This window comes from Brevundimonas sp. (assembly GCF_046293315.1).
GTDB lineage: Bacteria > Pseudomonadota > Alphaproteobacteria > Caulobacterales > Caulobacteraceae > Brevundimonas.
The window spans coordinates 1-54,406 of record NZ_JBKBPF010000014.1 but is presented as its reverse complement, the minus strand read 5'-3'; the positions used below and the strand labels follow the sequence as shown (position 1 = coordinate 54,406).

The window sequence follows — 54,406 nt, the reverse complement described above, 5'->3', positions numbered from 1 at the left end:
GCTGAACGCCAGACTGCCCAGACCCACCACGAAGATGGCGAAGATCTTCAGGGCGATGTGACCGCCCAGCATGATGCCGAACAGACGCAGCGACAGGGTGATCGGACGCAGCAGGAAGGAGATGAACTCGATCAGCCCCACCGCCGGGCGAATCGCCACCGGCGCGCTCATGGGCCAGAACAGTTTGAAGAAGCCCAGGCCGTGCTTGGCGAAGCCGATGCCGATGACCAGCAGGATGGTGATCGCCGCCAGCGTTCCGGTCACGGCCAGCTGCGAGGTGGCGGTGAAGGTCAGGAACATGCCCAGCAGGTTCATGGCCAGGATGAACATGAACAGGGTGAAGACGAAGGGGAAATACTTGCGGCCTTCGTGGCCGATCATGGAGTCGGTGACGCCGTTGATCAGGCCGAACAGCTGCTCGACCGCGCCCTGCAGACGACCCGGCACCACCTTGGCGTTGGAGGTCGCCAGGGCCAGCAGCCCCACCACCAGAAGGAAGGACACCGTCATGGCCAGGTGCGAATTGGTGAACGCCAGACGGCTTTCACCGATCAGCGGCAGAACCACCGTGCCGAAGTCCAGTCCCTCGATGGGCTTGACCTGAAACTGTTCGATCGGATCGGCCAAGGCCTATCGCTCCTCGTCTTCGTCATCGTCGAAGGGAATCGACTGTGGTTCGATCCCGCTCGCCTTCGCCTGCGCCATAAGCCGATTGGCCGTACGGCGCGCCATGTATATCGACAGACCGAACCCCAGGAAGGTCCCGCTGATCAGTCCCCAGGGCGTGGTGCCGGCGAACCGGTCGACCACGAACCCGATCGCAACGCCCAACAGGACCCCGCCGATCAGCTCGGCGACGATCTTGTACGCCTGGCTCGTGACCGCCGTGGCCGAGATGGCTTCAGCGGTCTTTTGCGCCGTGGCGGCCTCGAGGTCCGAGGCGCGGGCGTTGAGGCGTTTGATCGCCTCTTCACGCGATTTCGGATCAGGAGACATGGCTTTGCTCAGCGGCTCGGCAAAGATGCCGATGCGGGTCTGAATTCGGCGCGGAACCTATAGGGGGGGCGGCGTTCGGTCAAGGCGGCGCGACAGAATGTCAAGTCAATGATTTTATTGGTATTTTATATCGGCCAGACTCACCGGCTGGGCGCGGGCTCGGCTGCGGGCCTCGCGCGGCCCTGACGGGGGCGCAACAGCGGCGGAATCGTCCAGTAGGCCACGGCGCGGAACATCCACTCGGCCGGACCCATGCGGAAGATGCTGAGCCAGGCGGCGCTGAACAGGCCCTGACAGATCCAGATGGCCGCCGTCAGGCCCCACAGGGGCCACCAGCCCAGCCGGTCATACAGGCCGAATCCGTAGAAAAGCACGGCGCAGATGAGGGACTGGGCCAGATAATTGGTCATGGCCATGCGGCCCATGCGCTCCAGCCCCGCACCGATCAGGCCCAGGACGTTCGCCTTCCACGCCGCGATGACGGCCCCGAGATAGCCCAGCGCCAGCATCAACCGCCCGATTTCTCCGGTCAGGGCGGGGGTCCAGACGGCCGGATCGAATCCGGACCGCCACAGGCTCGCGGTCTCCCAGAGATTGATGGCCAGCCCCCCCGCGATGCCCAGCACCGACAATCGCAGATAGAACCCCATGGACCGCGCCCCGGTCATGACGCCCAGCTTGAACAGCCCCATGCCCAGCATCATGAAGGCCACGGTGCGGCCCACCGACAGCACCGCACCCTTGGCCAGGGCCCAGTCGGTGAAGGCCCCGGCGCTCCACAGGGCGATGGCCGGATAGGAGCCGGAGGCCCGCACCGCCGCCTCGGCGCTCAGGGCCTCGGCGGACGGCGTCAGGGCGGCCATGGCGGCGGCGTGGGCGGCGGGGTCGCCCGTCAGGGCCACGGCGGCGCGCCAGCTGGTGAAAGCGTCGGCCAGCGAGAACAGGGCGATCAGCATGGCGGACAGGGCGATCAGCGCCCGGCCGTCCAGCTTCCGGAACACGAACAGGAACACCGCCGCCACACCGTAGATGTAGAGAATGTCGCCTGGCCACAGCAGCACCACGGCATTGCCGATCCCCAGCGCCATCAGCAGCATGGCCCTGCGGAAGTGGACGTCTGCGGTCCCAGGCCGGTCCGCCCGGGCGCCCCAGGCGGTCAGCAGCACCACCCCTGCCCCGAACAGAAGCGTGAACAGGGCGCGCATGGAGCCTTCCACGAACAGGGCCTGCAACGTCCAGGCGGCCCAGTCGGGATTGGTCAACTGGGCGGGAAAGGCGGGATAGGCCCGCGACCACGGCTGGCCCATGGCCACGATGTTGGCCAGCAGAATGCCGCACAGGGCGAAGCCCCGCAGCAGGTCCAGCACCTGGAACCGCTCGGTCTCGGCGGTGGGCGTGATCGTTCGTCCGTTCATCCGGCAGGGCCGGACAACCGGCCGCTCCTACAGGGGCGTGACGCTCACGCCCGCTTCAATCAGGGACCGCTGCAAGTCCTGAACCGCTGCGGCGACGGCCGATTCGTCCTGTCCGCGAACGACCAGATTGGTCCCGATCTCGCCCTGGGCGCCTGCGCCAAAGGGATAGCTGCCAAAGGACAGCGCCCGATTCGCCCGCGCCGCCTCGGCGAGGATCCCGGCCACAGTCCCCTCGCCCACCCCGGTAACCTTCAGCGTCCCGGAATGAACCACCGCGCCGGTCTTCAGGCGCGGCGCCACGTCCTGCAGCATGCCCTGCATGATCGCCGGCACCCCGGCCATGACGAAGACATTGTCCAGCTGGAAGCCCGGGGCGTCGGTGACGGGGTTGGCGATCAGGCTGGCCCCTTCCGGGATACGCGCCATGCGCCGGCGGGCGGCGTTGAAGTCGTCGCCGTAGCGGCGCTCCAGAATCGCCACGGCCTCGGGATGCTCGGGCAGGTCCACGCCGAACGCCTCAGCCACGCAGTCGGCGGTGATGTCATCGTGGGTCGGGCCGATGCCGCCCGTGGTGAATACATAGTCGTGGCCGGCGCGCAGAGCGTTCAGGGCCTCGATGATCTGCTCCGGCCGGTCCCCCACCACCCGCGCCTCCATCAGGTCGATCCCCATGGCGGTCAGGAAACGGGCGATGGTGTTGGTGTTGGTGTCCTTCGTCCGGCCGGACAGGATTTCATCGCCGATGACGAGCACGGCGGCGGTGGGGTTCTGCGTGGTCATGGGAGATAGATACGGCCAAGCCGCAAAGGCTGCTATAGGCCCGCCCCATGACCCTCCCCGCCCCGCTGGAACGCGGCACCCTGATCCGCCGCTACAAGCGGTTTCTGGCCGACGTGACGCTGGCGGACGGGACCGAGACCACCGTCCATGTGCCCAATTCCGGGTCCATGCTGGGCATGAACATGCCCGGCCTCCCGGTATGGCTGTCCCGCTCGGCGGACCCGAAGCGCAAGCTGCCCCTGACGCTGGAGATGGTGCAGCTTCCCACCGGGCTGGTGGGCGTCAACACCATGAGACCGAACCGGCTGGCCGAGGCCGCCATCGGGGACGGGGTGATTCCCGAACTGACCGGTTACGACGTGATCCGGCGCGAGGTCCGCTACGATTCCGACAGCCGCATCGACCTGCTGTTGGAACACCCGGACCGGGCGCCGGCCTATGTGGAGGTCAAGAACGTCACCCTGTCGCGCACACCGGGCCTGGCCGAGTTTCCCGACTGCGTCACCGCGCGCGGCGCCAAGCATCTGGGTGCGCTGGAGCGGGTAGTCGCGGCGGGCGGCCGGGCCGTGATGCTGTTCATCGCCCAGCGCGGCGACTGCGACCGCTTCGTCACCGCCGACGATCTGGACCCCGCCTATGGCGCGGCCCTGCGTCGCGCCGAGGCGAACGGGGTTGAGGTTCTGTGCTATGATTGCCATCTGACACCCGAATTGATCCGCCTGAACCGTCCGCTGGGCCGGCCGGGCGCAACAGGTTGAACCGATTGATGTACGAGACCCAGGACGCCGAGCTGTACACCCGCTCGCACACCATCCGCCTCTATCAGCCCGAGGATTTCGAGGGCATGCGCAAGGCCGGCCGCCTTGTGGCCGAGGCGCTGGACATGATCGGCGAACATGTGAAGCCGGGCGTCACCACCGGCGAGCTGGACGACCTGGTCCGCCAGTTCACCCTGGACAACGGCGGCCTGCCCGCGTGCCTGGGCTACAAGGGCTACACCAAGACCACCTGCATCTCGATCAATCACGTGGTCTGCCACGGCATCCCGGGCGACAAGGCGCTGAAGGACGGCGACATCGTCAACATCGACCACACGGTTATCGTCGACGGCTGGCACGGCGATTCCAGCCGCATGTACGCCGTGGGCGAGATCAACACCCGGGCCAAGAAGCTGATCGACGTGACCTATGAGGCGCTGGAGATCGGCCTGAAGCAGGTGAAGCCGGGCAACACCTTCGGCGACATCGGCTTCGCCATCCAGAAATACGTCGAGGCCCAGCGCATGTCGGTGGTGCGCGACTTCTGCGGCCACGGCATCGGGCGGGTGTTCCACGACAACCCCAACGTGCTGCACTTCGGCCGACGGGGCGAAGGCGCGGTGCTGAAGCCGGGCATGTTCTTCACCGTCGAGCCGATGGTGAACCTGGGCAAGCCGGCGGTGAAGGTGCTGTCCGACGGCTGGACCGCCGTGACCCGCGACAAGTCCCTGTCGTCCCAGTGCGAGCACAGCGTGGGCGTGACCGAAGATGGGCTGGAGATCTTCACCGCCAGCCCGAAGGGCCTGTTCCGGCCGGTATTTGAATAGATCCCGGCACTCCGCCAATTTAGGCCAGCGCCATTAGTATGATGCAGATAAACAATATCGCCAAGATCATACTAATAATTTTCTACTTCATGTACGTATCTGCGTGGCTCATTTATTGGCCCCCAGACAGCATAGCAGTGACCATAGCAATAATTGCTTTTCCTGCTGTTGGTCTTTCAGGAATATACTGGTTTCATTTCAAACTTGGTGAAATTCTGCGGGACTGGCTCCGTCGAATACAGGGTCGAGTGGACTAGTATGTTAGACTGAGACGCCAGCCCCCCCCCCTCTAGGCAAAACGGAAGCCGCGTTTCTGTCGGCTATTCAGCAGGCTCCAGCACGAAATCCCCGGCACGCGCGCCCGGCGCGATGCGCCAGCCGTCGGCCAGGTCCAGCGACCAGCCGTCGCCGGTCAGGGTGTCGCCGTCCGCGGGCGCCGTCACCGTCACCGCGCTCCAGTCGCCGGCGATCAGGGCGCCTTCAGTGACGGTCAGGACGCCCCAGACGTCAGTGATGGTGGCGGTCGGATAGACCACGCCATGCGGCGGCAGAGGCTGCAGGGTGTTGGGATCGAAGCTGACGCGGATATTCTCCAGCGGCAGGCGCAGCACCGGCCCGGCGACCAGCCGGTCGCTCCAGCGCGTGGTCAGGCCCGCCCGCGCCTCCTGCGCCGCCAGTTCATCGTTCGCAACGGCCTGACCGTCATAGGTCGCCGCGGTGCGGGCGAAGACCGCCACCGGGTCCTCCGGCGCCGTGAAGCCCACGGCCGCGCCCAGCAGGGCGCCCAGATCGGACTCCGCCGTCAGTCCCGCGCGCCACCCCGGCGCCGCGTCGTCCAGCAGCAGGCCGTAGGCCGGCCCCGAGGCGTAGGCGAACATGCGCGAGAAGGCGTCGGCTTGCTCGGCCGCGCGCAGGGTGGCGGCCACGTCCCGGTGCGGATCGAGCGCGCCGGACAGCTTTACGCCGGTGTACTCCGCCAGTCCCTCGTTCAGCTCCAGCGCCCGCTCCTGTGCGGCCCCCGCCTGCCCGGCCTGGGCGTGGCGGGCGGCGCGGAAGATCAGGGCGTCGTGCGTGGCCGTGCGCAGACCCTGCGCATCCGGCGCCGACAGGGCAGCGGCCAGGGCGCGCCATTCCAGCCGCATGGCGATGCGGCCCTCGGCTGTGGCCAGATGGTCCGGTGTGGGCGAAGCCATGGGCAGGCCCAGTTGGTCCTGGATGCGGTGCCAGCTTTCGTGGGCGATCAGCCCTGCCCGGGTTTCGGCCTCGTCAGGCAGGGGCGCCAGCAGCATGGTCCAGCGCACCCCGTCCCAGTCCACCGCCGTATTGGCGACCATGACTGCGTCGGGCAGGACGCCGGTGAAGACGCCGTCAGCCTCGCTCAGGGCAGCACTGTCGCCCGCCTGACTGGCCACGACCTGACGGGTCGCGGGATCGACGATCAGGATCGGCCCGCACAGGCTGACGCCCCACAGGGCGCCGTCGTCGGCCTGACAGATGGCCTCGGCCTGATCGAACACCGCCCGGGCGTCCAGGGCCTCCTGCGCGAAGGCGGGAGACGCCAGACCGATCATCAGGGCGGTGAGTGAGGCGGCGGTGGTCTTCATGCAGATGCTCTTCGCTTGAATCCGGCTCCGGCGGCCTGCGGCCGGCCGAACCGATTTCGGTTGTGGCGCGCATAGGTCCCCGGCACTGTGACGGTCTCAAGGCGGGATCAGGAGGGGCTCTTGACCGACGCGGCGCCCCGGACGGCTGGGAAGGCGGCGAAACCGCACCATGCGGGCCACCGCGAACGCCTGCGTGACCGGGCGCGGAGCGGCGGCCTGACCCACCTGCCCGACTACGAACTGCTGGAACTGTTCCTGTTCCGCAGCCAGCCCCAGGGCGACGTGAAGCCCATCGCCAAGGCCCTGCTGGCTCGCTTCGGCTCGCTGTCGGCCATGCTGGCCGCCTCGGTGGAGGAGCTGATGACCGTCCGCGCCGAAGACTCAAAGGGGCGCATGAAGGGCGTCGGCGCGGAAACGGCCCTCGACCTGACCGCGCTGCACGAGGTCAGCCGCCGGGTGGCCCGCGAACCGGCGGCCAGGCGCACGGTCATCTCGTCCTGGACCGCGCTGGTCTCCTATGTGCGGGTGGCCCTGCAGCACGAACCCCGCGAGCAGTTCCGGGTGCTGTATCTGGACAAGAAGAACCAGCTGATCCTCGACGAAGTGCTCAATCGGGGCACCGTGGATCACGCCCCGGTCTATCCGCGCGAGGTGGTGCGCCGGGCGCTGGAGGTGTCGGCCAGCGCCGTCATTCTCGTCCACAACCATCCCTCCGGCGACCCGACCCCCAGCCGCGCCGACATCCAGATGACCAAACAGATCGTCGAGGCCGCCCGGTCCCTCAACGTCGAGGTCCACGACCACCTGATCGTGGGGCGCGAAGGCGTGTCCAGCTTCCGGCAACTGGGGTTGATGGGATGATCGCGACAATTGAACCGCCGGTGCGCTCGACCACGCTGGAGACCCCACGGCTGGTCATGACGCCCGTCTCGCCGGCCGACCTGCCGGACGTGGCCCAGGTGTGGCGCGAGCCGGACGTCTATCGCCACATCGGCGGCCGGCCGTTCAGCGAGGAGGACTGCTGGAACCGGCTGCTGCGCGACGTCGGCCACTGGGTCACCATGGGCTATGGCCTGTGGACCGTGCGCATGAAGGCCACCGGCACCTATGCGGGCGTGGCGGGGTTCGCCGATTTCCGCCGGGAGATGAGCCCGGCCTTCGGCGACGCGCCCGAGGGCGGCTGGGTCATGGCGCCGTGGACCCAGCGGCAGGGTCTGGCATCCGAGGCCGTCGGCGCGGCGCTGGCGTGGGTCGAGGCGGTGCTGGATCCGCCCCGCACCGTCTGCATGATCGCCCCGGAGAACCAGCCGTCCCTGCGCCTGGCCGACCGCTTCGGCTACGCCCCCTATGCGGCGACCCGGTACAAGGGGGAGGAAGTGATCCTGCTGGAGCGCCTGCGGGGGACGCTGTGAGACGGAGAAATTTGTGCCCCCCGCTGCCCGTCATCACCGGGCTTGTCCCGGTGATCCATACACTCAGGCGTTCAAGGGTGCGTGGCGCACTGTCCGGTCGCTGTGCTTGTGAAAGCGTGCGTATGGATGGCCGGGACAAGCCCGGCCATGACGATGTTCTGGAGGATAACGGCGAAGGCCTGTCCTAGCCGGCCAGTTCCGCCCGGCCCGCTTCTTCCCATTCCAGAAAGTCCGGCTGGCTGAGCAGGGCGTCCATGTAGCTCGCCGCCGTGCCGTCATCGCCGTGGGCGTTGAGGTCGATACGGAAGTGACGGAAACGCGCGGCCACCGGGGTGAAGAAGGCGTCGGCCACGGACCAGTCGCCGAACAGGAATGGCCCGCCCTGACCGAAGCGGCTCTTTGCGTCCTTCCACAGGACGATCATGCGGCGGATGTCGGCGGACAGGGCCTCCGACGGGACGTGCGGCTGATCCTGCACCACGCACATGGGATGGTCCGGCGCCATGCCCAGCTCGCCGCGCAGGGTTCCGAAGGCCGAGTGCATCTCGCACACCGTCGACCGCGCCACCCAGCGGGCGTGCCGGTCTGCGGGCCACAGGGCGACGTCGGGGAACCGCTCCCCGGCCCACAGGGTGATGGCCAGGGAGTCCCAGATGGTGACGCCGTCCACCTGAAGCGTCGGCACCTTGCCTGCCGGGGCGTGCCGGGCGATGGCCTCGGCCGTGTCGGGCCGGTTCAGATGCACCATGACCTCGTCGAAATCGGCCCCGCACCGCTTCAGCACCAGCCACGGCCGCAGCGACCAGGTAGAATAGGCCTTGTCTCCGAGGATCAGCTTCATGACGGGGCTCCCTTGCTGTCCGCCTGAATGGACCCGGCCCGGATTCGCCGCAACCTTGACTCCCCGGCCCCGGCGACCGAAACGGCCCCATGATCACGCGCTATTCCCGCCCCGAAGCCGTCGCCATCTGGTCCCAGGAGACCAAATATTCGATCTGGTTCGAGATCGAGGCCCATGCCGCCACGAAGATGGCCGAGCTGGGCGTCATCCCGAAGGAAGCCGCCGAGGCCCTGTGGACCAGGGGCAAGGACGTGGTCTGGGACGCCGACCGCATCGACGAGATCGAGCGCACCACCAAGCACGACGTCATCGCCTTCCTGACCCATGTGTCGGAGACGGTGGGCGAGGAAGCCCGCTTCCTGCACCAGGGCATGACCTCCTCGGACGTGCTGGACACCTGTTTCGCGGTCCAGCTGGCCCGATCCACCGATCTGCTGCTGGCGGGCGTGGACCGGTTGCTGGCGGCGCTGGAGACCCGGGCCAAGGAGCACAAGTACACCGTCACCGTGGGCCGGTCGCACGGCATCCACGCCGAGCCGGTGACCTTCGGCCTGAAGCTGGCCGGCTACCACGCCGAATTCCAGCGGGCGCGGCGCAGACTGGTCACCGCCCGCGAGGAGATCGCCACCTGCGCCATCTCGGGCGCCGTGGGCACCTTCGCCAATGTGGACCCGGCGGTTGAGGTCTATGTGGCCGAGCAGATGGGTCTCGCGGTCGAGCCGGTCTCGACCCAGGTGATCCCGCGCGACCGCCACGCCGCCTATTTTGCGGCCCTGGGCGTGGTGGCCTCATCCATCGAGCGTCTGGCTACCGAGATCCGTCACCTGCAGCGCACCGAGGTGCTGGAGGCCGAGGAGTTCTTCGACAAGGGCCAGAAGGGCTCGTCGGCCATGCCGCACAAGCGCAACCCGATCCTGACCGAGAACCTGACCGGCCTGGCCCGTCTGGTGCGATCGGCCGTGACCCCCGCAATGGAAAATGTTGCGCTGTGGCACGAGCGGGACATCAGCCACTCCTCGGTCGAGCGGGGCATCGGCCCGGACGCCACCGTGCATCTGGATTTCGCCCTGCACCGCATGGCGGGCGTGATCGAGCGGCTGAACGTCTATCCCGAGAACATGCAGAAGAATCTGGATCGGCTGGGCGGGCTGGTGTTCTCGCAGCGGGTCATGCTGGCCCTGACCCAGGCGGGCATCAGCCGCGAGGACGCCTATGCGGCCGTGCAGGAGAGCGCCATGAAGGTCTGGCGCGGCGAGGGCCGGTTCCTGGAGCTGCTCAAGGCCGACGACCGCGTCACCCTGGCCGACGCCGATCTGGAGGCCCTGTTCGATCTGGGCTATCATACCAAGCATGTGGACACAGTGTTCGAGCGCGTCTTCGGCGCCGGCTGATCACGCGCTGCGCACTTTTATTTGATCGCCGGCGCATCCTTTTGGGGCCCGGATCAGTAACTCCCCCTGAGCCGCCATTTGACGCGGTGATGCTGGGAGAGAAACCTGATGCGTACCTTCATGATCGCCGGCGTGTCCGCCGCCGCCCTGCTGGCCCTGTCCGCGTGCAACAGCGGCGAAGACGCCACCAACACCGCCGTGAACGCCGAAGCCACTACCGCTGACCAGGCCGCCACGCCCGCCGCCGACGGCACCGTGGTCGAGGTCGCCCAGGGCAACCCCGAGTTCAGCACCCTGGTCGAGGCCGTCACTGCCGCCGACCTGGCCGGCACCCTGAACGGCGCCGGGCCCTTCACCGTATTCGCCCCCACCAATGCGGCGTTCGAGAAAATCCCCGCCGCCGACCGCCAGGCCCTTATGCAACCTGCGCAGCGTGAAGCCCTGCAAGGCGTCCTGACCTATCACGTGGTCCCCGGCCGTCTGACCGCCGCCGATATCGCCAGCCAGGCCGCCGCCAACAACGGCTCGGTCGAACTGACCACCGTCGAGGGCGGAATCCTGACCCTGCGCGAAACCAATGGTCAGTGGGTGATCACCGACGAGAACGGTTCCACCTCGACCATCGCCATGGCCGACGTGCCCGCCTCGAACGGCGTGATTCACGCCATCGACACCGTCGTGATGCCGAACTGATTTTCGGCAGAACCAATCTGGCAAAGCCGCGTTACTGACTGAGCGCGGACACTTTGACAGCGCAAGATGATCGAGGCGCCCATTCCCCCCCAGCGCCTCGAACTCTGAGGGCCGCACTTTCCCCCGGGTGCGGCCCTTACTCCGTCTGGCGCTCAGACCTCGGCCGACACGGCGAGGCCGAACAGCTTCCATTCGCCCTCGGCGGGCTCATAGGCGATGTCGAAGGCGAGTTGATAGGCTGGCAGGGGGAAGAATCCGGTCAGGCGAAGCCGTCCCTGCTCATCCAGCAGCGGTCCGCGCGTGATCACCGGCTCGTGCACCAGCACCTGGGCCAGATCCAGAGCGCCGCGCCGCACCGGCTCGAACAGCTCCGCCAGCCCTGCCGACGTGTTCACCCGAAACGACGGCCCGCCCAGGTCCCGCAGAACCCCGTAGTTGCCGGTGACATTGGCCTGATGCAGGGCCGTCAGCGGACCGCGGATCAGGATCACCTGAGACGCCCGGTCCAGCGGCACGCGCGTGACGTGAGGCTGAGCCTGCGCCACGGCCGTTCCGGCCGCGATCAGGACCGGGCCCGCTGTCCAGAAATCGCGGCGGCGGATCAGAATTCCATCCCGACGCCGGCGTTGAAGCCGGAACCGCCCTGGCTGTAGGTGCCGCCGGCCCGAACCGACCAGCGCTGGTCGAAGCGGTGGGACAGGCCGAAGGCCAGCGCCGCCTCATCCCGCCAGACGCCGACCGCGCCCGACACCATGCTGGCGCCCGGGCTGACGGCCATGGGCAGACCCGCAAGGGCCGCGGCCGACGCCGCACCCGCATCCGCCCGCTCACGCACCCGGTCCAGCCCGACAGCCATGTCCTCGAAGCGGTCGTCCGTATAGGCCATGAGCGTCAGGATGCGGTCGTCGGTGTAGGCCATGACCTCACTGCGGACGCCGGCCAGCTGGCTGACATTGACGGCGTCGGTGGCCGCGCTGCCGGCGGCGACATTGGTGATCTGTCGCGCCCCGCCGGCCACGCCGACCGACACCTCGCCCGCCGAGGTCTGCGGACCCGACAGGCCCAGCGCCGTATAGCCGGACTGGGCGCCCCGGCCGGTTTCCGCGCCCGCGCCCAGAGCGACGCTGTTGGCATGGGAGGCCACGGCCCCCCGCCCGACCGCCGTCGCGCCGATCGCGTCGGCCACGGCGCTCTCGCCCAGCGCGGTGGCGTTTTCAGCGGACGCAACCGCGAAGCCGCCGAAGGCCGAGGCGTTGTCTCCCGTGGCCTGGGCCGAGAAGCCGACCGCCGTGGTCGGGTCCGCAGACGCCAGGGCGTTGGCGCCGATGGCCACAGCGCCTTCGAAAGTGGCGCGCGCGTTGGTGCCGTAGGCCGTGGTGTTGCCCCCGTGGGCCTGCGCGCCGTGACCGGAGGCGTGGGACCCCTGCCCGGTGGCGGTGGGGGCCGGCCCTGTGCCGCCGCTGGCGAAACCGCCGCCGGCGCTCGTGATGTCCTGGATCTGCTGCTGGAGGTCGGCGAGCCGATTGCTGACGTCGGCGCTGAGCGCGGTCAGGTCTATGTCGAAGTCGTCTCCCAGACCGGCGATGGACTGGTTGAAGTCCAGCCGGGCGGCGGCGATGGCGTCATTGAGGGCGCTTTGGGCCGCGGCGAGAGCGCCGGTCAGGTCCGCCTCCACCGTGCCGATGGAGCTGTTCAGGGCGGCCTCGGCGCTGGTGATGGAATTGTTCAACACGGTCTCGGCGGCGGTGATGGCGGCCGTCATCTGGGCCAGATTGACCGCATCCGTGCCCATCACCCCGGCGGAGACGTTCATCAGCCGTCGCTCCGCGCCCGCCGTCCCGAACGAGACGGTATTGGCGATGGCGGCGATGGAGCCCTGACCGATGGCCACGGCTCCCTCGGCGGATGCGGTGGCGCCCTGGCCGAAGGCGGCGGCGTTCAGCGCATTGGCCGACGCCGAATGACCGACGGCCGTGGCGTTGTCCTGCCCGTCCGCCCCGGCCCCTGCCCGGGCCTGGTAGCCTATCGCGGTGGCGCCCACATTGGCGAAGGCGGATCGCGGAAACTGTAGCTGCCATTGCTCCACGGTGGCGCCGCTCGAGGGATCATAGGGCGGGTTGTCGGTGGTCGGATCGCCGCCGCCCCAGGCGCCGGCCCCGATCACCGTGGCGCCGTCTCCCGACGAGAAGGCGGACGTGCCCTGGACCGTCCCGCCGATCCCGCTGACGTTGCGCATGGTGCCGAACGCGGTCTCCCATCGCGTCTCGCCCGTCGCGGCGCGAAGGCAGCGATCCGTGCCGGGGATGTAGTAGTACCCCGACCCGTACACGTCGCAGACCCGCACATATTCGACGGGCTGACTGAGCGCGGCGTCAGGGCTCGCAGCCCACGCGCCGACGCAACCGAGACCCAGCCCCAACAGAACACGCCTTTGCATGATGCCCCCCAATATTCCCCGGGGACATTTCTAACCTAACGCGGTTCTTTCGCCAATACGGGTCAGACGCCCTGGCGGATCTGCTCGCGGGCGTGGGACATCAGCTCGTCCATCTTGGACCGCAGTTCGCCTTCGGAGACCGAGAGGCCCGAGTCCTTGAGGTCGCCGGCGACCTTGCGCACCACATCGTCGTCGCCCGGCTGATCGAAATCGGCGCGCACGACGGCGGCGGCGTAGGTCTCGGCGCTTTCAGCGGTCAGGCCCATCTTCTCGGCGGCCCACAAGCCGAGCAGCTTGTTGCGGCGGGCGACGGCCTTGAATTCCTGCTCCTGGTCGCGGGCGAACTTGCTCTCGAAACCTTTTTCGCGTTCGTCAAAGGTGGTCATACGCAGCATCAACTCCTGACGCGCCCCCCGGCGGGTCGCGGCGCCGTCTATAGCCCGCCCCGGCGCGAACGCAACAGGAACCGGGGACAGGCGGCGCACTTGCGAATCCGACGCAGCCGGGCTGCGGCGTTTGTGCCTTTCACGCCCATGCGATATAGGCGCCGCGCAGTCTACCGCCGAGCGCTATAGTGGCGCCAGCCTGATTCCGCCCGCGCAGCCCTCTGGTCCGTCTCATCGGGTCGTGGCGGCGCGGTTTTCGCTTTTTCGGCCCCGCGCCGCCGCCTCCCCCTACGGGAACCGTGATGAAGAACCGCAAGAAGATTTACGAAGGCAAGGCCAAGATCCTCTACGAAGGACCCGAGCCCGGCACCCTGATCCAGTACTTCAAGGACGACGCCACCGCCTTCAACGCCCAGAAGAGGGCCATCCTCGAAGGCAAGGGCGTGCTGAACAACAAGATCAGCGAGTTCATCATGACCCGCCTCGGCGGCATGGGCATCGCCAACCACTTCATCAAGCGGCTGAACCTGCGCGAGCAGTTGATCCGCGAGGTCGAGATCATCCCCCTGGAAGTCGTGTGCCGCAATGTGGTCGCCGGCTCCCTGGCCCAGCGTCTGGGCCAGGAGGAAGGCACCGCCCTGCCCCGCTCGATCATCGAATTCTATTACAAGAAGGATGAGCTGGGCGATCCGATGGTGACCGAAGAGCACATCACCGCCTTCAACTGGGCCACCACCCAGGAGATCGACGACATCCTGACCATGACCGTGCGCATCAACGACTATCTGTCGGGCATGTTCGCCGCGGTCGGAATCACCCTGGTGGACTTCAAGATCGAGTTCGGCCGGGTGTGGGAGAACGACTTCGCCCGCGTCATCCTGGCCGACGAGATCAGCCCTGACTCCTGCCGCCTGTGGGACACCACCAGCGGCGAGAAGCTGGACAAGGACCGCTTCCGCCGGGATCTGGGCGATGTGATCGAAAGCTACGCCGAGGTCGCCCGCCGGCTCGGCATCATGAAGGACATGCCCACCGTGATTCAGGGAGGCCTGCACTGATGGCCCGCAAGGTTAAGGTTCACGTCTATCTCAAGCCCGGCGTGCTGGACGTCCAGGGCAAGGCCGTCGAGGGCGCCCTGCACAGCCTGGGCTGGCCCGGCGTCACCAACGCCCGCGTCGGCAAGATGATCGAGTTCGATCTGGCCGACGACGTGGCCGAGCCCGAGGCCGAGGTGAAGCGCATGTGCGAGAGCCTGCTGGCCAACACCGTGATCGAGAGCTACCGCGTCGAGGTGGGGTGACCCCACGGGCGCGTGTTCGCGCCCGGCCTCGGCCGTTACCGACCTCATTCCGCTCATCCCGGCGAAGGCCGGGATCCAGATCACATGGCCGGGTCTGGGGTGAGTGGCACGACCACCCTGGTCACTGATCCGTGCGAGACCTCGCATCTGGATCCCGGCCTTCGCCGGGATGAGCGGGGTAAAGCGGCGGCGTACCTTGGCTTATCCTGAGCATGCCCTTCTCCTTCGAGGAGAAGGGCTGCCGGAACTCAGCTGTCCAGGAAGCTCCGCAGCTTGCGCGACCGCGAGGGATGCTTGAGCTTGCGCAGGGCCTTGGCCTCGATCTGACGGATGCGTTCGCGGGTCACGCTGAACTGCTGGCCCACTTCCTCAAGGGTGTGGTCGGTGTTCATGCCGATGCCGAAGCGCATACGCAGCACCCGCTCCTCGCGCGGCGTCAGGGACGCCAGCACGCGGGTGGTGGTTTCGCGAAGGTTCGACTGGATCGCCGCGTCGATGGGCAGGATCGCGTTCTTGTCCTCGATGAAGTCGCCCAGGTGCGAGTCTTCCTCGTCGCCGATGGGCGTTTCGAGGCTGATAGGCTCCTTGGCGATCTTGAGGACCTTGCGGACCTTCTCCAGCGGCATGGCCAGGCGTTCGGCCAGCTCTTCCGGCGTCGCCTCGCGGCCGATCTCGTGCAGCATCTGGCGCTGGGTGCGGACGATCTTGTTGATCGTCTCGATCATGTGCACCGGGATGCGGATGGTGCGGGCCTGGTCGGCGATCGAGCGGGTGATGGCCTGCCGAATCCACCAGGTGGCGTAGGTGGAGAATTTGTAGCCGCGTCGGTACTCGAACTTGTCGACCGCCTTCATCAGACCGATGTTGCCTTCCTGAATGAGATCAAGGAACTGCAGGCCCCGGTTGGTGTATTTCTTGGCGATGGAGATGACCAGGCGCAGGTTGGCCTCGACCATTTCCTTCTTGGCCTGACGGGCCTCGCGCTCGCCCTTCTGGACGGTCTGGACGATGCGGCGATAGTCGTCGATGGGCAGGCCGGCCTCGGTCGCCACGGCGGCGACATCGGTGCGGATCTGGGCGATCTGCTCGGCCTCATTGTCGCTGAACTTGGTCCAGCGCACGCCCATTTCCTTGACCCGCTCGCTCCAGGTCGGGTCCAGCTCGGCGCCGAAATAGGCCTTGAGGAACTCCGGACGCGAGATGCCGTAGCTGTCGGCGAGGCGCAGAAGGCGGCCTTCGAGACCGATCAGGCGCTTGTTGATGGCGTACAGCTGCTCGACCAGCGCCTCGATGCGGTTGTTATTGAGCTTGAGGGTCTTCAGCCGGTCCGAGATGGCGTTGGTCAGGGCCTCGTAGTTCTTCTGGTCCCTGGTCGACAGGGCGTCGCCCTTCAGGCGCGCCTCGACCAGCTTGTCCTGCAGCTTGCGGAAGGCGTCGAAGTCCGACGCCACGGCGTCCAGGATCTCCATGACCCCGTCGCGCAGCTCAGCCTCCATGGCCGAGATGGACAGGCCGCCGCCGTCGTCGAAATCGTCGTCGTCCTCGTCCTCGTCGCCGTCGGGCTTTTCTTCCTTGGCCTCGGGTTCGGCCTTTTCGCCCTCTTCCTCGCTGTCCTCGTCCTCACCCTCAGCCGCGGGCGGATTCTGACCGCCGTAGGTCTGGTCGAGGTCGATGACCTCGCGCAGCAGGATGCGGCCGTTGGCCAGCTCGTCGCGCCACACCATGATGGCTTCAAAGGTCAGGGCGCTCTCGCACAGGCCCGAGATCATGGCGTCGCGGCCGGCCTCGATGCGCTTGGCGATGGCGATCTCGCCCTCGCGGCTCAGCAGCTCGACCGAGCCCATTTCGCGCAGATACATGCGGACGGGGTCGTCGGTGCGGTCATAGGCGGGCTTCGCGCCGGTTTCGGCCACGGCGGTTTCGGCGCGCTCGGCCACCTCGGTGGACTGCCCCTCGCCGTCTTCCTCGGCCTCGACCACATTGACGCCCATCTCGGACAGCATGGCCAGGGTGTCTTCGATCTGGTCGGGGGTGAATTCCTCGGACGGGAGAACCTTGTTCAGTTCCTCCATCGTCACGAAGCCGCGGGCCTTGGCCTGGCGGATGAATTTCTTGACGCCGGCGTCAGTCAGATCGAGCAGCGGCCCGTCATTGGTGGTTTCCGCTTCCTGGGTCTCGGTCTGCGCGCTCATTCAGTCTCTCCAGCCGCGAAATCTCGCTGGCTTTAACAACGTTCGAAGGCGCGGTTTGTTACGAACCCGCCGCCTCATCCCATAAGGTTCCAGTCTTGATGGCTCGTCGCAATGCATCGCGCTCGGCTTTCAGACGACTGAAAGCCGAGGCGTCGAAGCCGCGATGCGCCTCCGACTTCGCTGAGCTAAGCGCTCCCTCCAACGCCGCCATGCGGGTCAGAGCATCGAACGCCTGCGACCATCGGGCCCGCGTTTCGGCGAGGGGCGCATTCGCGGCCAGGAATGGCGCACCGGACTTTGCCGCCGCCTTCTCGACCTCGCGCATTAACGCATCAAGACCCGATTGCGCCAGATGGCGTCGCAGGGCCGCGCTGTCAAGGGCAAGTCCCGACATCCTTAACCTCACGACCTCGTCCGCGAGGGCCGTCAGCGCCGGATCGCCGAAGCCGTGGCGGCCCACGGCCTCCAGATGATCGTCCAGCCGTTCGGGGTCGTCGATGGCCGCATGGGCCAGGGCGGCGGCGATGGGCTCGATGGATCGCGACAGGGCCGTGACCGCGGCCCTGCCCTCGTCGGTGGCGCCGATAATGGCCGGTTTGCCGGGCGTCCAGCGGGCGCCGGGCTGGCGCGGCTGAAAGGCGGGGCGGCGCGGAAACAGGTCGTCGAAGCGTTCGAACAGCTCACGACGGTACTGTTCGGCCAGGTCCGCGTCCTGGATGGCCTGGGCCGCCTGGCGCAGGCGCCCCTTCAGCCCGGCCTTGCGTTCGGGCGTATCCAGCGGCTCGGCGTCCCGTTCCCGCTCGAACAGCATCTCGGCGAAGGGCCGTGTCTCGGACAGGGCGTTCCGCAGCGCCGGGGCGCCCTTGTCGCGCAGAATGTCGTCCGGGTCCTGCCCGCCGGTCAGGAGGGCGAAACGGAAGGACCGGCCGGACTTCAACAGAGGCAACGCCCGCTCCAGGGCCCGGCCCGCCGCGCGCTGGCCCGCCGGGTCGCCGTCGAAGCACAGCACCGGCTCGGCGCTGACGCGCCACAGCAGGGCCATCTGCTCCTCGGTCAGGGCGGTGCCCATGGGGGCCACGGCGGGTATGCCCGCGCGGTGGCAGGCGATGACGTCCATATAGCCCTCGACCACCACGATGCTCGAATTTGGGGCGGCGTCGGACTTCGACCCCGCCCCGAGGATGCGGCGCGCCTCGGGCAGGCCGTAGAGGGTCGCGCCCTTGTGGAAGAGCGTGGTCTCCGGCCCGTTCAGATATTTGGCCCGGTCGTCCGGGTTCATGGCCCGGCCGCCGAAGCTGACAATGCGGCCGCGCGCATCGTGGATCGGGAACATCAGCCGGTCACGGAAGCGGTCATAGGGCGACCCGCCGCCCTCGGGCGCGATCAGCAGCCCGGCGTCCACCAATTCCGACGGCTTCGCCCCGCGCTGGATCAGGGCGTTCTTCAGACCCTCGCGGTCATTGGGCGCATAGCCGAGGCCGAAGCGGTCCCACTGGTCCTCGGGCAGGCCGCGCCGGTCCAGCATCTCACGGGCGGCCTTGCCGGCGGAGCGGCGCAGGTTGGCGGCAAACCATTTCTGGGCCAGATCCATCCAGTCGGCCAGGCCCTGGCGCTTCTGCTCGCGCTCGGCGGCCTGCGGGTCCGGGGCGGGCAAGGCCATGCCGGCTTCCGCCGCCAGACGCTCGACCGCCTCCACGAAGCTGAGGCGCTCGGTCTCCTGCAGGAAGCTGATGATGTCGCCATGCTTGCCGGAGCTGAAGTCGTGGAAGAAGCCCTTCTCGTCGTTGACGAAGAAGGACGGCGACTTCTCCTTGGTGAAGGGCGAAAGACCGGCGAACTCGCGTCCCTGACGCTTGAGCTTCACCGTGCGCCCAATGACGTCCGAGGGACGCAGGCGGCTTTTCAGCTCATCAAGGAAACGGTCGTCGAAGCGCACGGCGTCTTATAGCCGAGTCCGGGCCCGGGCCGTGATTTTAGGGTCTGATTAACCATGATGGCGGAACCGTGACCTAAGCCACTGACTTTCATGTCATTTTTCTACCCGAAGGCGGAACTGTCCACAGGGTCCTGTGGTTAACTCTGCAACCCGTCCCCAGAAAGGGACGACCCGGACCGCCGACGCCAGAAGGTGAAAGGGTTCATCCGGAAGCTGACCATGTTCATCGCCATCGCCCGACCGGCCGTGGAGCCGAAGGGGCCCGACGCCGTCGCGGTTCCCTGCTCTCCCGCCGTCACGAACGATCATCCCCGCGCGCTGCACGCCCGGTTGATGCAGAACGCCGCCCTGCGTCGCCGTCGAGGCCTTGAGCGAAGACACGCCGGCCGCCCCGACGACGCCGCCTACTGGCTCGGCGCGGCGCCGCTGGCCCTTCGCAAGGCCGCAGAGCTGCGACGGGACTGTCAACTGGACGCCCTGCCCTAGCCCGCGCCCTTTTCGCACAGGCGGCTTGTGGAGCCCGGCGCGCCACGGCACCATGGCGCCGGGCAAGGAGAGGGGATCATGGCGCGTCAGGGCCGCATCATCGCAGGCTGCATCCTGCTGATGCTGCTCACCGCCTGCCAGACCTATCCGCGAGTGGAGGTCACGGCGGCCCAGTTGAGCGCGGCCAGCCCCGCCATTCGGTACGACTTCGATGTCGAAGACGCCCAGCTGCGCTTTGTGCGCGAACTGGGCGTCGCGGCCCGTTCCGCCGATGACGGCGCCGTAGACCTGCTGGCCCTGTCCGGCGGGGGGGCCAACGGCGCCTTCGGGGCGGGCGTGCTGAACGGCTGGAGCGAACGGGGAGACCGGCCCCGGTTCGAGATCGTCACCGGCGTCAGCACCGGAGCCCTGATCGCGCCTTTCGCCTTCATCGGCGAAGCGGGAGACGCCGGGCTGGTCCGCGCCTTCACCGACGGCGAATCCGAAGGCTTGCTGCGCTCACGGGGGCTGGGAGTCCTGTTCCGGCCCAGCGTGTTCCGGCCCGAGCCCCTGGCCCAGCTGGTGGTCAACCATGTGGACGAGGCCCTGCTCAGCGCCGTGGCCGAGCAGCATCGGCTCGGCCGGCGGCTGTATGTGGCCACCACCAGCCTGGACACCCAGACCCAGATCGTCTGGGACATGGGCGCTCTCGCCCAGCAGACCGACAAGGCCTCGCGCATCCTGTTCATGGATATCCTGATCGCCTCGGCCAGCATTCCTGTAGCCTTTCCGCCCGTCGCCCTGCCCCTGAGCAACGGCGGCAATCAGGCGGTCGAACTGCACGTCGACGGCGGCACGGTGGCCAATGTGCTGGTGGCGCCGGAACCCTTCCTTCTGCGTCCGCCCGATGCGGCGCAGGACCTGACCGGCGGGCTGCCCGGCCGCATCTGGGTGGTCATCAACGGCCACCCCGAGCCGACCTTCGCCACGGCCCGGCTCAGCGGCGTGTCGGTGGCGGTGCGCAGCTTCGACATCATGCGCAAGGCCATCACCCGCGCCGACGTGGCCCGCACGGCCCAGCTGGCCCGGACGCTGGGAATGGGCCTGCAGGTGGTTTCCATGCCCGATGACGCGCCGGACGCAGCCCTGGACTTCAGCCAGGAGTCGATGCTGCGCAGCTATGAGGCCGGGCGGCGACTGGGTCTGGACGGCTCAGGCTGGGAGGTTCTGGCCGAACCCGTCGCTGACGCGCCTTAACCCCGCGCCGCGTCCATGTGTCCGGCGAAGCGCTCGAACAGATAGAGGCTGTCGGCCGGCCCCGGTGAGGCTTCCGGATGGTGTTGCACGCCGAACACCGGGCGATCCTTCAGGGCGATGCCGCAGTTGGTGCCGTCGAACAGGCTGACGTGGGTTTCGGTGACCGCCTCGGGCAGGCTGTCGCGGTCCACGGTGAAGCCGTGGTTCATTGAGACGATCTCCACCTTGCCGGTGGTGACGTCCTTGACCGGATGGTTGGCGCCGTGGTGGCCCTGATCCATCTTCACCGTCTTCGCGCCGAGCGCCAGGGCCAGCATCTGGTGACCCAGGCAGATGCCCATGACAGGCTTGCCGGACTCCACCAGCTTGCGGATTTCCGGCACCGCATATTCGCCGGTCGCCGCCGGGTCGCCAGGACCGTTGGACAGCATGACGCCGTCGGGATTGCGGGCCAGGATCTCCTCGGCCGTGGTGGTGGCGGGCACCACCGTGATCTTCGCGCCGGTGGCGGCCAGGGCGCGCAGGATGTTGCGCTTCACGCCATAGTCCACGACCACCACCTCGTTGCGGTGACCGTCGCCGGCGACGTAGCCCTCGGGCCACTCCCAGGTTCCTTCGGTCCAATCGAAGGCCTGCAGACAGGACGCATCCCTGGCCAGATCCAGACCCTCAAGCCCCGACCATGCGCGCGCCTGGGCTACGAGCGCGTCCAGATCGAACTTGCCGTCCGGGTCGTGGGCGATGACGCCGTGGGGCGAGCCGTTCTCGCGGATGGCCCTGGTCAGGGCCCGGGTGTCCACGCCTGCCAGCCCCACCACGCCGCGCCGCTTCATCCAGGCGTCGAAGCCGTGGTCGCTACGCCAGTTGGCCGGATCGGTGGGCAGGTCGCGGAACACAGCGCCCACAGCCGCCGTCCCTGCCCCGCCGTCGCCGATCTGCTCCACATCCTCGCCGTTGGTCCCCACATTGCCCACGTGGGGGAAGGTGAAGACCAGCACCTGTTTCATGTAGCTGGGGTCCGTCAGGATCTCCTGATAACCGGTCATGGCGGTGTTGAAGACCACCTCGCCCAGGGCCGACCCGGTTGCGCCCACGCCGATGCCTTGAAGCACGGTTCCGTTGGCCAGGGCGAGCACGCCGGTGGCTCCGGGCAGCAGGGTGGTCATGGCGGGCTCCTGGGGCTTGGGACGCGGCCTTCATGGGCCGAACCGCCCCCGATGGCAAACGGCCGCGTTCCTATGGAGTCACATCCCCCAGGTCAAGCGTTGCGGACGCTTCAAGCGGTCAGACGGCCCATGTCGCAGAACACGGCGTGGGTGGCGCCGGCAGCCGCGGCCGCCTCTCCCCGCGCCGGCGGCAGATTGACCAGCAACACGTCGCGGGCGACCCCCTTCGCCTGGGCGATCAGCTCTGCGGCTACACGCCAGTCGACGGCGCTTTCGGTCGCCACGCCCGCAAAGTCCAGCGAGACGCAGCGAGGGCCCACCGGCCCGAGGCGCGCGATCATGCCGGCTTCGGGCGGGGCGTGCACGATCACCCCGCGCCGCTGGGCCCCCAGATGATCGATGGCGGCGCGCACGTCCTCGGCGGTGGCCTTCATGTCCACCCCCATGATCTCCACCAGCAGAAGGCCCGCGTCCACGTCGGCTTCCAGCCCCGTATAGAGCAGCGAGAACCGCCCCGCCGACGACGCCACCGTGCGCCAGAAGGCCGGGGCCACGCCCGTCGCGCCCCCCGGCAGGTCGAGCAGACCCACCCCATGGCGCAGGGTCTCCACATCGATGCGTTTCAGGTCGGCGACCTCAAGCCGCACCCGGTGCATGCCGGCCAGGGCGCTTTCGCCCCCGGCCCGCCGCACGGTGCGCGCCAGTCGCGCGCCCACGTGACTTCGGCGAGCGAGATCGAACACCGGCCTGGCGGCCAGGGTGACCGTCAGTTCCCTGCGAGCGTCGGTGACCAATGGAAAGGTTAAACTCTTAGCCCCAACGGGACTGAAGCTGCGCGCTTCGACTGGACGGTCCCCACCCGCCCCGGCTGGCGTGTCGCTCAATCCCGCGGGGAGCGAGTGCCCCGTCGGGTAAGCCATCACTGTTCTCTCCCGCACGCCCCAGCTTGATGCAGGGTCGTGAAGCCGGAGAATGTGACATGGAAAAGAGAAATGTAACGCTAAGAAACGCGGTGAAAAAACGCGGTTAGCAAACGCGGTTATTCGGGGATCCACTCACCTCTCCAGTCGAACACGCCGCCCGAATCCGCCGGGATCAGCCCGTCGATCACAGTGAGAAGTCGCATGGCGGACTGCTCCGGCGCGAACAACTTTTCGGCCGCCACGCCCTTCTGGAACGGCTCGCTGAGCGCCGTGTCCACAGTGCCCGGATGGAGCCCGACGCAGATCATGCCCGGATGGGTCCGCGCCAGCTCCACCGACAGGGTTTTCAGGATCATGTTCAGGGCCGCCTTGGATGCCCGGTAACTGTGCCAGCCGCCCAGCCGGTTGTCGCCGATGCTGCCCACCCGCGCCGACAGGGCCGCGAACACCGCCCGCCCCTCGCGCGGCGCCAGCGGCAGGAAGGCTCGCGCCGCCAGGGCCGGCCCCATGGCGTTGACCGCGAAGTCCCGCTGCAGGTGGTCGGCGTCCAGGGCGCGCCAGCTGCGCTCCGGCTGGAAACCGTCATGCAGCACCCCGCTGGCCACGATGCACAGGTCCAGCGGGGCCCCGACCGCCGCCGCTGCGGCTTCGAGGGACGCCAGATCGGTGACGTCGGCCTTCAGGCCGGTGACCCCGTCCGGCGCCCGGCCCGAACGCGACACGCCGAACACCGCCTCGTACCGGTCTTCGGCCGCCAGGCGGGCCGCCAGGGCCGCGCCAATGCCCCCTGACGCCCCGATCACCACAGCCCGCATCACACGCTCTCCCGACAGCTTTCCGCCGCTTCCATCTCCATGATAGGGAGCGATCATGCCCATCACCACCATCGGCCTCGATGCCGACGACACCCTCTGGCACAACGAGACCATCTTCCGGCTGACCCACGACCGGTTCGCCGATCTGTTGTCGGAGCATCACGACCGGGACCAGATCGAAACCCGCCTCGCCGAGACAGAACAGCGCAACCTTCGCCTTTATGGCTACGGCGTGAAGGGCTTCACCCTGTCCATGATCGAGACGGCCATGGAGCTGACCGACGGCGCGCCCCCGCCCCGGGTGATCAGCGAGATCCTCGCCGCCGGGCGCGAGATGCTGTCCCACCCTGTCGAGACCCTGCCCGGCGTGGCCGAGACCCTGAACCGCCTGTCGGAGCAGTACCGCCTGGTGCTGATCACCAAGGGCGATCTGATGGACCAGGAGCGCAAGCTGGCCGCCTCGGGCCTGGGCGACCTGTTCTCTGCGGTGGAAATCGTGTCGGAAAAGACCGCCGAGACCTATGACCGCGCCTTCCGGCGACACGGCACGGGGGCGCAGCAGGCGGCCATGGTTGGCAACTCCATGAAGTCCGACGTGCTGCCCGCCCTCAAGGCCGGCGCCTGGGCCGCCCACATTCCCTACGCCGTCACCTGGGCCCACGAACTGGCCGACGCCCCGGAGAACGAGCCGAGATTCGCCGCGCTGGACGCCATCGCCGAGGTGCCGCCGTGGGTTGTCTCGAGCACCGGGCGATAACGCCCTTGTGGCCGCTGTGAAGGCTCACTAAACGGACCGCGTGATCCCTTCGGCGCCGACCGTCGCGCGCTTGAAACCGGAGCAGAATCCGCCTTGTCCGACGCCCCCAGCCATGAGGAACGCGACGCCATGGTGCGCGCCGCCCTGGCCGAGCACGGCGACAGCGGCCGGACGCCGCGTCACACCCTGTTCTATTTCCATGGGGACGGAGCCCACGACGACTTGAACGAGGTGGCCCGGCGCGCCGGGTTCGTGACGCGCGGTCAGGACGAAACCACCATTCTCGAAACCACGATCCCGGTGGACGAGGCGTCTTTCGCCTCCGTCTCCACCATGATGCAATCCTGGGCCGCCGCCTTCCAGCTGGACTACGACGGCTGGGAGTGTGCGGTCGTGACGAACTGAGCCTCCCAGGCGCCGTCAGACGTAGCCCAGCAGCGCCCGCAGGCCGGGCGCGTGAAATTCGACCAGCTTCTTCTGGATGTCGGAAATTTCGGCGGGCAGTTCCACCGTCGCGGCGAGCTTGAGATTTTCCCGGGCGGTCCGGCTTTGTTTTCGGTCCGAGCCGACGCGGATCCGTTCGCGCCAGTCGTTCGGAATGTTTTCGACGCCACAGTCGGACAACAGCTGGAAGAAGAACGACTGAGCCGCCTTGCTGTCGAGGTCCTCCACGGCGCCAAGAATATCCTCGTAGCGAACGAGCACCGCACTGCCCATCCAGGCGACGACATTGTGCGTGTACATGTCGATAAGCATCGGCGTTTTGTCATGAATGCCGAAAATCATCATGTTCAGAAGTTCATCTGGTCCGACCACCCCCGTTTTGAGGTGCGCGAGATTTGCTTGCTGAAATTCATCGGACAGGAAGAAACGGGCCCTGGCCAGCACCCAGGTGTGGGGATCCCGCGCCAGGACAATATGGCGAACACCCCGAAGAGCGTGAACGGAGGAATCGCTGAACAGCAGATGGCCGCAACTGAGCATCGGCTTTGACACGTCGAAGGCCTGGCGATGGATGGCCAGATTCGGAATCTGCACGAACTCGTGGTGGTAGTGCTGCTCGACCGGCGCGAACATCCTCAGGATGTTGCGGATGAGGTGGGTCCCGCCCTTCGGGATGCTGTTGAGAAACAAGGGCTCCTTCAACGGCTGCTGTTCGAAGCGCGCCACATCCTTGTCCAGGGTGTCCTTCATGCCGAGGATGACAGCCATTCAAAGTCCTTCGTCGTACTCAAGAAAAAGGGGGCGGCGGATCGATGATCCCCCGCCCCCGATTATGCCTGTCAGTCTCTCGACCTAGAAGCGCTTGCTGACGCGGATGAAGCCGCGACGGCCGTAGTAGCCCTCGGTGTACTGCGAGGCCAGCACCGAGGTGCCGACGGTGCTGAACTCACCCAGGTTCAGGGTGGTGACCTGCGGCGGCAACTCGTCGAGCACATTGGCGACGCCGGCGAGGATAGACCAGGTGTCCGCATCATAGCGCAGGGACAGGCTGTGGAATGCGGTGAAGTCCGCATCCAGAACCAGACCATACTCCTGGCCGCTCAGGATGATCGTGTCGGACCCGTAAGACCCGTAGTTGGACTGCGGGCCGACCATCTGAACGCCCCACACGCCGGTCCAGGGACCGCGCTCGTACTGGACGTTCAGGTTGCCGACGAACTGCGGATTGCCGATCTCACCCAGATTATCGACCACATTGTCCGCAAACAGTGCGCGCCGGGCTTCCAGCTGCCAGGTCGCCTGGGCGTCCACGGTGACGCGGTCGCCCCAGGGAAGGCTGTGGCCATATCGAGCCGTGAAGTCGATGCCGCGGTTGGTCTGCTTGGCGATATTGATGAAGCGACCCGAAATCGTATCGATCCGCTTGGTGCCCGCGTTACGAACGAACTGACTACAAACGGGGTCGGTCGGGAACGTATCCGAAAGGTAGCAGGCCGCGACCGTCTGGGTTCCGAGACTGGTGACTTCGTCCTCGATCTCGATCTCGAAGTAATCCACCGCAACACTCAGATTGATGAAGCGCGGGGTCCAGACCAGACCGACGACGTGGGCTTCCGAGGTTTCCGGCTCCAGTTGGCCGATGCCACCGCCCTGGAACAGCGTCGCCGAGCTGCCCGCGCCGGTGTGGTTACCCGGAACGCCGCCGCCAGGCCCATTCGGATTGGCGCAGTTGTCCGCCAGACGTTGGCTGATCAGGGCGTCATTGAGGTTCTGCTGCCAGTTGATGCAGGGGTCGACCGTACGCTGGTTGGCGAAGCTGCTTTGATCAGCGAGATACAGTTCAAAGAGCGCCGGAGCCCGGAAGGACGTGCCGGTTGTCGCCCGGAAGCGGACGTCCGGAAGGAACTCCCAGTTGAGGCCGACCTTGTATGTGCTGGCCCCGCCGGAGGACTCGGTGTGAGTCATACGGCCCGAGAGGCTCAATTCGAGAGATCGAGCCAGGGGCAGGTCACGCAGCAACGGCACAGCCAACTCGGCAAAGAGTTCGGAGGTCTGTTCCGCACCGGTCGTTATGCCCGCGCTGGAAGCGCCCCAGGCATTGGAGCTTCGGGTGATTTCTCCGGGCGTGTCGTTGATTTCATCACGACGCAGGTGGAAACCGACGGCGGCGCCCAAGGGACCGGCCGGCAGGTCCATGATCCGGCCACCAATGTACCCTTCCACGTAGGTCTGCTCGTAAATCGTGTTGCCGGTGTCCACGTCGAACAGGAAGGCGCGCTGCTCATCCGTGAGGTTACCGGCCAGGAACTGCGGATCCGCCCAGTTGATGTCGATGCAGGTCCGGCCGCTCACCGGGAGGACCTCACCCGCGCACGTCGTGGTGCGGAAGCTCTGGCTCTCAACGGCGTCATTCAGGATGACGTCGTTCACATACTCGCCGTCCGAGCGGCTGTACTGCCCGAACAGATCCCAGTTCCAACCGGTGAGGAATCCGGCGTCGCCCGCGACAGTCCCGCGAATACCGGCGACGACGCGCGCATAGTCAACGGTCTGGCTGGCTCCGGCATGGTCCGTGATCGGCGTGGGGCTGATCAGATAATCGCCACCCCAGTTTTCGTAACCGGGGCTTGCGCCGTAAGACCATCCACCCGCGTAGGCGTAGTTCCAGAACTGGCGATAGCCGGTCGTCGAGGATTTACGCCGGTTCAGCAGAACCTCGGCATACGCCTCAACACCATTGCCAATCTCGTACACCCCGTCGGCAAACACGGTGTAGCGCTCAACGCCCGGGATGAGCGTCTGCGCATCATCAAACGGGTGGTTGCCGTTCATCACCGCGGTGCTGGTGGGATCCTGGGCATAGCCGACCAGATAGAAGTCGGCGGGCGCCGTGGGGAACATTCCCGCCAGGTTGGCCGGCATGGTCGGGATGTATTGCCCGAGATCGCCGTCATAATCGAACTGGAAGCGGCCGGGCAGCGAGGCAAACGTGTTGGAATAGGCCCACACATGCCCCCACAGCAGGTCCAGACACGCCGGCTGACCCGTACGGGGATCAATCCGGTCACCGCGGCTGCCATCAGCGTTCAGGACATACTGCGCCGCGCACTGGGTGTAATCCCGATCACCTTCAAGCTGCTCATACTGGCGATAATAGTCGCCCGAGATGCTGAAATGGCCGCGGTCAAACGTACGGCCCCAGGTGCCCGAGAAATTGACCTGCTCCCCGCCACCCTCGAACGGCGCCGTGTAGTAGGCCGAGACCTCGCCGCCATCGACATCAGTGCGGGTGATGAGGTTCACCACCCCCGCCACAGCGTCAGATCCATAAATGGAGGACGCACCGTCCTTCAGGATATCGACGCGCGAGAGCGAGGACTGGGGCAGCACGTTCAGATCGAAGGCGGAGACGCCGCCCCGCGTTCCGGCCGGACCGGCCCGACGGCCATTGAGAAGCACCAGAGTCCGGTTGGCGCCCAGTCCACGAAGGGAAACGGTCGCGGCGCCCGGCCCGCCGTTGGTGACGAATGCGCTGGAGATCGTTGACGTCACCTGCGGCGAACCAGCGGCGAGCGTCGATTGCTGAAGCAGCTGCGCCGTGTCGCTGAGGCCTCGCGCCTGGGCGCTTTCCGCCGTCAGAATCTGAACCGGCGAACTGCTCGTGAATTCATTGCGCGGAATTCTCGACCCTGTGATCACCAGTTCCTGCACTTCCGTGACCGCAGGACCCTGCTCTGCCGTTGCAGCGTCCTGAGCCATGACCGGCATGGCCGCAGCGATGGCGAGAATCCCACCAACCAGACTGGTGGTGTGCTTGAGTCTCAGGGTCGACGACATAAGGCTATATCTCCAGTACTGCGCAGCTTCGCATGGGCGACCGTTCACGGTCCTGTCACACCCTATGAGCCGATGTTGCCGCACCGCAACCTTCATGGCTGAAATGGGGCGGCGAAACTGCGAGGTGTGTCTGGAATGTGACAGTCGCGTAGCCCCTTGTGCGTGTTGAGGCCTCCCTCTAAATGCCTCGCCTTAGCCTCAAACCTATCGAAACGGTCGCCGCTCACCGCGCGGCCGTCCGCGCGCGCAATAAGAAGAAGCCGCCCATGCCCAGACGCACAGACATCAAGTCCATCCTGATCATCGGCGCGGGCCCCATCGTCATCGGGCAGGCGTGCGAGTTCGATTACTCAGGCGTGCAGGCGTGCAAGGCGCTGAAAGCCGAAGGGTACCGGGTGATCCTGGTGAACTCGAACCCGGCCACCATCATGACCGACCCGGAGGTGGCCGACGCCACCTATATCGAGCCGATCACCCCGGAAATGGTCGAGAAGATCATCGAGAAGGAGCGGCCCGACGCCCTGCTGCCCACCATGGGCGGCCAGACGGCGCTGAACACCGCTCTGGCGCTGGACGCCTCGGGCGCCCTGAAGCGGCTGGGCGTGGAGATGATCGGAGCCCGGGCCGAGGTCATCGACAAGGCCGAGGACCGGCAGAAATTCCGCGACGCCATGGACAAGCTGGGTCTGGAGAGCCCCCGCTCCAAGGCCGTGCACCACATCGACGAGGCCGAAGACGCCCTGGCCTTCGTGGGCCTGCCCGCCATCGTCCGCCCCAGCTTCACCCTGGCCGGCACCGGCGGCGGCATCGCGTACAATGTCGAGGAGTTCCGCGAGATCGTGGAGCGCGGGCTGGACCTGTCGCCGACCACCGAGGTGCTGATCGAGGAATCGGTGCTGGGCTGGAAGGAGTACGAGATGGAAGTGGTCCGCGACCATGCGGACAACTGCATCATCGTCTGCTCCATCGAGAACATCGACCCGATGGGGGTCCACACCGGCGACTCCATCACCGTGGCCCCCGCCTTGACGCTGACCGACAAGGAATATCAGCGGATGCGCACGGGCTCGATCAACGTTCTGCGCGAGATCGGGGTGGAGACCGGCGGATCGAACGTCCAGTGGGCGATCAATCCGAAGGACGGCCGCATGGTTGTCATCGAGATGAACCCGCGGGTGTCGCGGTCGTCGGCGCTGGCGTCGAAGGCCACCGGCTTCCCCATCGCCAAGATCGCGGCTCGTCTGGCCGTCGGCTACACCCTGGACGAACTGACCAACGACATCACCCAGGTGACCCCGGCCAGCTTCGAGCCGTCCATCGACTATGTGGTCACCAAGATCCCGCGCTTCGCCTTCGAGAAATACCCGGGCGCCGAGCCGATGCTGTCCACCTCCATGAAGTCGGTGGGCGAGGTCATGGCCATCGGCCGCACCTTCAAGGAGTCCATGCAGAAGGCCCTGCGCGGGCTGGAGACGGGCCTGAACGGCTTCGACGAGATCGAGATCGAGGGCGTCACGGGCGCCGAGGACGAGGCCGCCATCAAGGGCGCGGTGGTCCGCGCCCTGGGCCTGCCCACGCCGGACCGCATCCGCGTCATCGCCCAGGCCTTCCGCCACGGGCTGAGCGTCGAGGAGGTTCAGGCCGCCTGTTCCTATGAACCGTGGTTCCTGCGCCAGATCGCCGAGATCGTGCGCGAGGAAGGCCATGTGCGGGTCAAGGGCCTGCCGGCCGACGCCGTCGAGTTCCGCCGCCTGAAGGGCATGGGCTTTTCCGACGCCCGTCTGGCAAGGCTGACCGGAACCACCGAAAAGGCCGTGCGCGACGCCCGCCGGGGTCTGTCGGTGCGTCCGGTGTTTAAACGCATCGACACCTGCGCCGCCGAGTTCGCCAGCGCCACGGCCTATATGTATTCGACCTATGAGACCGGCGCCCTTGGCCAGGTCCCCGACTGCGAAGCCGAGCCGTCCGACCGCAAGAAGGCGATCATCCTGGGCGGCGGACCGAACCGGATCGGCCAGGGCATCGAGTTCGACTACTGCTGCTGTCACGCGGCCTTCGCCTTCGCCGACATCGGCGTCGAGTCGATCATGGTCAACTGCAACCCGGAGACCGTCTCCACCGATTACGACACCTCCGACCGGCTGTATTTCGAGCCGCTGACGGCCGAGGACGTGCTGGAGCTGATCGACGTGGAGCGCTCGAAGGGCGACCTGATCGGCGTGGTGGTGCAGTTCGGCGGCCAGACGCCGCTGAAGCTGGCCCATGCGCTGGAGGCGGACGGCGTGCCGATCCTGGGCACCTCGGTGGACTCCATCGACCTGGCCGAGGACCGCGAGCGGTTCCAGAAGATGCTGCACGACATCGGCCTGCAACAGCCGCCCAATGGCCTGGCCCGCTCGGCCGAGGAAGCCGCGCAGAAGGCCGAGGACGTCGGCTATCCGGTGGTGCTGCGCCCCTCCTACGTGCTGGGCGGCCGGGGCATGATGATCGTGCACGACCGCGAGCAGCTGGACCGCTATGTAGGCGAGGCCATGAAGGTTTCGGGCGACGATCCGGTCCTGATCGATCACTATCTGAACCGCGCCACCGAGGTGGACGTGGACGCCATCTGCGACGCCGACGACGTGTTCGTGGCGGGCGTGCTGGAGCACATCGAGGAAGCCGGCGTCCACTCGGGCGACAGCGCCTGTTCCATGCCCCCCTATTCGCTGTCGGAGGCGGTGGTGGCCGAGCTGATGCGTCAGACCGAGGCCATGGCCAAGGCCCTGAAGGTGCGCGGCCTGATGAACGTGCAGTTCGCCATCGAGGAGCCGCACAGCGACCATCCCCGCATCTTCGTGCTGGAGGTCAATCCGCGCGCCAGCCGCACCGTGCCCTTCGTGGCCAAGACCATCGGCGAGCCCGTCGCCGCCATCGCCGCCAAGGTCATGGCGGGCGAAACGCTGGCTTCCTTCGGGCTGACGCACAAACCCTACGACCACATCGCGGTGAAGGAGGCGGTATTCCCCTTCGCCCGGTTCGCCGGCGTCGACACGGTGCTTGGGCCCGAGATGCGCTCCACCGGCGAGGTCATGGGTCTGGACTGGAAGCGCGCGGACGAGGCGGACATGCAGGGCGCCTTCGCCCGCGCCTTCGCCAAGTCACAACTGGGCGGCGGCACCATCCTGCCCACGTCGGGCTGCGCCTTCGTCTCGGTGCGCAACGACGACAAGCCGTTCATCCTCGGCGCGGTGAAGAAGCTGATCGAGCAGGGTTTCTCCATCCTGGCCACCAGCGGCACCCACGCCTACCTGAGCGAGCAAGGGCTTGAGGTCGGGCTGGTCAAGAAGGTGCTGGAGGGTCGTCCCCACATCGTCGACGCCATGAAGAACGGCGAGGTCCAGCTGGTTTTCAACACCACCGAGGGCAAGCAGTCCCTGTCGGACAGCTTCTCCATCCGCCGCTCGGCCCTGATGATGAAGATCCCCTACTACACCACCACCCCCGCCGCCCTCGCCTCCGCCCAGGCCATCGCGGCCATCAAGGCCGGCGAACTGGATGTGCGGCCGTTGCAGGGGTACAGCTGACGACATGAGGTTGCTGTCGGCCATCGACGGGGTTCTCATCCTTGTCGTGCTCGGCAATCTGGTTGCTTTCGGGCTGTTCGCCTTTGATAAATCTCAGGCGCGGACCGGGGGGCAGCGGGTCTCGGAGCAGACACTTCTGGCGTCTGTTCTCGTCGGCGGTCTGGGCGCCTGGATGGGTCAGCACATCCTGCGTCACAAGACGCGAAAGGAACCATTCCGCACCTGGTTGGGCCTGCTGCTGACCCTTTATGTGCTCACCGTCGGTTGTGGCGCGGCATGGCTCGTCTGGCCGATGCGGGGATGAATCCCGTCGTGCCGGTTGCCGGAAACGCCGCGCCGGACCAAACTACCGAAAATCCACGGGGGCTGAACCATGAAACGATTGCTGATGCTGGCGGCCTGCGCGGCCGCCCTCGCCTCGCCGGTCTTTGCGCAGGACGCGGCGCTGGAGCGGGCGGTGGCGCAGGACTATCAGGCCAATCTGGCGGCCCTGTGGGACCACTTCCACCGCAATCCCGAGCTGTCGGGCCTGGAGGTCCAGACCGCCGCGCGCATGGCGCAGGAGCTGGAGGCGCTGGGCTATGAGGTGACCACCGGCGTGGGCGGTCATGGCGTGGTGGCGGTGCTGCGCAACGGCGACGGGCCGACGGTCATGCTGCGCGCCGACATGGACGGCCTGCCCATCGCGGAGAACTCCGGTCTGGCCAACGCCTCCACCGCGCGGCAGGTGGACCACGACGGGACCGAAAAGCCGGTCATGCATGCGTGCGGCCACGATGTGCACATCACCGCCCTGGTGGGCACGGCCCGCCAGATGCAGGCGCGGCGCGACAACTGGTCCGGCACGCTGATCCTGATCGCCCAGCCGGCGGAAGAGACCATTTCCGGCGCGCGCACCATGGTGCAGGACGGGCTGTACGAGCGATTCCCCAAGCCGGATTACGCCGTCGCCTTCCACGTGGCCTCGGGCCTTGAGGCGGGCCGCATCATGGTGCCCGAAGCCATCGCCTATTCCAGCTCGGACAGCGTGGACATCACGGTACGGGGCGTTGGCGCCCACGGCGCCTCGCCACACATGGGGGTGGACCCGGTGCTGGTGGCCAGCCAGATCGTGGTGTCGCTGCAATCCATCGTCAGTCGCGAGATCGCGCCCCTGAGCCCCGGCGTCATCACGGTCGGGTCGATCCATGGGGGCGTCAAGCACAACATCATCCCCGACCGGGTGGACCTGCAGCTGACCGTACGATCGGACGATTTCGAGGTGCGCGAGCAGCTTCTGGACGGCATCGACCGGGTGGCGCGGGGCACGGCGGTGGCGCTCGGGGTGCCAGACGACCTGCTGCCGGTGGTGACGCGGTCCCAGACCCAGACCACCCCGCCGACCATCAACGACACCCGCACAGCCGCCATCGTGCGATCGGCCATCGCGGCGGGCATGGGCGCGGACATCCTGATCGACCGCCCGCGCGAGGGCATGGGGGCGGAGGATTTCTCCTACTTCATCGCGCCGGACACGGGCGTGCGCGGAGTCTATTTCGCGGTAGGCGGCACGGCTCAGGGCGAGCTGGAAACGGCGTCGTCTCACCACTCGCCCTTCTTCCGCATCGAGCCGGAGCCGTCCGTCACCGCCGGGGTGACGGCCATGGTGCTCGCGGCCGAGGCGTTGTTCGCCGCAGACTAGGCGATAGGCGATAGGTGTCAGGCGCCGGGTTCGCCCGGGGCCTGACCCTGAACGCCGATCGAGTCGTCGATGGGGTCGACATCGTCCTGATCGTCTTCGAGGTCCTGGTCTTCCTCGTTGGCGGCCTCGGTTGAGCCGCGTTGGGCTTCAAGCTCGCGCGCGCCGACGCCCAAACCCTGCTGGCTTGCCTGTTCAGCCTGGGTTTCATCGGTTTCGAAGCGGGGATCTTCGGGAGTGATGGTGCTGTCGGTCATGGCTCTCTCCGTCGGGCGGACAGTCCGCCCTCCACAGCAGCAACCTCGGCCCCCCGCGATTGTTCCTGTGGCCGGGCCGCAACCTTTCAGAGCCCGGAAGCGTAGTTGCCGTAACGCTTGCAACCATCGGAAAGCGCGCCATGTCGTCCATCAATCGCCCCACCTCCGCCCAGCAGACGCGCCGCTTCGTCGTGCTGGGGGCAGCCCTGTTCGCACCCATCGTGGGCTATGGCCAGATGCTGCTGGGTTGGGGCCAGACCCCGGCCGAGTTCTCGGCCGACGGTGACCAGACCCTGCGCGTGGCCGGCTACGCCTTTTCCATCTGGGGGCTGATCTATGCCTGGCTGATCGCCTATGGGGTCTGGCAGGTGCTGCCGCGCACCGGCGAGAGCGATCTGCTCAGCCGCATGGGCTGGCCTTCTGTGGCCGGCATGGTCGGCATCGGCCTGTGGGTCATCGCCTCGGCGGCCGGCTGGGACGCGGCCACGGTCGTGCTGATCGCCGGTTCGGGCCTGGTGCTGGTCGTTCCCATGCTGATGAGCACCCAGTTGATCCGCGCCGCGCCGTCGAGGGATTCCGACCGCTGGCTGATCGCCTGGCCGCTGGGCCTGCTGGCCGGCTGGTTGACCATCGCCACGGCCGCCAATGTGCTGACCGTCCTGACGGCAAATGACGCCCTGCCCCCGGGCTTGCCGCCCACGGGCTGGGCCCTGCTGGCCGTCGCCGTCGTGGTGACCGCCGCGCTGCTGGTGACCTGGCGCCTGCGCCTGATGGCCTATCCTCTGCCCATCGCCTGGGGCCTGATGGCCGTGTTCGTGGCCGAGCAGGAGCGCAACCCGCTGCTGGGCTTTTCCGCCCTGGCCGCCTCGCTGCTGGTTCTGATCCTCGCCCTGATCCTTGTGTTCCGCCTCAAGCGCGACATCGCGCGCTGAGGTCAGGCCGCGGGCGTAAGGTCCGTGTGGGTGAAATCCTCGCCCTTGAACAGCAAGGGTTCGCCCATCGACTTCGCCAAGGCATAACTGAAGCAGTCGCCAAAGTTCAGCCGCGCCGGATGCCGCCCCTTGCCGAACTGAATGAAACCGAGCCAGGCCTGACGCATCTGGCTCTCGTCCACATCGACAATCTCGATCCCGTAATGGCTCAGCAGATCATCCACCGCGAGCCGTTGATCCGACAACCGTCGTCGAGTCAGCACGACAGCCAGTTCCACCGCTGACGCCGCGCTCATCAGGCGCCGATCCGCTGCTCTCAGCAGAGAATCGAAATGCACCATTTCCGGCTCCTCGGCTTCAATGGCGAACAGGGCGGAGGTGTCTATGACCATCAGATGGGCTCGCCGCCCTCACCATACGTTTCCGCCTCGATCTCCTTGAGGCTGGGACCACCGATGGCGTTTCGGGCCCGGATACGGGCAAACAGGGCATCTCGCCTCCCGGCCGTCTCGTTTGGCTCCTCACCTGCGGTCAACCCCCGCCACTTTTCCTCCAGCGCGCGGTCGATGGCTTCGGTCACGCTGACGCCCAGGCGCTCGGCCACCGCCCGCGCCTTGCGCTCGGTTTCGGCTCGCTTGATGCTGAGGCCCATTCTAGAACTCCGGATAATCTTTCTAGAATATAGCCTATCGGGCCATGGCCCGCTAGAAGCGCGCCATGAGCGCGCACACCCCCACCATGGCCGAACTGGCCGCCGAGTACGGCCTGGCCGAAAACGAATACCAGGTCGTGCTGGACCGCCTCGGGCGAGAGCCCAACCACGTTGAGCTGGGCGTGTTCTCGGTGATGTGGTCCGAGCACTGCTCGTACAAGTCGTCCAAGATCCATCTGGGCAAGTTCCCGACCAAGGGGCCGCGCGTGATCTGCGGGCCGGGCGAGAACGCGGGGGTCATCGACATCGACGACGGCGACGCCTGCATCTTCAAGATGGAGAGCCACAACCACCCGTCCTTCATCGAGCCCTATCAGGGCGCGGCGACGGGCGTGGGCGGGATCATGCGCGATGTCTTCACCATGGGCGCGCGGCCCGTGGCCCTGCTGAACGCCCTGCGCTTCGGCGATCCCGAGCATGAGAAGACCCGCCGCCTTGTCACCGGCGTGGTGGCCGGCATCGGCGGCTACGGTAACTGCGTGGGCGTGCCCACCGTGGCGGGCGAAACCAATTTCCACCGGGGCTACAACGGCAACATCCTGGTCAACGCCATGTGCGTGGGCGTGGCCAAAGCCGACTCGATCTTCTATTCGGCCGCCCCGGCGGCGGGCCACTCGGTGGTCTATTTCGGCTCCAAGACCGGGCGCGACGGCATCCACGGCGCCACCATGTCCTCGGCCGAGTTCGACGACGAGTCCGACGCCAAGCGCCCCACGGTGCAGGTGGGCGACCCCTTCGCCGAGAAGCTGCTCATCGAGGCGACGCTGGAGCTGATGGCCTCGGGCGCCGTGGCCGCCATTCAGGACATGGGCGCGGCGGGCCTGACCTCCTCCTCCGTCGAAATGGCGGGCAAGGGCGGCGTCGGCATCGAGCTGGATCTGGACCACGTGCCCCAGCGCGAAGAGGGCATGACCGCCTATGAGATGATGCTGTCCGAAAGCCAGGAGCGCATGCTGGCGGTGCTCAAGCCCGGACGCGAGGACGACGGGCGCCGCATCTTTGAGAAATGGGGACTGGACGCCGCCGTCATCGGCAAGACCACCGACACCGGCCATCTGGTGCTGAAGCACAAGGGCGAGGTGGTCTGCGACGTGCCGCTGGCGCCCCTGTTCGACGACGCGCCCCTGTATGATCGGCCGTGGACCCAGCCGGTGCTGCATCCGCGCCTCGACCCGAAGGACGTGCCCCCCCCCGCCGACTGGACCGACGCGGTGATCAAGGTCATCGCCTGCCCCGATATGGCGTCCAAGCGCTGGATCTGGGAGCAGTACGACCGCCACGTCATGGCCGACACCCTTCAGGACTCCGCCACCGGGGCCGATGCGGGCGTGGTGCGCGTGCACGGCACGGACAAGGGTCTGGCGGTCACCAGCGACTGCACCCCGCGCTATGTGCAGAACGACCCCTATGAAGGCGGCAAACAGGCGGTGGCCGAGGCGTGGCGCAACCTGACCGCGGTCGGCTCGCGTCCCATCGCCATCACCGACAACCTCAATTTCGGTAATCCGCAGCGCCCGGAGATCATGGGCCAGATCGTGCGGGCCATCGACGGCATGGCCGAGGCCTGCGCCGCCCTGGACTTCCCCGTCGTGAGCGGCAACGTGTCGCTCTACAACGAGACCAACGGCGTCGCCATTCCGCCCACGCCCACCGTGGGCGCGGTGGGCCTGCTGCCCAACTATGACGTCACCACCGGCTTCGCGGGCATGGTCGAGGGCGATACGCTGGTGCTGATCGGCGACACCCACGGCGAACTGGGCGCGTCGATCTATCTGCGCGAGGTGCTGGGCCGCGAGGACGGCGCCCCGCCGCCGGTGGACCTGAAGCTCGAGAGAAAGACCGGCGACTTCGTGCGCGGGCTGATCGAGGCGGGCAAGCTGACGGTGGTGCATGACCTGTCCGACGGCGGCCTGATCGGCGCGGCCGCTGATCTCGCCCTTGCCTCCGACACCGGCGTGGTGCTGGACGCCACCAGCGAACAGCACGCCCACATCCTGCTCTTCGCCGAGGATCAGGCCCGCTATCTGGTCGCGGTTCAGGACGCCGAAGCGCTGATCGCCGCCACCCGCGAGGCCGGGCTGCACGCCTCGGTCGTGGGCCGCGCCGGCGGAACCGATTTCGCGTCCAGGGGCTTGTTCAGCATCCCCCTGGCCGAGCTTCGTCGACGTCACGAAGGCTGGCTGCCCGACTGGATCAAAGGCTGACCTCATGAGCATCACGGCGGACACGGTTTACAGACCCCAGGTTCCGCCGCGACGCTCCGGCCGTCCCCTGTCGGCGCCTGCCTTTCTGTGGCTGAGCTGGCGGGATCCGCTGCGCATCTGGTCGGATCGGCACTTTGAGCTGCCGCAGATCCACGGACGCGGAATGTTCGGCGAGATGCTGGTGGTCAGCCATCCCGACGGCGTCCGCCGCGTCCTGACCGAGAACGCCGCCAACTATGTGAAGGGCGACCTTCAGCGGCGCGTTCTGGGACCCCTGCTGGCCGAAGGTCTGCTGCTGACCGAGGGCGAGGACTGGCGCCGCGCCCGGCGTATCATGGCGCCCCTGTTCACCCCCGCGCGCATCGGCGGCCTGACCCGGCGCATGGCCGAGGTGTGCGAAGCCCGGATCGCCGGATGGCGTCTGGCGCCGCAGGGCCGCGTCATGGACATGGACAGCGAGTTGTCCGGCCTGACCTTCGATATCCTTTCCGCGACCATGTTCTCCGACGATCTGGGCGGACAGGCCGCAGGTTTTGAACGCGCCCTGAACAGCTATCTGTCCGCCGGGGCCCGCATTGATCCGCTGGACGTGATCGGGGCCCCGGACTGGGCGCCGCGGCTGGGCCGCATCGCCAGCCACCGCTCGGCGGTGTTCTTCGAAAAGCGCGTCACCGCCCTCGTCGCCGCCCGCCGCGCGCGCATGGACGCGGGCGATGAGACGCCGCCCGACCTGCTGACCGCTCTTCTGACCGCCCAGGACGAGGGCGGCGGGCGGGGACTCAGCGACAGCGAGGTGGCCGCCAACATCCTGACCTTCATCCTGGCCGGGCACGAAACCACCGCCCGGGCGCTGGGCTGGACCCTGCATCTGCTGTCGCGCCAGCCCGAGGTTATGGCGAAGGTCCAGGCCGAGGCCGACGGTTTCGATATCGACCAGCCGGACTGGACTGATCGCATGCCCTGGATCCGCGCCGCCTTCGAGGAGACCATGCGCCTGTTCCCGCCCGCCCCGACCATGGCCCGCAAGGCTCTGGAGGCGGACGTGATCGGCGGCCAGGCCATCAGCGCGGGGACCACGGTGGTAATCTCGCCCTGGGTGCTGCAGCGCCACCGCCTGCTGTGGGACGATCCCGACGCCTTCAGGCCGGAGCGCTTCCTGCCGGAGAACCGCAAGGCGGTGGACCGCTACGCCTACATCCCCTTCAGCGCGGGCCCGCGGGTCTGCATCGGCGCCAGCTTCGCCGTGCAGGAGGCGATGATCGCCCTGGCCGTCATCCTGCGCGAGGCCCGGGTGGAACCGATCTCGCGCGCAGAGCCCCGTCCTGTGCATCAGGTGACGCTTCGCGCCCGCCGCCCCATCGAGCTTCGGCTGCGAGCGCGTAAGGCGGCCGCGTAAGCCGCCCCTTAAGGATTATCGGGCATCCTTAACGGTGTTATCCGGAGACCGATTTCCTATGCCCATGCCTGTCGAGACGCTGGAACAGCATCTGCGCGACGCCTTTCCCGACGCCGAGATCGAGATTCACGATCTGGCCGGGGACGGCGATCACTACCGCGCGCGCATCGTCTCGACGGTCTTCGCCGGCCTGTCCCGGGTGAAGCAGCATCAGGCCGTCTATGCGGCCCTGAAAGGCAAGATGGGCGGCGAACTTCACGCCCTGGCGCTGGAGACCAGCGTGCCCGAGGGAGCCTGACAACCATGCGCTATCGTCCGCTAGGCCGTTCCGGCTCAGCCGTTTCCGCCCTGACCCTCAAGATCGGCTCCGAAGCGCTGGCAGGGGGGCCTTCGCGCGCCCAGGCTCTGGTGTTCGCGGGGCTGGAAGCCGGCATCAACACCTTTCATCTGACCAGCGCCGACCCGGTTCTGGCCGAGGCGGTGGGCCAGGCCCTGTCCGAGGTCGACCGCAAGCTGATCCAGGTGTCCGTCAGTCTGGGGCGGGTTGACGCCCGTCGGCCCGGTCGCGACTTCTCGCCCGAGGCCCTGACCGCCTCCATCGACCGCACCCTGCACGCCTCCGGTCTGGGCTGGATCGATCTGGTCATGCTGGACGAGCCGGGCGAGGACGAGATGCCGCAGGCGGCCCTGAACACCCTGAAGGCCCAGCGCACCGCCGGACGCCTTCGCATGCTGGGCATCGCCGGCGACGGCGACGTCATGGACGCCTACATCTCCACCGGCGCCTTCGACGTGCTGGCCACCAGCTATCACGTCAACTCACCCTGGCAGATCAAGCATCGCATGCGCGCGGCGCTGGAGCGGGACATGGCGGTGGTGGCCTACGGCTACTTCCCCGAAGCGCTGGACACGGCGAAGAAGGCGGACACCGTCCACGCGCCGAAAAAGGGCCTGTTCGGCCTGGGCGGCGGCGGGCGGCCGAAGCACGATCCGCTTGCCGGCGCCGGCACCTTCGCCTTCCTGCACCGGACCCATGGCTGGAGCGCCGAGCATATCTGCCTGGCCTTCACCCTGACCGATCCCTCCATCGCCACGGTCATGGTCGAGGCGCCCGACCGAGAACGGATCGAGGCTCTGGCGACCGTGCCCGAGCGCGACCTGCCCCCGGGTCTGGCGGCCCAGATCGAGATGGCGCGCGTCCGTATGGCGGCGGCCTGACAGCGCTCAACCCGCGAGCGCCCGCGCGTGAGCGAGACGGCGAAGGGCGCCCTCGCCTTGACCCGGCCCTGATCGCTCCCTAGCTGACGGGTTCCTCCCGAACAGGCGACATCCCGTGACCGACCCCATCGAGAACCCCGCCCACGCCTTCATCGCCGCCACCGTGGCCGAACACCCGGTGGTTCTGTTCATGAAGGGCACCCCCGACGCGCCGCGCTGCGGCTTCTCGGCTGTGACGGTGCAGATCCTGGATCACGTGGGCGCGCCGTTCGTCGGCGTGGACGTGCTGCAGGACGAATCCCTGCGCGACGGCATCAAGACCTTCACCGACTGGCCCACCATTCCGCAGCTCTATGTGAAGGGCGAATTCGTCGGCGGCTCGGACATCGTGCGCGAGATGTTCCAGTCCGGCGAGTTGCAGCAGGCCCTGATCGAAAAGGGCGTGGTCCTGGGCGAGGCCTGATCGTGGCCCGGCAGGCGTTGACCCCGCGCGAGGATCGCCAGGTCTTCACCCTGCCCCTGACCATCCGCGACGAGCACATCGACGACAACGGCCACGTCAACAATGTGGTCTATGTGGGCTGGCTGCAGGAAGCGGGCACGGCGCACTGGAACAGCCGGTTCAGCGCCGAGGACCGCGCCCGCTGGTCGTGGGTCGCCCTGCGGCACGAGGTGGACTATTTCCGGCCCCTGCCCCCCGGCGCGACAGCTGTGGCCCGCACCTGGGTGGGCGATCCGCAGGGACCGCGCTTCGCCCGCTATGTCCGCATCGAGGACGGCGAGGGCCGCCTGTGCGCCCAGGGCCTGTCCGAGTGGTGCCTGGTGGACTCCGCGACCATGCGCCCCCACCGCATTCCGCCCGAAATGGTCAGGCCTTTCGAGGCCTGACGCAGTCACCCGGCCGTTCCTCAGGTCTGACGAAACAGCCGTGCGCGGACCATGGGATCGAGCCCGTCGTTGGTCGGCGGCTCGCGCCCCTTCAGGACGCACGCGTGGTCAAGAGGCTCGGCCAGTTCGTCGCGCACCGCTGTGTCGATGACCGCATGAATGACCCGGTAGACCGGCCGGATGTCGCTGGACCAGACGGGGTCAGGCTCCGGCTCCAGATCGGGGTGCCAACCGGGCCGCCATTCCGGAGTCCGCAAAAGCGGACGCTTGCCCCTGCGGCGGTCTGGCCAGTGGTCTGCGACCCGGTCCGTCCGCGATAGCCCGAAGAACAAGGTCAGGTAGGTGAAGCGGTTGTTCTTGGCCCAGGGCAGAACGTTGCGCCAGATTCCCGCCACGTCGCGCCGGTCCAGAATGTCCGCCGCCATGGCTTGGGCGATGCGTTTGAACCATCCGACGACGCGGTGAAGGGTCAAGGTGTCGATGTAGGCGTTGTCGGCGATGCGCACGAAGCGGCTGGTGTTGATGTAGGCATAAGCCCGACTGTCGCCGTCAGGCTTCATCTCCAGAGACGACCGCCACCTGACCTCGCGGGTCAGGGCGTACTCCAGATTCCACAGATCCTGTTCCGGGACCCGGACGGGCGGCTTGTCCTGACTGATCAAAAGACAGCGCGTCGCCATGAGGTCATGGTACTCACGATCGAGATCATGCAGCAGACGGGCGCGTTCGATCCTGCGGGTGTCACGGGCGGCTCGCACCTGGCCTGCATGGATCAGGAGATACGCCAGAATGGCCAGGAGCACGGCGCCGAACGCTGATGTCGCCGTATCGTAAAGCAGCCGGAAGCCTTCGAAGTCGCTGAAGCCCAGGTCCTCGACGATTTGCTCCAGATACCTGCCGATCGGCGTCATCACGCGCTCCCCCTGATCCCGAACAGAAAAGGTTCAGGTCCGGGAACAGCGGTCAATAGGTTTCAGGGCACGATCAGCGGATTGGCCAGCACCAGGGCGGCGCCGCGCTCAAGGCCCAGTTCCGCATAGGTCCACGAAAGCTCGACACCCTCGGCGATCAGGGCGCGGCAGTGGTCGGGTTCGTTACGGACCAGGGTCATTTCCCCGGCCATGGCGCCGCCGTCCACGATCTCGACGCTGAAATCGGACTTGTCGGTGCAGCCGTTGGAGGTGACGCGCACCAAAGCCTGGTCCCGCTCGAAGCGGACGCCGTGCACACTTTCCAGCTCGCGCGGCGCCAGTTCGACCGAGGCCGCCGACGCGGTGCGCACCGTCGTCGTCTCGCCGCTGTCGCTGGCGTAGATCACGCAGCCGCCCAGCATCAAAGGCGCGGCCAGCAGCAAGGGAAGGATACGCATCAACGGCTCGAATCGTCGCTGGTGGTGATGACGCGCGTGGACGGCTTGTCGGTGGAAATGATGATGCAGCCCGAAAGCATGGGCACGGCGATGGCGACGATCAGAAGAATACGAAGCATTGGTAAGGCCCCTCGGGAGTGACGTGATGCCCGATACTGCCAAGGCGCGCGTGCAAAGACACGTGAACAATCGGAAAGGGTGAAACGGAGCCTTCTCCCGATGGGAGAAGGGGGACCCGCGCACGACGGCGCGAAGCGGCTTCGTTCTGGCGCGGGGGATGAGGGACGGATGCCTCAAGGGGCAGCCACCGGGCCCTCACCCTGCGCGCAAGGAGCGGCTCGCTATCGCTCCCCGCTGCGCGCAGCCCTCTCCCATCGGGAGAGGGATTATTTGTCCTCGTCCCCCTCGACGAAGTCCTGCACGAACTCGGGCGTGTCGCCGTCCTCGACAGGGTCCTCGTCCTCGCCGTCGCCGCGCGAGGGGTCCGGCACCTCGAACCCGGCGGGCAGGGACAGGTCCAGCAGGCCGGCGGCCTTCATTTCCTGAACGCCCGGCAGATCATACAGGCTGGCCAGGCCGAAATGCTCCATGAAGCGGTCGGCGGTGGCGTAGGTGACCGGCCGCCCCGGCGTGCGTCGTCGGCCCTTCAGCCGCACGAAGCCCATCTCCAGCAACAGATCCAGGGTGCCCTTGGAGATGCTGACCCCCCGCACGCTTTCGATCTCGGCGCGGGTGACGGGCTGGTGGTAGGCGATGATGGCCAGAGTCTCCAGCGCGGCCTTTGACAGCCGGCGAGGCTCCTCGCGCTCCTCGGTCATCAGGAACGACAGGTCTGGCGCGGTGCGGAAGCGCCAGCGGCCCGCCACGCATTCCAGCTCCACGCCCCGGCCCGCGTAGCGTTCGATCAGGGCGGTCAGGGCGCCGCCCACATCGGCCCCTTCGGGCAGGCGGCGCGCGATCTCTTCCACCGACAGCGGCGCCGAGGCGGCGAACAGCAGGGCCTCGATGCGGCGCTCCAGATCATCGGGCTCCACGGTCACGGGGTCAGCTCCAGCGGCTGGCCGATATCGCGGCGGCGCAGATAGAGGTCGTCGAAGGCCCTGGTCTGGCGCACATCCATGGCGCCTTCCTTGACCAGTTCCAGGCTGGCCGAGAGAGTCGAGGCCACATAGGACGCCTGGGTCGGCCCCTCCCCGCCCCGCTCGCGCGTGGGGGCGACCTTTTCCAGCGGGGTCCAGTCGGCCAGTTTCGGCATCACCTCGCGCAGCCAGTCGCGGGCTTCCTCCAGCGCGAAGGCCTCAACCCGCTGGGTGGGGGTATAGCGGCGGTGCTCCTCGCGGCGGCGCTGGACCACATAGGCCACCATCAGGTCGTACAGGCTCAGTTCGACCCGGTCCGACGGCACAATGACCGTGGCCTCCGGGTCGCCACGGGTGAACACGTCGCGCTTCAGCTGCGGCCGGGCGGTGATGGCCTCGACCGCCGTGCGCATGGCCTCCAGCTTCTTGAGGCGGAAGGCCAGCGCCGCGGCCATCAGTTCGGCGGGCGGCTCGTCCCGGACCTTCTGCTCGTTGCGCGGGAGAAGCAGGCGCGACTTCAGATAGGCCAGCCACGACGCCATCACCAGATAGTCCGCCGCCAGAGAGAAATTGCGGCTGCGGGCCTCGTGCACGAAGGCCAGATACTGCTCGGCCAGCTTCGTGATCGACAGCTTCAGCAGATCGACCTTCTGGGTGCGGGCCAGCGCCAGCAGCACGTGCAGCGGCCCCTCATAGCCGTCGATGTCCACCACGAAGGTCTGGTCGTCGGGCGCCGCCTCCACGGCGTCGAAACCCAGATCAGTCTGGAACTCCTCGCTCATGCCTCACCCGCCGCCGGACCCGCCGCCGCCGTCATCCGGCCCGCCAGCCGCGCCTCGAACCGGGCGCGGGCGTGGGCTTCGTCCAGCGGCTCGGGCGTGGCCGGAACGCGGGCCAGCGCCGTCTCTGCCCGCTTCGCAGCCGCGCCCTTCAGCCGTCCAACGCCCTCGGCCACCGCGCGCATCTCGTTCAGATTGCCGTTGCAGTGCAGGACCACGTCGCACCCCGCCTTGAGCGAGGCCTCGGCCCGCTCCCGCAACGAGCCGCTGAGCGCGTTCATGGACAGGTCGTCGGTTATGATCAGGCCGCCGAAGCCCAGACCGCCGCGCGCCACATCCTCGCGCATCAGCTTGACCGCCTTGCGCGAGGTGGTGGCCGGGCGCTTCCTGTCGATGGCCTCGAACACCACGTGGGCGGTCATGGCCAGGGGCATGTCCGACAGGGCGCGGAACGGCGCGAAGTCCCAGGCCTCCAGGGTCTTCAGGGGATCGGCCACCACAGGCAGGGCGTGGTGACTGTCGGCGGTGGCGCGGCCGTGGCCGGGCATGTGCTTGATCACCGGCAGGACGCCGCCGGCCAGCAGGCCCTCGGCCGCCGCCCGGCCCAGCAGGGCCACGGTGGCGGGATCGTGGGCGTAGGCGCGGTCGCCGATGATGTCGTGGGCCCCCGGCGTCGGCGTATCCAGCACCGGCAGGCAGTCCGCCGTGACGCCCAGCGCCAGCAGGTCATGGGCGATCAGCCGCGCGCCCAGACGGGCCAGATCGCGCGCCTCCAGCGCATCCCCGGCAGCCTGCAGATAGGCCGCGCCCGGCGGATAGGCGGGCCAGTGCGGCGGGCGCAGCCGCTGGACCCGCCCACCTTCCTGATCGATCAGGATGGGCGCGTCGGCCCGCCCCACGCTCTCGCGCAGGGCGGCGGTCAGGGCGCGGACCTGATCCGGCGTCTCCACATTGCGGCGGAACAGGATGAAGCCCCAGGGCCGGACGTCGCGGAAGAAGCGTCGCTCCTCCTCGCCCAGCACCGGGCCTTCACACCCATAGATCGCCGCCGTGATCACTAGCGGACCAGACAGTCGCGCCCGGCGTTCCTGAGCGCGGCGCAGAAGGCCGTCGCCTGCTCGCGCGAGAAGCCGTTGAAGGTGGTGCGGTACAGGGTCGAGCCCGACGAGCTGGTCACCTGCTCCACGCCCTTGGTGCGGCCCCGCGCATACTCGGGGAAGGCAGCGGCGACGGCGGCGTATTCGCGGTCGGCCACATCGCGCGAGGAGAAGGCGCCGATCTGGACCGCCGAGCCGCCTGCTGTGGGCGTGGGCGTGGTGGCGCCGCGATCGGGAACCGTCTCCGTGCGCGGCGGCGCGGCGTCCGCGGCGGCGGCGGGGCGGGTGGTCTCGGGCACACGGGCGGGCGGCAGCGGGGCCGGTTCGACCTGCGGCTCGGGGCGCGGCTGGACCGCTTCCGGGGGCGGGGCGAACTGCGGGGTCTCGCCCTGGGGCGCGGCCTCATAGGCGGTGATGTCGCCTTCCGGATCGACCGGCTGGGCGTCCACCGGCGCGGGACCGGTCAGGTCGCCCACCGACTCGCCCACCACCGGCGGCGCGTCGCCCGGCGAGCGCACGCCGCCGAGGCCGTAGATCAGTCCGATGGCCGCCAGCAGCACCAGCAGCACCACCACGCTAATGATCAGCATCATGGGGATCGGCTTCTTCGGATCGCCGCCGCGCGCGTCGAAACCGCCGCGGCGGAACGGCAGATCGTCGTCGTCCGGGGGCGTATAGGCGCCGCGGTCGGGGTCGTTGCGATTGTTGTCGTCGTAGGACATGGCGCGCTTCCAGGTCAGGCCGCCCGCGAATCGCGGGTTAGAACCCTTATCTTACGCCCCGCCCGGCCTTCGGTTTAGTCGAATCACAGATCGAGCTGCAGGTCGAGGCTGAACAGCTTCCTGTGTTCCTCAATGGCGTAGCGATCGGTCATGCCGGCGATGTAGTCGCACACCGCGCGGGCGCGCCGGTCGGGCTCCTCGCTTCTGGCCTTGCCGCTCCATTCCGGAGGCAGAACATCGGGCTCGCGCATGAACAGGGCGAACATCTCCGACAGGATGCGCCTGGCCTGGCTGCGCGTGCGGTTGACCCGGTAGTGGCGGTACATCCGCTCGTACAGGAACGCCCGCAGCCGCCCCAGATCCTCCATCATGGGACCGGAGAACTGCACAAGGGTGCGGCTGGCCGTGCGCACATCCTCCGTCGTGACTATGCCGTCTTCAGCGATGCGGCGCTCGGTTTCGGCCAGCACGTCGTCGATCATGGCCCCGATCATGCGCCGCACGGCCTCCAGCCGGATCATGCGGTTGTCCAGATCGGGCCAGTCCTTGCGGGTCCGGTGCAGGATCGGCCCGATCAGCGGCACGTCGTTCAGGTCGTCCAGACGGAACAGGCCCGCCTGCACCCCGTCGTCCACGTCGTGGTTGTTGTAGGCGATGTCGTCGGCGATGGCGGCGGCCTGGGCCTCCAGCGAGGCGAAGCTGTCCAGCCGCAGGTCCCATTCGGCCCCGTAGTCGGCGATGGCGCGCCACGACGGCTTGTCCAGCTGGTCCGTCACCGGCCCGTTGTGCTTGACCACCCCCTCGATGGTCTCCCAGCTGAGGTTGAGGCCGTCGAACGCCGGATAGCGCTCCTCCAGCTTCGTCACCACGCGGAAGGTCTGGACGTTGTGGTCGAAGCCGCCGTGCGCCGCCATGCACAGCTGGAGCTCGTCCTCGCCCGCGTGGCCGAACGGGGGATGGCCGAGGTCGTGGGCCAGGGCGACGGTCTCGGCCAGATCCTGATCCAGCTTCAGCGCATGGGCGATGGACCGCGCGATCTGCGCCACCTCCAGGCTGTGGGTCAGGCGGGTGCGGTAGTGGTCGCCTTCGTGCGCCACGAACACCTGGGTCTTTTCCTTCAGGCGGCGGAAGGCGGTGCAGTGAATGATCCGGTCCCGGTCGCGCGCAAAGGCGTTGCGGGTGCGGCTGACGGTCTCGGGAACCAGCCGGCCCCGCGACTGGTCGGGGGTCTCGGCATAGGGGGCGCGTTGGGCGGACAAGGTCACTCGGGCGTCTTTGTCTGATCGCGGGCCTTTGCGAACGCCCGCAAGCGCCTCATATAGAGGGACGTGAGCACCGTCCAACCCATGATCCCAGCCGGTCTGACCCTCAGCATCGCCCAGCGCGCGCCCGAGGGCATCGTGCTGTCCGAAAGCGGGGCCCGCCGCCTGGCCGAGCTGTCGGCCGACGAAGGCCGCGCCGTCCTGCTGCGCGTGGCCGTGGACGGCGGCGGCTGCTCGGGCTTCCAGTACCGCTTCGATCTGGTCGAGGCGGCCGAGGACGACGATCTGCGCGTGGAGCGCGACGGTCAGGCCGTGGTCATCGACCCGGTCTCCATCCCCTTCCTCAAGGGCTCCGAAATCGCCTTCGTGGATGAGCTGGCCGGCGCCCAGTTCGTGGTGCGCAACCCCAACGCCGCCTCAAGCTGCGGCTGCGGCGTCAGCTTCTCCATCTAGAGGACGCAAGCGGCCCGGGCCTCTGGTCGTCCAGAGGTGCTTTCCGGCTGTTCAGGTGAGGGATTCCGCTCCATCGGCGCCATTCAGGGCCCGGAATACGGTTGAGAGCGCGGCCCCGGGGGCGGATCAGGGCCGCTGTGCGGGAATCTGGCCGATGCTTCGCCTGTAGACAGGTGCAATTGGTGCAATTGGTGCACTTCGTCGGAAGATGTCGGGGCGTCCGGGCGCGTTTCGAGGCCGGGGCGCGAGTCTGCACCCTCGCTGTCGTCCGGAGCGGGACCGGGCCAGTCCGATCGGGGCATGGCGGTCAGGCGCGCGTGAATGACGAGCCAGCGTTCGGTCTCGCGCGCACGACCGGCGCGCAGGGCCAGCGTCGCCCGGCGCCAGGCCATGTCGATCATCCAGTCCAGGTCCGGAACGGCGTCCTCGTCCTGCGCGGCCATGGTCACTCCTTCTGGCGGCCAGTGTGGAGGGGCGATGCGTCAATCAGGGACGTGGGGGCGCCCGCCGCTTGCATTTAGGATACTTCCTAATTAGCCTCTCTCCTATGAACAGCGTGTTCAAGGCCCTGTCCCATCCGGTGCGGCGGCGCATCATCGCCATGCTGAGGGGCGGCCCCATGGCGTCCGGCGACATCGCGGCGGCCTTCGACATGGCCTGGCCCACGGTGACCGGGCACCTGACCGCGCTGAAGGACGCCGGGCTGGTCAGCGCCGAGCGGGATGGATCCTCCATCCGCTATCGCCTCGACATCTCGGCCGTGGAGGAAGCGCTGGCGTTCCTGATGGATCTGACCGGCGCGCGGGACGACGTGAACGACAAGGAGGGGTGATGAAACAGCGACTGAACCTGATCGACCTGGCCACCGCAGCGGCCAGTCTGGCCATTCTCGCCTATGCCGCCTGGATGTTGCTGTCCGGGCCCCAGGGCGCCATTCCCATGCACTACGGCGCCGATGGGACGCCGGATCGTTTCGGCGACCGCATGGAGGCCGGGCTGGTGATCGGCTCCATGGGCCTGATGCTGGCCGCCATCGGCGCGAGCTTCGCTCACTACGCCCGCCGCACGGACGACGCCGCCCGTCGTCGCGGCCTTCTGGCCGGACAGCTGGTCACCCTTCTGACCATCGTCGCCACGACCGCCTTCATGGTCATGATGATGACCGGCGGGTCCCTGCCCTCGCCCGCCCTGCAGATGGGCGGCATGAGCCTTCTGTTTTTGGCCGTCGGCGCCTTTCTGGGCCGCGTGGGGCCGAATATTGCGGTCGGGGTGCGCACGCCCTGGACCTTCAAGAGCCGGCTGGCGTGGGAAAAGTCCAACCGTCTGGCCGGGCGGCTGTTCAGCCTGCTGGGCCTGATCGGCCTCGTCGCCGCGCCTTTCGCGCCGCAGCCCGCGGGCATGATGTCCCTGATCGGGGCCGTTTCCGTCGCCGCCCTGTGGTCCGTCGTTGAAAGCTGGCGCGTCTGGCGCGCCGATCCCGACCGCCAACCCTTCTGACCCTGGAGACCGCCATGCTCAGCGCCCTCGCCTTCTCCGCCCTGATCCAGTCCGCGCCGGTGTCGGAGGACATCTTCATCCTGGCGGAGCCTGCGCCCCTGCACGGCACCCTGCTGATGCCTGCAGAGACCCGCGCGGCGGCGGTTCTGATCCCCGGCTCAGGCCCCACGGATCGCGACGGCAATCAGATGCCCGCCATTCAGGCAGCGACCCTGCGCCTGATGGCCGAGGCGCTGGCCGAGCACGGCGTCGCCACCGTGCGCATCGACAAGCGGGGGATCGGCGCCAGCGCTGCCGCGGCCTTGTCCGAAGACGCGCTGCGGTTCGATCACATGGCGGAGGATGCGCGCGCCTGGGCCGCCGATCTGGCGCAAAGGACCGGCCGGGACTGCGTCTGGCTGTTGGGCCACAGCGAGGGCGGTCTGGTGGCCCAGGTGGCGGCGGCGGACAATCCGCAGGTCTGCGGCGTCGTCCTGCTGGCGTCAGCGGGACGTCCGGCGGCGGATGTGGTGCGCGAGCAGTTGGCCGTCCTGCCCCAGCCCCTGAACGATCATGCCATGCACGCGCTGGCAGAATTGGAAGCCGGACGCACCGTCGAGACCGCCCCAGGGCTGGAGGCGCTGTTCCGTCCTTCGGTGCAGCCCTATCTGATTTCGTGGTTCCGGCACGATCCCGGCGCGCTGGCCGCCGCTTACGACCGCCCGATCATGGTCGTCCACGCCACTCACGATATCCAGATCAGTGAAGCGGACGCAGACGCCCTGTCGACCGCCCAGCCGAACGCCGAACGGCTCGATCTCGAGGGGATCAATCACGTGATGAAGGCCGCCCCGGAAGACCGGGCCGGCAACATCGCCGTCTATGCCGATCCCGACGCCCCGCTGGCCGAGGGGCTGGCGGACGCGGTGGCGGCGTTCATTGTGGAGAACTGACGCCGGTCAGGCGTCGAGGATGGCGTCCAGGGCGGTGGCGACCTCGTCGATGCCGCCCATGCCGTCGATCTCCACCAGCTTGCCCTCGCCCTCATAGTAGGGAAGCAGCGGCGCGGTCTGGCGGTTGTAGACGCCCAGACGGTCCTTGAAGGTCTCGGGATTGTCGTCGGGGCGGCCCTGTTCGGCGAACCGCTTGGCGATGCGGCTGATCAGGGCGGCGTCGTCGACCTTGAGCCGGATCACCTTGTCGATGCCGCTGCCGCGCTCGGCCAGCATGGCGTCCAGAGCCTCGGCCTGGGCCACGGTGCGGGGAAAGCCGTCGAAGATGGCGCCGCCGGCGGCCTCGGCCTCGGGCAGACGCTCCTTGATCAGGGCGATGACGATCTCATCCGTGACCAGGTCGCCGCGCGCCAGCACATCCTTGACGGTCTGGCCCAGCTCCGAGCCCGAGGCGATGGCCGCGCGCAGCATGTCGCCGGTGGACAGCTGGACCATGCCGCGCTGTTCGACCAGCCGCTTGGCCTGGGTGCCCTTGCCCGCCGCCGGCGGTCCAAACAGGATGATGTTCACGTCTCAGCCCTCCCCGGCCGTTTATTTGCGGCCGGGCGACAGAGCCCCGCGTCCGCGCAGCTTGGCCTTCTTGATGAGGCCCTCGTACTGGTGCGCCAGAAGATGCGACTGGATCTGGGCGACCGTGTCCATGGACACCACCACCACGATCAGCAGCGAGGTGCCGCCGAAATAGCCCAGGCTGGCGAAGCGCGTGATCATGAACTCCGGCAGCAGGCAGACGGCGGTGATGTAGGCCGCGCCGATGGTGGTCAGGCGGGTCAGCACATAGTCCAGATACTCCGCCGTGCGCTTGCCCGGACGGATCCCCGGCAGGAAGCCGCCGTACTTGCGCAGGTTCTCGGCGGTGTCCTCGGGATTGAAGGTGATGGAGGTGTAGAAGAAGCAGAAGAAGATGATCAGCGCGCCGTAGAACACCATGAACACGGGCTGGCCGTGCTGCATCTGGCCGACGATCCACTGCATCCAGGGGGCCATGTTGGCGCTGGGCGCCATGGCCGCGACCGTGGTCGGCAGCATCAGCAGCGACGAGGCGAAGATGGCCGGGATGACGCCCGCGGTGTTGACCTTCAGCGGCAGGAACGAGCTTTCGCCGCCCACCATGCGGTTGCCCTGCTGGCGCTTGGGATACTGGATCAGAAGACGACGCTGGGCGCGCTCCATGAACACGATGAAGACGATGACCGCGATCGACAGAACGGTGATGAACAGCAGGGCGAAGGCCGAGATCTGACCCTCCTGTGCCAGGCCGAGCAGACGGCCGATGGCGCTGGGCAGAACCGCGACGATGCCGGCGAAGATGATCAGGCTGATGCCGTTGCCGACGCCGCGCGCCGTCACCTGCTCACCGAGCCACATCAGGAACATGGTGCCGCCGGTCAGGGTCACGACCGTGGTCAGCACGAAGAACATGCCCGGTTGATCGACCATGCCCTGCGAGTTCTGCAGGCCCACGGCAATGCCGAACGACTGGGCGATGGCCAGAACGACCGTCAGATAGCGCGTGTACTGGTTCAGCTGCTTGCGGCCCGCCTCGCCGCCTTCCTTCTTCAGCTTCTCCCAGGGGCCGTAAACGGAGCCCATGAGCTGAACGATGATCGACGCCGAGATGTAGGGCATCACGTTCAGGGCGAAGACCGCCATCCGCTCGACCGCGCCGCCCGAGAACATGTTGAACATGTCCAGGATGCCGCGCTGCTGGTCCGGGTTTCCGAAGAAATCCAGGAACGCCTGCGAGTTGATGCCCGGGATCGGGATGTAGGTGCCGATGCGGTACACGATCAGCGCCATCAGGGTGAACAGGAGGCGCTTGTGCAGTTCCTTCGCGCGAGCGAAGGAGCCGAAGTTCATGTTGGCGGCGAGTTGTTCGGCGGCCGAAGCCATATTGTGTGTCCCCCGAGGACGCTGACGGTTCGACGTCAGATAGGTGAAAAGCGGCCCCCATGCGAGGGCCGCCTTTGTCTAATCGTCATCGCGGACCTGGCGCGCGGCCCGATGCCGCGATGACGACCGGTCTCAGGCCTTGGGCTTGCCGCGCGCGGCGTTGCGCTTGTCGACCCGCGCCTTGGCGGCTTCCTCGGCGGCGATGCGCTGTTCGACGACCGAACCGCCCGCCGCTTCGATGGCCTTCTTCGCGCCGGCCGAGGCCGACCAGACGACCAGGTTCAGCTTGGCCTTCAGTTCACCGGTGCCCAGCACGCGCACGCCGTCGCGGGTGCGGCGCAGAACGCCGGCGGCGACCAGGGCGTCGCCGTTGATCTCGGCCTTGGCGTCCAGCTTGCCGGCGTCCACGGCGTCCTGCAGACGCCACAGGTTCACTTCGGCCAGCTTCAGCGCGTTCGGATTGTTGAAGCCGCGCTTGGGCATGCGCATGTAGAGCGGCATCTGCCCGCCTTCGAAGCCGCCGATGGCGACGCCCGAACGGGACTTCTGGCCCTTGACGCCGCGTCCAGCGGTCTTGCCCTTGCCCGAACCGGGGCCGCGGCCGACGCGCATGCGCTTCTTGTGGGCGCCTTCATTGTCGCGGATTTCGTTCAGTTTCATGTGCCTGATCCTTTCGGGTTCTCGCGCCTGGCGAAGCCAGACTCGGCGTTGAGTTCATCTCCCTCCCCACCGGGGAGGGTGGCCGCGAAGCGGCCGGTGGGGGCGCTTTAAGCAAGACATCCCCGAAATGCAAATGAGGGCCGCTCGCCGAGCCGCCCCCACCGATCGCCTGAACGGCGATCGCCCTCCCCCGAAGGGGAGGGAGAAACGCCAGATTACTTCTCGACCACTTCCACCATGTGGGCGACCTTGGCGATCATGCCGCGCACCGAAGGGGTATCCTCCAGCGTGGACTCGCGGCCCATGCGGTTCAGGCCCAGGCCCGCCAGGGTGGCGCGCTGGTCGTTCTTGCGACGGATCGGGCTGCCGATCTGACGCACGGTGACGGTGTTCTTGTCCTTGGCGGCCATCTATCAGCCCTCCACGGCTTCAGGCGACGAGGCGCCGTCGTTGCGGCGACCCAGCAGATCCGAAACCTTCTTGCCGCGCTTGGACGCGACCTGACGGGGGGACGACTGGACCTTCAGCGCTTCGAACGTGGCGCGGATCATGTTGTAGGGGTTGGACGAGCCGGTGGACTTGCCCACCACGTCCTGCACGCCCAGGGTCTCGAGAACGGCGCGCATCGGGCCGCCCGCGATGATGCCGGTGCCGGGAGGCGCCGCGCGGACCATGATCTTGCCGGCGCCCCAACGGCCGTTGCCGTCGTGGTGCAGGGTGCGGTTCTCGCGCAGCGGAACGCGGATCATCGTCTTCTTGGCTTCTTCCGTCGCCTTGCGGATGGCTTCCGGCACTTCACGCGCCTTGCCGTGACCGAAGCCGACCCGGCCCTTGCCGTCGCCAACCACCATCAGGGCGGCGAACGAGAAACGACGGCCGCCTTTGACGGTCGCGGCCACACGGTTGATGTGGACCAGCTTTTCGACGATGTCGCTGTCCGGGCCGTCGGCCTGGGGAGCGTTGCGGTTGTCACGACGATTGCGATCGTTGCCGCCGCCGCCGCGTTGGGGTTGGTGCGCCATGCTGCGGTTCCTTAGAAGTTCAGGCCGGCTTCACGCGCGGCTTCCGCCAGCGCCTTCACCCGACCGTGATAGATGTAGCCGCCGCGGTCGAAGACCAC

At 67.6% G+C, this 54,406-nt stretch carries 59 protein-coding genes (1 of these 59 cut by a window edge); 26 read left to right on the top strand and 33 right to left on the bottom strand.

The window, feature by feature from the left end:
• The 4 genes from ACK4SE_RS12530 to ACK4SE_RS12515 form a co-directional block, all read right to left on the bottom strand.
• Positions 1-627 carry the 5' portion of a F0F1 ATP synthase subunit A gene (locus tag ACK4SE_RS12530; RefSeq protein ID WP_409693210.1) on the bottom strand. The gene continues 168 nt to the left of window position 1, outside the view, so the window shows 627 of its 795 coding nt (coding positions 1-627); its start codon is at positions 625-627; its stop codon lies off the left edge, out of view.
• A 3-nt stretch (positions 628-630) separates the two neighbouring features.
• Entirely contained in the window at positions 631-996 is a 366-nt protein-coding gene (locus tag ACK4SE_RS12525; protein ID WP_409693206.1) for an AtpZ/AtpI family protein, read from the bottom strand.
• A gap of 140 nt (positions 997-1,136) precedes the next feature.
• Positions 1,137-2,411 (bottom strand): DUF418 domain-containing protein, encoded by a 1,275-nt coding sequence (locus ACK4SE_RS12520; protein ID WP_409693203.1) that lies wholly within the window; start codon positions 2,409-2,411, stop codon positions 1,137-1,139.
• 27 nt (positions 2,412-2,438) lie between these two features.
• Complete coding sequence (locus ACK4SE_RS12515) at positions 2,439-3,191, bottom strand: competence/damage-inducible protein A (RefSeq protein WP_409693201.1); 753 nt, start codon at positions 3,189-3,191, stop codon at positions 2,439-2,441.
• 47 nt (positions 3,192-3,238) lie between these two features.
• Here ACK4SE_RS12515 and sfsA point away from each other — a divergent pair, with 47 nt between their 5' ends.
• Together sfsA and map are read left to right on the top strand one after the other, a co-directional pair.
• Positions 3,239-3,949, top strand: a complete 711-nt coding sequence (gene sfsA / locus ACK4SE_RS12510; RefSeq protein WP_409693199.1) for a DNA/RNA nuclease SfsA — start codon at positions 3,239-3,241, stop codon at positions 3,947-3,949.
• 8 nt (positions 3,950-3,957) lie between these two features.
• Positions 3,958-4,776, top strand: a complete 819-nt coding sequence (gene map / locus ACK4SE_RS12505; RefSeq protein WP_409693196.1) for a type I methionyl aminopeptidase — start codon at positions 3,958-3,960, stop codon at positions 4,774-4,776.
• A 320-nt stretch (positions 4,777-5,096) separates the two neighbouring features.
• Here the strand turns inward: map and ACK4SE_RS12500 are convergent, their stop codons facing one another.
• A complete protein-coding gene (locus tag ACK4SE_RS12500) occupies positions 5,097-6,380 on the bottom strand; it encodes a hypothetical protein (RefSeq protein ID WP_409693193.1) in 1,284 nt (427 codons plus the stop codon).
• A gap of 120 nt (positions 6,381-6,500) precedes the next feature.
• Here ACK4SE_RS12500 and radC point away from each other — a divergent pair, with 120 nt between their 5' ends.
• Together radC and ACK4SE_RS12490 are read left to right on the top strand one after the other, a co-directional pair.
• Complete coding sequence (gene radC / locus ACK4SE_RS12495; protein ID WP_409693191.1) at positions 6,501-7,241, top strand: RadC family protein; 741 nt, start codon at positions 6,501-6,503, stop codon at positions 7,239-7,241.
• Positions 7,238-7,792: a GNAT family N-acetyltransferase gene (locus ACK4SE_RS12490; RefSeq protein ID WP_409693188.1), complete on the top strand. Its 555-nt coding sequence runs from the start codon at positions 7,238-7,240 to the stop codon at positions 7,790-7,792. The genes radC and ACK4SE_RS12490 overlap by 4 nt, the downstream gene beginning before the upstream one ends.
• 184 nt (positions 7,793-7,976) lie before the next feature.
• Here the strand turns inward: ACK4SE_RS12490 and ACK4SE_RS12485 are convergent, their stop codons facing one another.
• Complete coding sequence (locus ACK4SE_RS12485; RefSeq protein ID WP_409693185.1) at positions 7,977-8,633, bottom strand: glutathione S-transferase family protein; 657 nt, start codon at positions 8,631-8,633, stop codon at positions 7,977-7,979.
• Positions 8,634-8,722: 89 nt separating this feature from the next.
• On the opposite strand from ACK4SE_RS12485, the gene purB reads away from it, so the two are divergent.
• Together purB and ACK4SE_RS12475 are read left to right on the top strand one after the other, a co-directional pair.
• On the top strand, positions 8,723-10,024 hold the full coding sequence (purB, locus tag ACK4SE_RS12480; RefSeq protein WP_409693182.1) for an adenylosuccinate lyase: 1,302 nt from the start codon (positions 8,723-8,725) through the stop codon (positions 10,022-10,024).
• Positions 10,025-10,132: 108 nt separating this feature from the next.
• Positions 10,133-10,717 carry a fasciclin domain-containing protein gene (locus ACK4SE_RS12475; RefSeq protein ID WP_409693179.1) on the top strand — a complete coding sequence of 195 codons (585 nt, stop codon included), beginning with the start codon at positions 10,133-10,135 and terminating at the stop codon, positions 10,715-10,717.
• A gap of 152 nt (positions 10,718-10,869) precedes the next feature.
• On the opposite strand, the gene ACK4SE_RS12470 is transcribed toward ACK4SE_RS12475, so the two are convergent.
• From ACK4SE_RS12470 to ACK4SE_RS12460, 3 genes are all read right to left on the bottom strand, one after another.
• Positions 10,870-11,262, bottom strand: a complete 393-nt coding sequence (locus ACK4SE_RS12470) for a hypothetical protein (RefSeq protein WP_409693177.1) — start codon at positions 11,260-11,262, stop codon at positions 10,870-10,872.
• Positions 11,263-11,318: 56 nt separating this feature from the next.
• Positions 11,319-13,154, bottom strand: coding sequence for a porin (locus ACK4SE_RS12465; RefSeq protein WP_409693173.1), 1,836 nt, complete (start codon positions 13,152-13,154; stop codon positions 11,319-11,321).
• A gap of 62 nt (positions 13,155-13,216) precedes the next feature.
• Positions 13,217-13,540, bottom strand: a complete 324-nt coding sequence (locus ACK4SE_RS12460) for a DUF1476 domain-containing protein (protein ID WP_409693227.1) — start codon at positions 13,538-13,540, stop codon at positions 13,217-13,219.
• A gap of 299 nt (positions 13,541-13,839) precedes the next feature.
• Here ACK4SE_RS12460 and purC point away from each other — a divergent pair, with 299 nt between their 5' ends.
• Positions 13,840-14,598 carry a phosphoribosylaminoimidazolesuccinocarboxamide synthase gene (gene purC / locus ACK4SE_RS12455; protein WP_409693170.1) on the top strand — a complete coding sequence of 253 codons (759 nt, stop codon included), beginning with the start codon at positions 13,840-13,842 and terminating at the stop codon, positions 14,596-14,598.
• Complete coding sequence (gene purS / locus ACK4SE_RS12450; RefSeq protein ID WP_409693167.1) at positions 14,598-14,840, top strand: phosphoribosylformylglycinamidine synthase subunit PurS; 243 nt, start codon at positions 14,598-14,600, stop codon at positions 14,838-14,840. Before purC ends, purS begins: the two co-directional genes overlap by 1 nt.
• 248 nt (positions 14,841-15,088) lie before the next feature.
• Here purS and rpoD read toward each other — a convergent pair whose 3' ends face one another.
• Complete coding sequence (gene rpoD, locus ACK4SE_RS12445) at positions 15,089-17,032, bottom strand: RNA polymerase sigma factor RpoD (protein WP_409693164.1); 1,944 nt, start codon at positions 17,030-17,032, stop codon at positions 15,089-15,091.
• Between the two features lie 58 nt (positions 17,033-17,090).
• Positions 17,091-18,968: a DNA primase gene (gene dnaG / locus ACK4SE_RS12440; RefSeq protein ID WP_409693161.1), complete on the bottom strand. Its 1,878-nt coding sequence runs from the start codon at positions 18,966-18,968 to the stop codon at positions 17,091-17,093.
• A gap of 219 nt (positions 18,969-19,187) precedes the next feature.
• Here dnaG and ACK4SE_RS12435 point away from each other — a divergent pair, with 219 nt between their 5' ends.
• Together ACK4SE_RS12435 and ACK4SE_RS12430 are read left to right on the top strand one after the other, a co-directional pair.
• Positions 19,188-19,454: a hypothetical protein gene (locus ACK4SE_RS12435; RefSeq protein WP_409693159.1), complete on the top strand. Its 267-nt coding sequence runs from the start codon at positions 19,188-19,190 to the stop codon at positions 19,452-19,454.
• A gap of 78 nt (positions 19,455-19,532) precedes the next feature.
• Positions 19,533-20,690, top strand: coding sequence for a patatin-like phospholipase family protein (locus ACK4SE_RS12430; RefSeq protein ID WP_409693156.1), 1,158 nt, complete (start codon positions 19,533-19,535; stop codon positions 20,688-20,690).
• Here the strand turns inward: ACK4SE_RS12430 and carA are convergent.
• From carA to ACK4SE_RS12415, 3 genes are all read right to left on the bottom strand, one after another.
• A complete protein-coding gene (gene carA / locus ACK4SE_RS12425) occupies positions 20,687-21,856 on the bottom strand; it encodes a glutamine-hydrolyzing carbamoyl-phosphate synthase small subunit (protein WP_409693153.1) in 1,170 nt (389 codons plus the stop codon). The genes ACK4SE_RS12430 and carA overlap by 4 nt on opposite strands.
• A gap of 110 nt (positions 21,857-21,966) precedes the next feature.
• Positions 21,967-22,650 carry a hypothetical protein gene (locus tag ACK4SE_RS12420; RefSeq protein ID WP_409693150.1) on the bottom strand — a complete coding sequence of 228 codons (684 nt, stop codon included), beginning with the start codon at positions 22,648-22,650 and terminating at the stop codon, positions 21,967-21,969.
• 245 nt (positions 22,651-22,895) lie between these two features.
• Entirely contained in the window at positions 22,896-23,651 is a 756-nt protein-coding gene (locus tag ACK4SE_RS12415; protein WP_409693147.1) for an SDR family NAD(P)-dependent oxidoreductase, read from the bottom strand.
• Here ACK4SE_RS12415 and ACK4SE_RS12410 point away from each other — a divergent pair.
• Together ACK4SE_RS12410 and ACK4SE_RS12405 are read left to right on the top strand one after the other, a co-directional pair.
• Entirely contained in the window at positions 23,650-24,351 is a 702-nt protein-coding gene (locus tag ACK4SE_RS12410) for an HAD family hydrolase (protein ID WP_409693145.1), read from the top strand. The two genes, ACK4SE_RS12415 and ACK4SE_RS12410, sit on opposite strands and share 2 nt — an antisense overlap.
• A gap of 93 nt (positions 24,352-24,444) precedes the next feature.
• Positions 24,445-24,756, top strand: coding sequence for a hypothetical protein (locus tag ACK4SE_RS12405; RefSeq protein WP_409693142.1), 312 nt, complete (start codon positions 24,445-24,447; stop codon positions 24,754-24,756).
• Positions 24,757-24,771: 15 nt separating this feature from the next.
• Here ACK4SE_RS12405 and ACK4SE_RS12400 read toward each other — a convergent pair whose 3' ends face one another.
• Together ACK4SE_RS12400 and ACK4SE_RS12395 are read right to left on the bottom strand one after the other, a co-directional pair.
• Complete coding sequence (locus ACK4SE_RS12400) at positions 24,772-25,563, bottom strand: hypothetical protein (RefSeq protein WP_409693139.1); 792 nt, start codon at positions 25,561-25,563, stop codon at positions 24,772-24,774.
• A gap of 84 nt (positions 25,564-25,647) precedes the next feature.
• Positions 25,648-28,632, bottom strand: a complete 2,985-nt coding sequence (locus ACK4SE_RS12395) for a TonB-dependent receptor plug domain-containing protein (protein ID WP_409693137.1) — start codon at positions 28,630-28,632, stop codon at positions 25,648-25,650.
• Positions 28,633-28,898: 266 nt separating this feature from the next.
• On the opposite strand from ACK4SE_RS12395, the gene carB reads away from it, so the two are divergent.
• The 3 genes from carB to ACK4SE_RS12380 all read left to right on the top strand — a co-directional run bounded on the left by carB (position 28,899) and on the right by ACK4SE_RS12380 (position 33,879).
• The gene (gene carB / locus ACK4SE_RS12390) at positions 28,899-32,198 is read left to right on the top strand and encodes a carbamoyl-phosphate synthase large subunit (protein WP_409693134.1); all 3,300 of its coding nucleotides are present in this window, start codon (positions 28,899-28,901) and stop codon (positions 32,196-32,198) included.
• Between the two features lie 4 nt (positions 32,199-32,202).
• Complete coding sequence (locus ACK4SE_RS12385; RefSeq protein WP_409693131.1) at positions 32,203-32,502, top strand: DUF1294 domain-containing protein; 300 nt, start codon at positions 32,203-32,205, stop codon at positions 32,500-32,502.
• Between the two features lie 69 nt (positions 32,503-32,571).
• The gene (locus ACK4SE_RS12380) at positions 32,572-33,879 is read left to right on the top strand and encodes an amidohydrolase (protein ID WP_409693129.1); all 1,308 of its coding nucleotides are present in this window, start codon (positions 32,572-32,574) and stop codon (positions 33,877-33,879) included.
• A gap of 17 nt (positions 33,880-33,896) precedes the next feature.
• Here the strand turns inward: ACK4SE_RS12380 and ACK4SE_RS12375 are convergent, their stop codons facing one another.
• Complete coding sequence (locus ACK4SE_RS12375; protein ID WP_409693126.1) at positions 33,897-34,133, bottom strand: hypothetical protein; 237 nt, start codon at positions 34,131-34,133, stop codon at positions 33,897-33,899.
• 140 nt (positions 34,134-34,273) lie between these two features.
• On the opposite strand from ACK4SE_RS12375, the gene ACK4SE_RS12370 reads away from it, so the two are divergent.
• Positions 34,274-35,065, top strand: a complete 792-nt coding sequence (locus ACK4SE_RS12370) for a hypothetical protein (RefSeq protein ID WP_409693124.1) — start codon at positions 34,274-34,276, stop codon at positions 35,063-35,065.
• A 2-nt stretch (positions 35,066-35,067) separates the two neighbouring features.
• Here the strand turns inward: ACK4SE_RS12370 and ACK4SE_RS12365 are convergent, their stop codons facing one another.
• Together ACK4SE_RS12365 and ACK4SE_RS12360 are read right to left on the bottom strand one after the other, a co-directional pair.
• On the bottom strand, positions 35,068-35,457 hold the full coding sequence (locus tag ACK4SE_RS12365) for a type II toxin-antitoxin system VapC family toxin (protein ID WP_409693122.1): 390 nt from the start codon (positions 35,455-35,457) through the stop codon (positions 35,068-35,070).
• Positions 35,457-35,717 carry a type II toxin-antitoxin system VapB family antitoxin gene (locus ACK4SE_RS12360; protein ID WP_409693119.1) on the bottom strand — a complete coding sequence of 87 codons (261 nt, stop codon included), beginning with the start codon at positions 35,715-35,717 and terminating at the stop codon, positions 35,457-35,459. Before ACK4SE_RS12360 ends, ACK4SE_RS12365 begins: the two co-directional genes overlap by 1 nt.
• A gap of 65 nt (positions 35,718-35,782) precedes the next feature.
• On the opposite strand from ACK4SE_RS12360, the gene purL reads away from it, so the two are divergent.
• The 6 genes from purL to ACK4SE_RS12330 all read left to right on the top strand — a co-directional run bounded on the left by purL (position 35,783) and on the right by ACK4SE_RS12330 (position 41,483).
• Positions 35,783-37,981, top strand: coding sequence for a phosphoribosylformylglycinamidine synthase subunit PurL (purL, locus tag ACK4SE_RS12355; RefSeq protein ID WP_409693116.1), 2,199 nt, complete (start codon positions 35,783-35,785; stop codon positions 37,979-37,981).
• Positions 37,982-37,985: 4 nt separating this feature from the next.
• On the top strand, positions 37,986-39,377 hold the full coding sequence (locus ACK4SE_RS12350; protein ID WP_409693114.1) for a cytochrome P450: 1,392 nt from the start codon (positions 37,986-37,988) through the stop codon (positions 39,375-39,377).
• Positions 39,378-39,435: 58 nt separating this feature from the next.
• Positions 39,436-39,675 carry a BolA family protein gene (locus ACK4SE_RS12345; protein ID WP_409693111.1) on the top strand — a complete coding sequence of 80 codons (240 nt, stop codon included), beginning with the start codon at positions 39,436-39,438 and terminating at the stop codon, positions 39,673-39,675.
• Between the two features lie 5 nt (positions 39,676-39,680).
• Complete coding sequence (locus ACK4SE_RS12340) at positions 39,681-40,595, top strand: aldo/keto reductase (protein WP_409693107.1); 915 nt, start codon at positions 39,681-39,683, stop codon at positions 40,593-40,595.
• A gap of 115 nt (positions 40,596-40,710) precedes the next feature.
• Positions 40,711-41,058, top strand: a complete 348-nt coding sequence (gene grxD / locus ACK4SE_RS12335; protein WP_409693104.1) for a Grx4 family monothiol glutaredoxin — start codon at positions 40,711-40,713, stop codon at positions 41,056-41,058.
• Between the two features lie 2 nt (positions 41,059-41,060).
• Positions 41,061-41,483, top strand: coding sequence for an acyl-CoA thioesterase (locus ACK4SE_RS12330; RefSeq protein WP_409693101.1), 423 nt, complete (start codon positions 41,061-41,063; stop codon positions 41,481-41,483).
• A 20-nt stretch (positions 41,484-41,503) separates the two neighbouring features.
• Here the strand turns inward: ACK4SE_RS12330 and ACK4SE_RS12325 are convergent, their stop codons facing one another.
• The 7 genes from ACK4SE_RS12325 to ACK4SE_RS12295 all read right to left on the bottom strand — a co-directional run bounded on the left by ACK4SE_RS12325 (position 41,504) and on the right by ACK4SE_RS12295 (position 47,794).
• On the bottom strand, positions 41,504-42,394 hold the full coding sequence (locus tag ACK4SE_RS12325; RefSeq protein WP_409693099.1) for a hypothetical protein: 891 nt from the start codon (positions 42,392-42,394) through the stop codon (positions 41,504-41,506).
• Positions 42,395-42,456: 62 nt separating this feature from the next.
• Positions 42,457-42,852 carry a hypothetical protein gene (locus ACK4SE_RS12320; protein ID WP_409693096.1) on the bottom strand — a complete coding sequence of 132 codons (396 nt, stop codon included), beginning with the start codon at positions 42,850-42,852 and terminating at the stop codon, positions 42,457-42,459.
• A 386-nt stretch (positions 42,853-43,238) separates the two neighbouring features.
• The gene (gene scpB, locus ACK4SE_RS12315) at positions 43,239-43,892 is read right to left on the bottom strand and encodes an SMC-Scp complex subunit ScpB (RefSeq protein WP_409693093.1); all 654 of its coding nucleotides are present in this window, start codon (positions 43,890-43,892) and stop codon (positions 43,239-43,241) included.
• Complete coding sequence (locus ACK4SE_RS12310; protein ID WP_409693090.1) at positions 43,889-44,713, bottom strand: segregation and condensation protein A; 825 nt, start codon at positions 44,711-44,713, stop codon at positions 43,889-43,891. The genes scpB and ACK4SE_RS12310 overlap by 4 nt, the downstream gene beginning before the upstream one ends.
• On the bottom strand, positions 44,710-45,768 hold the full coding sequence (gene nagZ, locus ACK4SE_RS12305; RefSeq protein WP_409693087.1) for a beta-N-acetylhexosaminidase: 1,059 nt from the start codon (positions 45,766-45,768) through the stop codon (positions 44,710-44,712). The genes ACK4SE_RS12310 and nagZ overlap by 4 nt, the downstream gene beginning before the upstream one ends.
• Positions 45,768-46,529 (bottom strand): SPOR domain-containing protein, encoded by a 762-nt coding sequence (locus tag ACK4SE_RS12300; RefSeq protein WP_409693084.1) that lies wholly within the window; start codon positions 46,527-46,529, stop codon positions 45,768-45,770. Before ACK4SE_RS12300 ends, nagZ begins: the two co-directional genes overlap by 1 nt.
• An 83-nt stretch (positions 46,530-46,612) precedes the next feature.
• Entirely contained in the window at positions 46,613-47,794 is a 1,182-nt protein-coding gene (locus tag ACK4SE_RS12295) for a deoxyguanosinetriphosphate triphosphohydrolase (RefSeq protein WP_409693081.1), read from the bottom strand.
• An 81-nt stretch (positions 47,795-47,875) separates the two neighbouring features.
• Here ACK4SE_RS12295 and erpA point away from each other — a divergent pair, with 81 nt between their 5' ends.
• Positions 47,876-48,244: an iron-sulfur cluster insertion protein ErpA gene (erpA, locus tag ACK4SE_RS12290; protein WP_409693224.1), complete on the top strand. Its 369-nt coding sequence runs from the start codon at positions 47,876-47,878 to the stop codon at positions 48,242-48,244.
• An 83-nt stretch (positions 48,245-48,327) separates the two neighbouring features.
• Here erpA and ACK4SE_RS12285 read toward each other — a convergent pair whose 3' ends face one another.
• The gene (locus tag ACK4SE_RS12285; protein ID WP_409693078.1) at positions 48,328-48,687 is read right to left on the bottom strand and encodes a hypothetical protein; all 360 of its coding nucleotides are present in this window, start codon (positions 48,685-48,687) and stop codon (positions 48,328-48,330) included.
• 104 nt (positions 48,688-48,791) lie between these two features.
• Here ACK4SE_RS12285 and ACK4SE_RS12280 point away from each other — a divergent pair, with 104 nt between their 5' ends.
• The 3 genes from ACK4SE_RS12280 to ACK4SE_RS12270 are packed head-to-tail and all read left to right on the top strand — an operon-like array spanning position 48,792 to position 50,673.
• Entirely contained in the window at positions 48,792-49,076 is a 285-nt protein-coding gene (locus ACK4SE_RS12280) for a metalloregulator ArsR/SmtB family transcription factor (protein WP_409693076.1), read from the top strand.
• Entirely contained in the window at positions 49,076-49,741 is a 666-nt protein-coding gene (locus tag ACK4SE_RS12275; protein ID WP_409693073.1) for an SdpI family protein, read from the top strand. Before ACK4SE_RS12280 ends, ACK4SE_RS12275 begins: the two co-directional genes overlap by 1 nt.
• Before the next feature lie 14 nt (positions 49,742-49,755).
• Positions 49,756-50,673 carry an alpha/beta hydrolase gene (locus ACK4SE_RS12270; protein WP_409693071.1) on the top strand — a complete coding sequence of 306 codons (918 nt, stop codon included), beginning with the start codon at positions 49,756-49,758 and terminating at the stop codon, positions 50,671-50,673.
• Between the two features lie 6 nt (positions 50,674-50,679).
• Here the strand turns inward: ACK4SE_RS12270 and ACK4SE_RS12265 are convergent, their stop codons facing one another.
• The 6 genes from ACK4SE_RS12265 to ACK4SE_RS12240 form a co-directional block, all read right to left on the bottom strand.
• The gene (locus ACK4SE_RS12265; protein WP_409693068.1) at positions 50,680-51,243 is read right to left on the bottom strand and encodes an adenylate kinase; all 564 of its coding nucleotides are present in this window, start codon (positions 51,241-51,243) and stop codon (positions 50,680-50,682) included.
• A 21-nt stretch (positions 51,244-51,264) separates the two neighbouring features.
• The gene (gene secY / locus ACK4SE_RS12260) at positions 51,265-52,626 is read right to left on the bottom strand and encodes a preprotein translocase subunit SecY (RefSeq protein ID WP_409693066.1); all 1,362 of its coding nucleotides are present in this window, start codon (positions 52,624-52,626) and stop codon (positions 51,265-51,267) included.
• 132 nt (positions 52,627-52,758) lie between these two features.
• Positions 52,759-53,286, bottom strand: coding sequence for a 50S ribosomal protein L15 (gene rplO, locus ACK4SE_RS12255; protein ID WP_409693064.1), 528 nt, complete (start codon positions 53,284-53,286; stop codon positions 52,759-52,761).
• Between the two features lie 215 nt (positions 53,287-53,501).
• Positions 53,502-53,696 (bottom strand): 50S ribosomal protein L30, encoded by a 195-nt coding sequence (gene rpmD, locus ACK4SE_RS12250; protein WP_021698699.1) that lies wholly within the window; start codon positions 53,694-53,696, stop codon positions 53,502-53,504.
• A gap of 3 nt (positions 53,697-53,699) precedes the next feature.
• Positions 53,700-54,308 carry a 30S ribosomal protein S5 gene (gene rpsE / locus ACK4SE_RS12245; protein ID WP_292103331.1) on the bottom strand — a complete coding sequence of 203 codons (609 nt, stop codon included), beginning with the start codon at positions 54,306-54,308 and terminating at the stop codon, positions 53,700-53,702.
• Positions 54,309-54,319: 11 nt separating this feature from the next.
• Positions 54,320-54,406, bottom strand: an 87-nt coding sequence (locus ACK4SE_RS12240; protein ID WP_409693221.1) for a 50S ribosomal protein L18, incomplete at its 5' end; no start/stop codon positions are given.

Bases quoted from the DNA above. Each gene is read 5' to 3' on its own strand.
- ACK4SE_RS12525 (WP_409693206.1), bottom strand. From the start codon at position 996: ATGTCTCCTGATCCGAAATCGCGTGAAGAGGCGATCAAACGCCTCAAC.
- ACK4SE_RS12520 (WP_409693203.1), bottom strand. From the start codon at position 2,411: ATGAACGGACGAACGATCACGCCCACCGCCGAGACCGAGCGGTTCCAG.
- ACK4SE_RS12515 (WP_409693201.1), bottom strand. From the start codon at position 3,191: ATGACCACGCAGAACCCCACCGCCGCCGTGCTCGTCATCGGCGATGAA.
- sfsA (WP_409693199.1), top strand. From the start codon at position 3,239: ATGACCCTCCCCGCCCCGCTGGAACGCGGCACCCTGATCCGCCGCTAC.
- map (WP_409693196.1), top strand. From the start codon at position 3,958: ATGTACGAGACCCAGGACGCCGAGCTGTACACCCGCTCGCACACCATC.
- ACK4SE_RS12500 (WP_409693193.1), bottom strand. From the start codon at position 6,380: ATGAAGACCACCGCCGCCTCACTCACCGCCCTGATGATCGGTCTGGCG.
- ACK4SE_RS12490 (WP_409693188.1), top strand. From the start codon at position 7,238: ATGATCGCGACAATTGAACCGCCGGTGCGCTCGACCACGCTGGAGACC.
- ACK4SE_RS12485 (WP_409693185.1), bottom strand. From the start codon at position 8,633: ATGAAGCTGATCCTCGGAGACAAGGCCTATTCTACCTGGTCGCTGCGG.
- purB (WP_409693182.1), top strand. From the start codon at position 8,723: ATGATCACGCGCTATTCCCGCCCCGAAGCCGTCGCCATCTGGTCCCAG.
- ACK4SE_RS12475 (WP_409693179.1), top strand. From the start codon at position 10,133: ATGCGTACCTTCATGATCGCCGGCGTGTCCGCCGCCGCCCTGCTGGCC.
- ACK4SE_RS12465 (WP_409693173.1), bottom strand. From the start codon at position 13,154: ATGCAAAGGCGTGTTCTGTTGGGGCTGGGTCTCGGTTGCGTCGGCGCG.
- ACK4SE_RS12460 (WP_409693227.1), bottom strand. From the start codon at position 13,540: ATGACCACCTTTGACGAACGCGAAAAAGGTTTCGAGAGCAAGTTCGCC.
- purS (WP_409693167.1), top strand. From the start codon at position 14,598: ATGGCCCGCAAGGTTAAGGTTCACGTCTATCTCAAGCCCGGCGTGCTG.
- rpoD (WP_409693164.1), bottom strand. From the start codon at position 17,032: ATGAGCGCGCAGACCGAGACCCAGGAAGCGGAAACCACCAATGACGGG.
- ACK4SE_RS12435 (WP_409693159.1), top strand. From the start codon at position 19,188: ATGTTCATCGCCATCGCCCGACCGGCCGTGGAGCCGAAGGGGCCCGAC.
- ACK4SE_RS12430 (WP_409693156.1), top strand. From the start codon at position 19,533: ATGGCGCGTCAGGGCCGCATCATCGCAGGCTGCATCCTGCTGATGCTG.
- carA (WP_409693153.1), bottom strand. From the start codon at position 21,856: ATGACCACCCTGCTGCCCGGAGCCACCGGCGTGCTCGCCCTGGCCAAC.
- ACK4SE_RS12410 (WP_409693145.1), top strand. From the start codon at position 23,650: ATGCCCATCACCACCATCGGCCTCGATGCCGACGACACCCTCTGGCAC.
- ACK4SE_RS12415 (WP_409693147.1), bottom strand. From the start codon at position 23,651: ATGATCGCTCCCTATCATGGAGATGGAAGCGGCGGAAAGCTGTCGGGA.
- ACK4SE_RS12400 (WP_409693139.1), bottom strand. From the start codon at position 25,563: ATGGCTGTCATCCTCGGCATGAAGGACACCCTGGACAAGGATGTGGCG.
- ACK4SE_RS12395 (WP_409693137.1), bottom strand. From the start codon at position 28,632: ATGTCGTCGACCCTGAGACTCAAGCACACCACCAGTCTGGTTGGTGGG.
- carB (WP_409693134.1), top strand. From the start codon at position 28,899: ATGCCCAGACGCACAGACATCAAGTCCATCCTGATCATCGGCGCGGGC.
- ACK4SE_RS12385 (WP_409693131.1), top strand. From the start codon at position 32,203: ATGAGGTTGCTGTCGGCCATCGACGGGGTTCTCATCCTTGTCGTGCTC.
- ACK4SE_RS12380 (WP_409693129.1), top strand. From the start codon at position 32,572: ATGAAACGATTGCTGATGCTGGCGGCCTGCGCGGCCGCCCTCGCCTCG.
- ACK4SE_RS12375 (WP_409693126.1), bottom strand. From the start codon at position 34,133: ATGACCGACAGCACCATCACTCCCGAAGATCCCCGCTTCGAAACCGAT.
- ACK4SE_RS12370 (WP_409693124.1), top strand. From the start codon at position 34,274: ATGTCGTCCATCAATCGCCCCACCTCCGCCCAGCAGACGCGCCGCTTC.
- ACK4SE_RS12365 (WP_409693122.1), bottom strand. From the start codon at position 35,457: ATGGTCATAGACACCTCCGCCCTGTTCGCCATTGAAGCCGAGGAGCCG.
- ACK4SE_RS12360 (WP_409693119.1), bottom strand. From the start codon at position 35,717: ATGGGCCTCAGCATCAAGCGAGCCGAAACCGAGCGCAAGGCGCGGGCG.
- purL (WP_409693116.1), top strand. From the start codon at position 35,783: ATGAGCGCGCACACCCCCACCATGGCCGAACTGGCCGCCGAGTACGGC.
- ACK4SE_RS12350 (WP_409693114.1), top strand. From the start codon at position 37,986: ATGAGCATCACGGCGGACACGGTTTACAGACCCCAGGTTCCGCCGCGA.
- ACK4SE_RS12345 (WP_409693111.1), top strand. From the start codon at position 39,436: ATGCCCATGCCTGTCGAGACGCTGGAACAGCATCTGCGCGACGCCTTT.
- ACK4SE_RS12340 (WP_409693107.1), top strand. From the start codon at position 39,681: ATGCGCTATCGTCCGCTAGGCCGTTCCGGCTCAGCCGTTTCCGCCCTG.
- ACK4SE_RS12325 (WP_409693099.1), bottom strand. From the start codon at position 42,394: ATGACGCCGATCGGCAGGTATCTGGAGCAAATCGTCGAGGACCTGGGC.
- ACK4SE_RS12320 (WP_409693096.1), bottom strand. From the start codon at position 42,852: ATGCGTATCCTTCCCTTGCTGCTGGCCGCGCCTTTGATGCTGGGCGGC.
- ACK4SE_RS12310 (WP_409693090.1), bottom strand. From the start codon at position 44,713: ATGAGCGAGGAGTTCCAGACTGATCTGGGTTTCGACGCCGTGGAGGCG.
- ACK4SE_RS12300 (WP_409693084.1), bottom strand. From the start codon at position 46,529: ATGTCCTACGACGACAACAATCGCAACGACCCCGACCGCGGCGCCTAT.
- erpA (WP_409693224.1), top strand. From the start codon at position 47,876: ATGATCCCAGCCGGTCTGACCCTCAGCATCGCCCAGCGCGCGCCCGAG.
- ACK4SE_RS12285 (WP_409693078.1), bottom strand. From the start codon at position 48,687: ATGGCCGCGCAGGACGAGGACGCCGTTCCGGACCTGGACTGGATGATC.
- ACK4SE_RS12280 (WP_409693076.1), top strand. From the start codon at position 48,792: ATGAACAGCGTGTTCAAGGCCCTGTCCCATCCGGTGCGGCGGCGCATC.
- ACK4SE_RS12275 (WP_409693073.1), top strand. From the start codon at position 49,076: ATGAAACAGCGACTGAACCTGATCGACCTGGCCACCGCAGCGGCCAGT.
- ACK4SE_RS12270 (WP_409693071.1), top strand. From the start codon at position 49,756: ATGCTCAGCGCCCTCGCCTTCTCCGCCCTGATCCAGTCCGCGCCGGTG.
- secY (WP_409693066.1), bottom strand. From the start codon at position 52,626: ATGGCTTCGGCCGCCGAACAACTCGCCGCCAACATGAACTTCGGCTCC.
- rplO (WP_409693064.1), bottom strand. From the start codon at position 53,286: ATGAAACTGAACGAAATCCGCGACAATGAAGGCGCCCACAAGAAGCGC.
- rpmD (WP_021698699.1), bottom strand. From the start codon at position 53,696: ATGGCCGCCAAGGACAAGAACACCGTCACCGTGCGTCAGATCGGCAGC.
- rpsE (WP_292103331.1), bottom strand. From the start codon at position 54,308: ATGGCGCACCAACCCCAACGCGGCGGCGGCGGCAACGATCGCAATCGT.